Here is a 55,676-nt window from a genome sequence, read left to right on the forward strand (position 1 = left end):
TCGTTGCACGCGGCCAAGGGCCTGGAGTGGGACGCGGTGTTCCTGGTCGGGCTGACCGACGGGATGATGCCGATCACCCACGCCAAGACGCCCGAGCAGGTCGAGGAGGAGCGGCGGCTGCTGTATGTGGGGGTCACGCGGGCGCGGCTGCGGCTCACGCTGTCCTGGGCGGTGGCGCGCTCGCCCGGAGGGCGGGCGACGCGGCGGCCCACGCGTTTCCTCGACGGGCTGCGGCCCGGTTCCGGCGCGGCGGGCGCGCGCGGGGGCCAGGGCGGCGCGGGGGGCGTGGAGCGGGGCTCCGGGTCGCGCGGGCGCAAGCCACGCGGGCCGGTCAAGTGCCGGGTGTGCGACAAGACGTTGACGGAGGCGACCGAGGTCAAGTTGCGGCGCTGCGAGGACTGCCCCTCGTCGATGGACGAGGAGCTGTACGAGCGGCTGCGCGAGTGGCGGCTCGACCGCGCGCGGGAGTTGGGCAGGCCGGCGTACGCCGTCTTCACCGATGTCACGCTCATGGCGATCGCCGAGACCGTGCCTGGTAGCGAGGGTGAGCTGTCCCGGATCTCGGGCGTCGGGGCCCACAAGCTGCGACAGTTCGGGCCCGATGTGCTGGCGCTGTGCGCCGGTGAGCCCCTGCCGCAGGCCCCCGAGGAAACTTCTGAGGAATCCGCCGAAAAATAGTTTGCGCGCGCCGGAGACATCCGCATAGCGTGCTCTGCATGACGTCGGGGGAGGGTTCCCCTTCCCCCGGAGCCATGCTGTACTGAGTTCATCTGGGCAGTTGAGTTCATCGGGCATCCACGCCCGGCCCACCGAGACGCCGCGAAGGAGGCGAGTCCCATGGCCAATCCGACCATCAAAACACTGGTGGGCCAGGACTCTGTCCGCCTGTGCGTGCCCGGTGGTTCTCGCCTGTCCGGCACCGGTGTGTCCGGTGCCGCGGTCGCGCGCGCGGCAGCAGCCGGCTCGCGCGCCGCGCTGAGCGAGCGACCGATTCCGGCGCCCGCGGCAGCGGTAGTCGCGGCAGAGGCACGTGTCGGTGCCTATGCGACGACCGCCGATGTCTCCGGCGCCCGGCACCAGATCTTCGGACAGCAGAAGACCCAGCTTCACACGATGTGGGCCCTCCGCGGGCTCGATCCCTGGAGTGATCCAGCCTGATCGGCGAGATCAGGTCGGCACCTTCCAGGGCCGCGGAACCCACACCGGGATCCGCGGCCCTTCTGTTTTCCCCCTCCCGGCCACCAGCCGGGCAGACCGACAACTCAACGACACGAGGACCAGACCATGCCACTCGCGCCGTACGCCCGACCCGACCTGAACTCACCCCCCGATCCGGAGACTTCTGTGACCCCGCTGTACACCCTCAACGAGCTGGACGAGGCCATCGAGAGGCTCGACGACGGCGTGCCCTGCCGCTCGTACGACCCCGAGGTGTTCTTCGCCGAGACCCCCGAGGACGTCGAGTACGCCAAGTCGCTGTGCGGCACCTGCCCGCTGCGCGCCGCCTGCCTGGCCGGTGCCAAGGACCGTCGTGAGCCCTGGGGCGTGTGGGGTGGCGAGCTGTTCGTCCAGGGCGTGGTGGTCCCGCGGAAGAGGCCGCGTGGCCGTCCCCGCAAGAACCCGGTCACGGCATGAGCACGACCGGCACCATCGGCCGCCCCGCGCCCCATGGGCCGGTGCGCGATCTCGACACGACACCGACGATGAACGAACCGACGACGGCCGGGCGGCCGCGTCAGAAGCTGAACAGGACCAGGAAGTTGCAACTCATCCCAGAAGCCTTGGCGCGCTCCCATATGGCGGAGCGCGTCAGGGAAGCCGAATCCCAACGCGTGGCCGGGCACGTCGCCCGGGCCGCACGGCTCCAGCGCAGGTCCCGTCGGCTCCAGGAGCGGGCGGAGCGCGCCTCGCGGCGCGCCCGTCGCGCCCTGGCGCAGGCGGTCATCCGCTGAGTCCCGCCGGGCGGGCCCGATCGCCGAGAACCCTCGGCCCTCAGGCCCGCCCGGCCTCGTTCTCCAATGGCTCGTCGCCGAACCCCTCATCGTCGAACGGCTCGTCGTCGAACGGCTCGTCGTCGAACGGCTCGTCCGGCGGCTCGTCGTCGGCGAAGCCGGGGAGCCCCGCCGCCAACTCGTCCCGCATCCGCACCGTCGCCCCGAGCTGGCACAGCACCCCGATGGTGCTCAGCGTGACGCGGTGGATCAGCAGATAGGACGGCGGAAGGTTCAGCTGGCGCCCCAACTGGTGGGCCGCCGACCGGGGATCGGCGATCCGGCCCGCCTGCTCCCGCAGCCACTCCCTGCTGAAGGCGAACTCCTCCACGGCCGCCGGCTCGATGATCGGCCGCAGATAGTCCATGACGGCCACCGGGTCGAGAGCGATGTCGGGCCGTACGAAGCCCTCGGCGCACAGGTGCGCGTACACCTCGTCGGCGCGCCCGTCGAGCGTCATCCGCAGCGCCCTGCCGATGACCGGCGGCAGGCCCTCGGGCAGGCGGCTCACCGCGCCGAAGTCCATGACGCCGAGGCGCCACTCGACCACGGGCCGACCCTCGACGGGCACCAACCTGAAGTTCCCCGGGTGGGCGTCGGCGTGCAGCAGCCCGGTGCGCGCCGTGCCGGAGAAGAGGAACCTGGCCAGCAGCTGGCCCGCCCGGTCCCGCTCCTCCCGGGTGCCGTCGCCGATGACCCGGGACAGCGGCACCCCCTCGAGCCACTCGGTGATCAGCACCTGGTCGCTCTGGCGCACGACGTCGGGCACCACCACGTCGGGGTCCCCGGCGAAGGCCGCCGCGTACGTCCGCTGGGCCTCCGCCTCAAGGGCGTAGTCCAGCTCCTCGGAGACCCGCTCCCGCAGCTCCTCGATCAGCGGCTTGATGTCCATCCCGGGTATCAACGGGCCGAGCAGCCGCGCGAACCGGCCCAGCTGGGTCAGGTCGGAGAGCAGCGCCTCGCCCGCGCCCGGGTACTGGATCTTGACGGCGACCTCGCGCCCGTCGTGCCACACCGCCCGGTGCACCTGCCCGATCGAGGCAGCCGCCGCGGGCTTCTCGTCGAACTCGGTGAAGAGGTCGCGCCAGTCGTCCCCGAGCCGCTCGGCCAGCGCGGCCCGCACCGACGCGGTGGGCAGCGGGGGTGCCGCGTCCTGGAGCTTGGTCAGCGCCGCACGGTAGGGCCCGGCCAGGGCCTCGGGCAGCGCCGACTCGAACACCGAGAGCGCCTGCCCCACCTTCATCGCGCCGCCCTTGAGCTCCCCGAGCACCGAGAAGAGCTGCTCGGCGGTGCGCTGCTGCAACTCGCTGCCCACCAGCTCGGCGGAGCGTCCACCGATGCGCTTGCCCAGGCCCCAGGTGGCCCGGCCCGCGAAGCTCAGCGGCAACGTCGCCAGCTTGGCCGTCCTGGTCACCGCCTTGCGGGGTAGATCAGACATGGCGTCCCCTCCAACTCCCCTACAGCGCGTCCCTACCCGTTCATTGTGGACCCCGGGGCCCGCTACGGAGGCCGGGTGGACCTGGCCGCTCCACAGGAACACTCCTGGTGGGGCTCGATCGTCTCCGTGGTGGCCGAGAGACGGGGCAGCGCCAGCTCGGTGCGGGTGCTCGCGGACGGCGGGACCGAGCCGTCGAGGAAGCCGAGCGCGGCGCAGGCGGCGAGACCGGCCACTGCGGTGGCGAGCGGCCCGTCGCACGCGGGGACGCCGGGCCATCGGGCGTTCCGCCACTGGGCCACGAGCAGCGGCCAGCACGGCTCGCGCGCGGCCCGCCGCCGCAGCAGGCAGCCCGCGCACGCGCTCGCCCCCGGCAGCACGAGCGGCCCGACGAAGCCCGTCGCCTCCACCACCCCCGTGTACAGATGGGGCACCCCCGCCGTGATCAACTCCTCGGCCGCCGCCGGGTCGGGGGCATAGGCGGCCAGGCCGTCCCTGGGCGCCAGGATCACCAGCCGGGTGCCGCCGCCCTTCGCCGCCCCGCCCGCCCCGCCCGCGCCCCCGCGCCGCCAGGGCACCACGGCCCTGACCAGGCTCCTCGCGGCGGCGGCCCGCCGTCGGCCGACGTGCTCGGCGCGCAGCCCGCCGGGCGCGGTGTCCTCCGGCTCGACCCGGCCGCCGTCCACGACCTCCACCGTCCCGACGCCCGCCTGGGACAGCGCCGTCGCGACCGCGGTGCCGACCCGGCCCGCGCCGCGCACCTGCACCCGCATCCCGCGGCGGCCGACCAGCGCGGCGAGCCCCGCGCCGGGCCGGGGATGGAGCAGGGAGAGCGAGGCCAGATCGGGCCTGAGCCCGTCGGTGACCTGGGCCGCGGCCTCCCGGTCGGCCGTGGCGTCGTCGAGCACCCCGGCCGCGGCGAGCCGCTCGGCCAGCCGGTCCGCCGCGCCCCGCCCCAGGCCGAGCGTCGTGGCGGCGTCCCGCAGCGCGGGCAGCGCGCGGGTCCCGTCGAGCAGGGCGAGAAAGCTCTGGGTGGCGCTGTCCACCGGGCCGAGCAGCACGGAGTGCGCGGGCGTCACGCCGTACCGCACGGTCTGCCGGTCGCGCCAACCGCGCCGCAACGAAGGCTTGATCATCGGATGCATGGAGTCATCATGAGGCCGGACAGAGGCGACGCGTGTGATGTTTTCCACAGGAAGCCGAGATAATCCTACAAATAGGGCGTTGTGCACGGATGTTGTGCGCCCGTACCTCGCTCCGTGCCGCCCGCTCCCGCCCTCCGGCGCAGGACGGGCGGGACATATCAGGCTCACAGCGGGTAACGTCGAGGTGTGCCCGCCGATCCGCTGAACAGCGCCGGCCCGCCGCAGCGCATTCACCCGGCGGGCCGACCGGTGCTGGACGGGGAGCGGGAGGAGCGCGTCGAGGTGCGTCGAAGCGCCCGCCGCAGGCGCACCGTTTCCGCCTATCGCGAGGGCGATCGCACCATCGTGCTGATCCCGGCCCGCATGACGGCGGACGAGGAGCGGCGCTGGGTCTCCGTGATGCTGGACAAGCTCGCCGCCCAAGAGGACCGGCGGATCATCGGGGACGACGCCCTGGCCCACCGGGCCGCCGAGCTCTCGGAGCGTTATCTCCAGGGGCGCGCGCGACCGGACAGCGTGCGCTGGGTCACGAACCAGAACGCCCGCTGGGGCTCCTGCACGCCCGCCCTCGGCAGCATCCGCCTCTCCCACCGCCTCCAGGGCATGCCCGAGTACGTCATCGACTACGTGCTGCTCCACGAGCTGGCCCACCTGCTGGTTCCCGGGCACGGCCCGGGCTTCTGGGAGCTGCTCGAGCGCTATCCGCGCACCGAGCGGGCCCGGGGCTTCCTCGAGGGCGTGGTGGCCGCCGAGCGCCTGCCCTACGTCCCCTGGCTCCGCGCGGAATGACCGCGGGCCGAGCCCGCGCCCCCCACCGCCACCGTCACCCTCCGCGCTGTCCGCGGGAGCGGCTAGTCTGGCCACCGCCGAATGAATGTCTTATCGGATGGGGGACGGACGTTACGTATGGTGACGCACTTCCAGCGGGGCCGGAAGGCCCGCCTCAGCGACCTGACGCTCGGTACCGATCTGTACGTGGGGGTGCAGATAGCGGGTCCCGGACTGGTCTTCGACATCAGCTGCTTCGGGCTCGACCAGGCCGAACAGCTGTCGGACGACCGGTACTTCATCTTCTACAACCAGCCCAAGTCGCCCGAGGAGTCCCTTCAGCTGCTCGGCGCCCAGGCCGGTGACACCGAGTCGTTCCGCGTGACCCTCGACTCCGTGCCCGCGAGCATCGACCGGCTGGCGTTCACCGCGAGCATCGACGGCGACGGCACGATGGCCCAGGTCGGCCCCGGCTATCTGCGGATCGTCGCGGGCGGCGACGAGGTGGCCCGTTACGCCTTCGACGGCTCGGAGTTCACCACCGAGCGGGCCGTGATGCTCGGCGACTTCTACCGCAAGGACGGCTGGCGCTTCGCCGCCGTCGGCCAGGGCTTCGACGGCGGACTCGCCGCGCTGCTGCGGCACTTCGGCGGCGAGGTCGCCGAGGAGGAGCCGCCGGCCCCCGCGGCCGCTCCTGGATTCGCGCCGCCCGGCGGCGGCCCGCCCGCGGCCCCGGGCTTCGCCCCGCCGCCCGGCGCGGCGGCGCCGCCCCAGGCCGCGCCCGCCCCGGCGCCCATCCCTCAGCCCGCGCCCCCACCCGCACCGACGCCCCAGCCCGCGCCCTCGTTCACGCCGCCCCCGGCTGCCCCCGCGCCCCCCGCGCCCGGCGGCGGATACGCGCCCCCGCCGGGCGCCCCCGTCCCGCCGGGCGGCGGCGGTGGCTTCCCCGTCCAGCCGGGCCAGGGCTTCGGCGCCCCGCCCATGGCCCCGGCCCCTGGGCCGCCGCAGCCGGGCGCGTTCCCACCGCCAGGGCAGGGCGGCTACCCCCCGCCGGGACAGCCAGGATTCCCCCCGGGCCAGGGCGGGTTCCCGCCCCCCGGGCAGGGCGGCGGCTACGGCGCGGGCCCGACCGCGCCCATGCCCGCCATGGGCGCCCCGGCGGGCGCGGGCGCCGCGGGCGGCGTCATGGGCGCGCTCGACAAGTACCGGGGCAGCGACGAACGGCGCCGCTGGGCCCTCCAGAACCCCCAGCTGGTCCGCGCCGACCTGGGCATCGACGGCCAGCCGGTGATGGCCAGGCAGGGCAGCATGGTGCTGTACCAGGGCGACATCGACTTCGGCTTCAAGGGCGGCGGCCTCATGCGCCGCGCCACCACATGGGCCACGGGTGAGGGCCTTCCCTCGATGATGCGCTGCACCGGCGACGGGCAGGTGTATCTCGCCGAGGAGGCAAGCCGCCTGCACCCCGTCGAGTTGCAGGGCGACGCGATCTGCGTGGCCTCGCAGCACGTGCTCGCGTTCGACGAGTCCCTCGAGTACGAGGTGCGCCGCATCGACGGGCACGGGCTGCCGGGCGGCTCGCTGTTCGCCCTCCAGTTCTCCGGGCACGGCACGCTGGTGGTCACGACGCAGGGCGAGCCGCTGGTCCTGCCCGTCACCCCGATGACGTTCGCCGACGCCAACGCCGTGATCGCCTGGTCCGCCGCCGCGCAGGTCCTGGTGGCCAATCAGGTGCGGGTGCGCCGCCAGGCGTTCCCCGGGCACAGCGGGGAGGCCACACAGCTCCAGTTCCGCGGGGCACCGGGGAGCTTCGCCATCGTCCAGCCCTACGAGATCTGACGGGAGCCCGTGATGGATCAGCGGATGACCGCGGGCTTCGCGCCCACCGCCGCCCCGACCGCCCGCATGGAGAACCATGGCTCCACCATGGCCAGGGTCGCCATGCAGTCCGGGAACGACCTGTTCGCCAGGTCAGGCTCGATGGTGGCGTACGAGGGGTACATCCAGTACGAGTCGAACCCCACGGCCCTGCGCCAGGCGTTCGCCGGGCGGCTCACGGGCGAGAGCGTGCCCCTGATGAAGTGCACGGGCGACGGGCTGCTCTATCTCGCGGACTACGGCGCCGAGGTCGTGTGCGTCCCCCTCCAGAACGAGAGCCTGTCGGTCAACGCCACCAACGTCCTCGCGTTCGACGCCCATCTGGAGTGGGGCGTGCAGCGGGTGAAGGGCATCGCCAAGTTCGCGGGGCAGGGCCTGTTCAACCTGGGCATCTCAGGCACCGGTTGGGTCGCCATCACCAGCCGTGGCATCCCCGTGGTGGTGGACTGCGGCAGGTCGGGCGAGGTCTGTGTGGACCCCGACGCGCTCGTCGCCTGGTCAAGTGGCCTGGAGATGAAGGGGAAGCGCAGCTTCAAGGCGTCCTCGCTCATCGGCAGGGGCAGCGGCGAGGCGTTCCAGCTGGCCTTCTCGGGACAGGGCTTCGTCGTCGTCCAGCCCAGCGAGGACAGCACCGACCGGCTCAACGCACAGCAGCAGAACTGACGGGGGAGTCTCACGATGCAGAGCCCGATCTTCAACCACACCGTGACCCCGTCCCAGGAGCGTTTCGCCCTCCAGGGCTCCCAGATGCTCAAGGTCAGCCTGGGTCACGGCGACGACGTGGTGGCCCGCGCGGGCAGCATGGTCGCGTTCGAGGGCATGGTCGAGTTCGACGGGGAGTACCAGTCGCCGGGGCAGCAGCACATGCAGCAGTTCGCCGGTGAGGTGCTGCCCCTCATGCGCTGCTCGGGCCAGGGCCAGGTGTACTTCGCGAACCTGGCGCAGCACGTCCACGTCCTCGACGTCGACCACGAGGGCCTCACCGTCGACAGCTCGTACGTCCTGGCCATGGACGCCCATCTGCACTGGGACGTCGTCTCGGTGGAGAGCCAGTACGGCATCCCTGGCGTCGGCGCGTACAACCTCGTGATCTCGGGCCAGGGCAAGGTCGCCATCACCACCTCGGGCCAGCCCCTGGCCATGCGCGTCACCCCCGACCGCTATTGCAGCGCCGACGCGGACGCCGTGGTGGCGTGGTCGTCGTCGCTGCGGGTGCAGATGCAGGCCCAGACCAGCAGCAGGCCGATCTGGCGCCGCCGGGGGAACACGGGGGAGGGCTGGGAGCTGAGCTTCATGGGCGAAGGACATGTGGTCGTGCAGCCGAGCGAGCTGCTGCCGCCGCAGCACACGTCGCACGGCGAGCAGCTTCCGCTCCGCCAGGGCCAGGGCCCCGGCCTCAACCAGGGAGGCGCCTGGGGCCCTCGCTGAAACGCCGCGCCGACGCCGCGCCTCGTCCGAGGAGGCGCACCACCGACGCGTCGGCGACTCCGGCGACCTCGTCGTAGGCGAACCAGCGCAGGTCGAGCGACTCCTCGCTCCGCCGCTCCGTCGCCCCGGGCGGGGCGACGGCCACATACTGCACATCCATGTGCACCGCGCACGGCGTGCGGTGGCGGTCGAGCGTCACGGGCCCGGGCAGCAGCCGCAGCCCCTCGATGCCCGACTCCTCGGTCGCCTCGCGCAGCGCGGCGCCCGCCAGCGTGGCATCGCCGGGCTCGCAGTGCCCGCCGGTCTGGAGCCACATGCCCAGCTTCCGGTGCAGCGTGAGCAACGCCCGCCCGCCCACGGGGTCCACGACCAGCGCGCTCGCCGTCAGGTGCCCGGCGGCGCACGCCTTCCACATGCCGTCGGCGTGCGCCGCCAGGTGGGCGGCGTACTCCTTCCGCAGGGCTTCCTGCGCCTCGTCGGGCGGCGACCAGGCGTCGAGCACCCGGGCCGCGTCCGCGTGCAGGCTCACGCCCGGCCTTCGCCCTTGCCGTTGCCGCCCTTGCCGTCGTTGCCGTCCTCGCCGCCGCTCTTGCCGTCGCCGGGCTTGTCGAGCCGCGGCCCCGACGCGCCGCCGTCCTCGCCGCCGGGGGCGCCCCCGGCCGCGTCGCCGAGCATCGCGTCGAGCTCGGAGAAGTCCAGCTGCTCGCGGTGCACGAAGCCGTCAGGGTCGTCCAGATCCTCCGCGGTCGGCAGCATGTCCGGGTGCGACCACAGCGCGTCGCGCGCCTGCCCGCCCTTGGCGTGCGTCAGCGACGCCCACAGGCGCGCCGCGTCCCGCAGCCGCCTCGGCCGCAGCTCCAGGCCGATCAGCGTCGCGAACGTCTGCTCCGCCGGACCGCCCGACGCCCGGCGCCGCCGCAGCGTCTCGCGCAGCGCGCCCGCCGACGGCAGGTGCGGCGCCGCCGCCGCGTGCACCACCGCGTCCACCCAGCCCTCGACCAGCGCGAGCGCCGTCTCGAGCCGGGCGAGCGCCGCCTTCTGCTGCGGCGTGTCCTCCGGCTGGAACAGCCCCTGCTGAAGCTTCTCCTGAAGCTCCTCGGGCCGCGTCGGGTCGAGCTGCCCGACCAGGTCCTCCAGCTTGGCCGTGTCCACCTGGATGCCCCTGGCGTACCCGTCGACCGCGCCGAACAGGTGCGAGCGCAGCCACGGCACGTGGCTGAACAGCCGCTGGTGCGCCGCCTCGCGCAGCGCCAGGTAGAGGCGCACCTCGTCCGCGGGGACGCCGAGGCCCTCGCCGAACGCCAGGACGTTCTGCGGGAGGAGCGCGGCCTTGCCCGCGGGGCCGAGCGGCAGCCCGATGTCCGTCGAGCCCACCACCTCGCCGGCCAGCACGCCCACGGCCTGCCCGATCTGCGTGCCGAACATGGCCCCGCCCATCGAGCGCATCATCCCGAGCAGCGGGCCCGCCATGGCCTGCATCTCCTCGGGCAGGACATTCCCCATGGCCGCGCCGACCCGCTCCGCCACGGGGTCGACCAGCTCGCGCCACACCGGCAGCGTCGCCTCGACCCACTCCGCCCTGCTCCACGCCGCCGTCGTGGCCGCGCCTGACGGCAGGGTCGTCACGTCGTCGAGCCACAGGTCCGCCAGGCGCAGGGACTCCTCGACCTGGCCCCTGTCGTGCGCGCCGACGCTCCGGTCCTTCGACTCGTCGGGGCCGCCCCGGGCCACGGTCTGCCGGGCGACGCTCTTGGCCAGGTCCCAGTTCACCGGGCCGCCCTCGTACGACAGCATCTGCCCGAGCTGCTGGAACGCCGCCCCCAGGTCCTGGGGGTTCATCCCGCCGCCGGGCCCGCCGCCCGGGCCGAAGCCGAACATGGCGGCCAGCGGATTGTCGGCCGGTCCCTGCCCGCCTTCGCCCCTCTTCTTCTTGCCGGATTCGCCGTCGTCCGGCTCCTCCGGGAGGCCGAATCCGAATGGAATGTCACTCACGGGAATCCTCGGGTCTGTGTCGTCGGACGGAACCAACGTGCCTGTGATTCGCTGGTCTGTGCCTCCAGCCTAGACACCACTCAGGCAGGATGGGCGTGCGCACGTCGTACCGAAACAACCGCTGGAGAGGTCCTGTGAGTTCCCCGGAGCCAGCCGTTCGCGCAGCGCGAAACGGCCCTGCCACCCCGCTGACCGTCGCGGTCACCGGCGCGGCGACAGGGGTCGGCGCACTGCTCACCGAGCGGCTGCTTGCCGCCGACGACGTCAAGCGGGTGCTCGCACTCGACGAGCGCGTCGGCGACGCCAAGGGCGCCGAGTGGCACACGCTCGACATCCGCGACCCCGCCATCGCCGACCTGCTGCGCACGTCGGGCGCCTCACGCGATGCCTCGGCCCACGCCGAGCGCGACCGCGACCACGAGGGCCCCGTCGACGTCGTCGTCCACCTCGCCCTCGACCTCGACCTGGAGGCCGACCCCGCCGCCCGCACGGCGTTCAACGTCAGGGGCGCGCAGACCGTGCTGACCGCCGCCGCGGCCGCCGGCGTGCGCCGGGTCGTGCTCTGCACGTCCGCGATGGTCTACGGCGCCCTGCCCGACAACGACGTCCCCCTCGCCGAGGACGCCGAGCTGCGCGCCACCGCCGACGCCACATGCGTGGGCGACCTGCTGGAGATCGAACGGCTCGCGCAGCGCGCCCCGCGCGCCCACCCGGGGCTCAACGTCACCGTGCTGCGCCCCGCCATCCTCGTCGGCGGCACGGACACCGCCCTCACGCGCTACTTCGAGTCGCCCCGGCTGCTCGTGGTCGCGGGTTCCAGGCCGCGCTGGCAGTTCTGCCACGTCGAGGACCTGGTCAGCGCCCTGGAGTTCGCCGCCCGCGAACGCGTCGAGGGCGAGCTCGCGGTCGGCTGCGACGGCTGGCTCGAACAGGAGGAGGTCGAGGAGCTCACCGGCGTCCGCCGCATGGAGCTGCCGCCCTCGGTCGCCCTCGGCGCCGCCGCCCGCCTGCACCGCCTCGGCCTGACCCCGTCTCCCGCGGGGGACCTCGCGTACACGATGCACCCCTGGGTCGTCAGCGGAAGCAAGCTCTACGAGGCGGGCTGGCGGCCTTCCTGGAGCAACGAGGAGGTGCTGGCCGAGCTGCTGACCGAGGTGGCGGGGCGGCACACGGTCGCCGGGCGCAGGCTCGGCCGCAAGGACGCGGCGACCACGCTGGGGGCGGCGGGCGCCACGGTCGCGCTGGTCGGCACCGCCGCACTGGTACGCCGGGCGCGCAGGGCCAGACGCCGGTGACGGAGGATGGGGCCCATGAACGAACGTGACCCCATCCGGCTCATCGCCATCAGGGAGACGCCGCTCTCCGTCGACGAGGTCATCGCCGCGGTCGGAGACGACGCGGCGGGTGGCACCGCGCTGTTCGCCGGGACCGTCCGCGACCACGACGGGCACGTCGAAGGGGCGGCCGTCACCTCACTGGCGTACTCCGCCCATCCCACCGCCGAGGCCCAGCTGCGCCGCGTCGCCGAGCGGGTCGCCGCCGACTTCCCCGTCCACGCGCTGGCCGCGGTGCACCGCGTCGGCGACCTCGCCATCGGCGACCTGGCCGTGGTGGTCGCGGTCGCGTGCGCCCACCGCGGCGAGGCGTTCGCCGCGTCCCGCCGCCTGATCGACGACCTGAAGCACGAGGTCCCCATCTGGAAACACCAGACCTTCACGGACGGCACCAACGAGTGGGTGGGAGCGGGCACTTAGCCCAGCCACCCCCGGTGGGGGTCCCCCCGGACGAAGTCCGGCCGGGTTGCGTAACCCGTTTCCAGGTCAGAGCGTTGGTGTTACGTCGCCGAGGTGGGAGGTAGGTCATGGCGGTTCTCGTATGGCTGCTGATCCCCGTCGCCGGGGCAGTGGTGGCCGGGCTGTGGAGCACATGGGCCACGCGGCGTCGCAGTGGGGCGGGCGGGGTCAAGGACGCGGCGGGGGTGCGGGGGTACGAGGCGTTCAGGGCCGCGATGGAGCGGGCCCCGGCCGACGGCTGACAGTCCCGTCACGTACTGTCAAGACATGCCACGCCGCACCGCGACGCTGCTGACGTCGACCCTGCTCCTCATAGGCCTGCTCTGCGCCGCCGTGCTGGTCAGGGTGCCCTACGCGGAGATGTCGCCCGGCCCCACGGTGAACACCCTGGGCGAGCACGACGGCGAGCCCGTGCTGAACATCAGTGGCGAGGAGACGTTCGAGTCGTCGGGCCACCTGAACATGACGACGGTCCGCGTCACCGGGGTCAACTACCGGATGAACCTCCTGGAGGCGGTCAGCGGCTGGCTCTCCGACGACAGCGCCGTGGTGCCGTACGAGTCGATCTACCCCGAGGACCTGTCCGCGGACCAGGTCCAGGAGCAGAACGCCGAGGAGTTCACCGCCTCCCAGGAGAGCGCCAAGGTCGCGGCCCTCGAGGAGCTGGGCTACGACGTGGGCTCCCAGACGATCGTGGCCGCGGTCGCCGAGGACAGCCCGGCCGAGGGGGAGCTGCACGCGGGGGACGCCATCGTGGCGGTGGACGGCGAGGAGATCGGCGAGCCGGGCGAGGTGGCCGACCTGGTCACCGGGCGGGAGGCGGGCGATGACGTGGTCTTCACCGTGGTGCCCGCCGAGCAGGCGCAGGCCGCCATCGAGGCGGGGGACGAGCTGCCCGCCGAGACCGAGGAGGTCACGGTGTCCACCGTGGCCGCGCCCGACGACCAGCGGGCCATCGTCGGGATCACGGCGGGCGTCAGCCACAGCTTCCCGTTCGAGATAGAGATCGAGCTGGCCGATGTCGGCGGGCCGAGCGCGGGGCTGATGTTCGCGCTCGGCCTCATCGACCGGCTCACCGAGGACGACCTGACCGGTGGGGCGTTCGTCGCGGGCACCGGCACGATCGACACCGAGGGGACCGTCGGCCCGATCGGCGGCGTCTCGCAGAAGACCATCGCGGCGCGGGACGCGGGCGCGGAGTTCTTCCTGACCCCCGAGGAGAACTGCTCGGTGGCCGCCGATGACGTGCCCGGCGGGCTCACCCTGGTCAGGGTCGGCACGCTCGACGACGCCCTCGACGCGCTGGCCGACATCAGGGCGGGGGACACCGACGACCTCCCCGCCTGCGAGGCCCCGTGAGGGGCGCCGCGGGCGGGGTCGGGCACGCCCCTGGCGTCACTCCGTGAACGTGGCCGCCAGCGCCTCGGCGAGCCCGGGCACCAGGTCGGGACCGGTCAGCACCTCCGTCTCCGCGTCCTTCTCGCGCAGCCTGATCGCCGACTCGCGGGTCCCGTCCCGCAGCACCGCCACCGTCATCCGCACCTCCTGGCGCTCGGGGTGCTCGGCCACCCAGCGCGTCAGCTCGGCGCCGGGCAGGCCGTCGGGCACCGTGTCCTCCGCCGATGGCGGCAGCATCAGGCGTTCGATCGTGAGGGCGCAGCCCGCGACCGCCTCGGGCCAGGCGATCGTCGCCAGGAACTCGTCGAGGGGCTGCCCCGCGGGCAGTTCGTCCTGTTCCACCGGGGTCAGCCCGCTGCCCGCGCCGATGTCGAGCCGGTCGGCGAGCTCCGGCTCCTCGGCGCGCAGCCGCTCGGTGTCGACCAGCGCGAACAGCTGGGCGGGCCGGTCCCAGCCGAGCCCCGCCACATAGGCGTCGATCTCCAGGACGGCCGTGGTGAGAGGCGTCACAGAGGGGCGGGAGGAAGGGGGGCCGGGGGGCGGAGTGTTGTCCATGGGCCTATCGTGCCGTCTTCCACCCCGGAAACGGGAACCGAGTAAAGCTTGAGTAAGTTAGTCGAGTGGGCGTCTTTCATGGACGGCCTGGCTCCGAACCCTGCGAATCGTCGAGGTGCGCGCGTTGGCTTTCCAAATGCCGGACCGGGGCTCGCGTGGCCCCAACGGTCCGAACGGGCCCAGGGGCCCCCGAGGTCCGGGCGGACCGCGCTTCAGCGTCGGCCGCCCGTCGAGGGGGGCCAAGACGCTGCTGATCACGGCGGCCATTCTGGCGGGACTTGGCATCCTTTTCGCCATGTTCGCCGGGTTTTGGACGGATTGGCTCTGGTACAGCTCGGTCGACTACACGAGCGTGTACCGGACCCAGTTGCTGACCCGGGTCACCATGTTCGCCGTCTTCGGCCTGGTGATGGCGTTGGCCGTCGGGTTCAACGTGTGGCTCGCGCACCGCCTGCGCCCGCCGTTGAGCGCGATGTCGATGGAGCAGCAGAACCTCGATCGTTACCGGATGTCGATCGCCCCCTACAAGCGGTGGGTGCTGCTCGGCGTCGCCGTGGTGATCGGCCTGATCGCGGGTGGTTCGGCCTCGGGCCAGTGGCGCACCTGGCTCCAGTGGGTCAACGGCACGTCGTTCGGCGAGACGGATCCGCAGTTCGGCATGGACGTGGGGTTCTACGCGTTCGACTACCCGTTCTACCGCTTCCTGCTGGGCTTCGGCTTCGCCGTCGTGGTGCTCTCGACGCTGGCTGCCGCGCTGACGCACTACCTCTACGGCGGCGTCAGGCTGACCACCCCGGGCAGCCGCATCACCCCGGCCGCGACCGGCCACCTGTCCGTGCTGCTCGGCCTCTTCGTCGCGCTCAAGGCCGTGGCGTACTGGCTGGACCGCTACGGACTCGCGCTCAAGAGCGGCGACTTCAGGAACGCCGACGGCTGGACGGGCCTCCGCTACGTGGACGCCAACGCGTACCTCCCGGCCAAGACGATCCTGACGATCATCGCCGTGATCTGCGCCCTGCTGTTCTTCGCGACGCTGTGGCGGCGCGGCTGGCAGCTGCCGGTGATCGGCCTCGGCCTGATGGTGCTCTCGGCCGTGCTGATCGGCGGCGTCTACCCCGCGCTGGTCCAGCAGTTCCAGGTGCGGCCGAACGAGCAGGCCAAGGAGGCCGAGTACATCCAGCGGCACATGGAGTCCACGAAGGACGCCTATGCCATCGCGGATGCGGAGATCGAGGACTATTCGGGCACAAGTGAGGCAGAGCCCGAGACCTTGCGGACCGCCGTGGGCGACACCGCGTCGATCCGGCTGCTCGACCCGAGCGTGGTCTCCCCGGCGTTCCAGCAGATCCAGCAGGTCCGCGGGTACTACCAGTTCCCCGCGACGCTCGACGTGGACCGCTACCCCACGGAGAACGGCGACCAGGACACGGTCATCGGCCTCCGCGAGATGAACGTCAACGAGATCCCCGAGCGGAACTGGATCAACGAGCACTTCAGGTACACGCACGGCTTCGGCATCGTCGCGGCCAGCGGCACCGGCGTCACCGACGACGGCGAGCCCGCGTTCACCGAGGAGAACCTCCCGCCCGAGGGCGAGCTGCCCGACTACGAGCCGCGCATCTACTTCGGCGAGTACACCACGCAGTACTCGATCGTCGGCGGCCCCCAGCAGGAGATCGACTACGCGGGCGAGGACGGCGAGGTCGAGTACAGCTACACGGGCGACGCGGGCGTCGAGCTCGACAACTGGTTCAAGCGCGCCGCCTACGCCCTGACCATGGGCGAGCCGCAGATCCTGTACTCCGGCGCGATCGACGGGAACTCCCAGATCCTGTACAACCGCACGCCGAAGGAGCGCGTCGAGGCCGTCGCCCCGTGGCTGACGATCGACGGCGACCCGTATCCGGCGGTGGTGGACGGCAGGGTCCAGTGGATCGTGGACGCGTACACGACGAGCAGCGGCTATCCGTACTCGGCGCGCACCACGCTGGGTGATGTGACCGAGACGTCCCTCACGGAGAACCAGGGCGAGGTCATCGCGCAGGAGAACCGGGTCAACTACATCCGGAACTCCGTGAAGGCGACCGTCGACGCGTACAGCGGCGAGGTCGATCTGTACGAGTGGGACGAGAACGACCCGGTGCTCGAGACGTGGCGCAAGGCGTTCCCCGGCGTCGTCTCCGACCGGGACGAGATCAGCGAAGAGCTGATGGACCACCTCAGGTACCCGCAGGACCTGTTCAAGGTCCAGCGCGACCTGCTCCAGCGCTACCACGTGCAGAACGCCGGGCAGTTCTACTCGGGTTCGGAGCGCTGGGAGGTGCCGGACGACCCGACGCACGAGAACGAGGTCGTCCCGCCGTACTACCTCAGCATGAGGATGCCCGGCCAGGACGAGCAGGTCTTCTCGCTGACGACGACGTTCACGCCGTTGAACAGGGATACGCTCGCCGCCTACATGGCGGTCGAGGCGGACGCCAGGAGCGAGGACTACGGCACGATGAGAATCCTCACGCTGCCGTCCACGACCACGGTGTGGGGCCCACAACAGGTGCAGAGCCGGTTCAACTCCGATCCGGACATCGCCGAGCGGATCAACCTCCTGAGACGCGGCGACTCCGAGGTGGAGTACGGCAACCTCCTGACCGTGCCCCTCGAGGGCGGCCTGCTCTACGTCGAGCCGGTGTACGTCCGCGGCGCCGGACAGAACTACCCACTGTTGCAGCGGGTGTTGGTGGCGTACGGCGAGGAGATCGTCTTCGAGGAGTCGCTCGACAGAGCCCTGGACGTCGTCTTCGGGGTGACCGAGGAGGGCGAGGATCCGGGCGAGGAGGCGCCACCGCCGCCCGACACCGGCGAGGAGCCGCCGGCGGACGGCGAGGAGGCGACCGCCGAGGAGGCCGTCCAGGACGCGCAGGAGGCCTGGGAGGCCGGGCAGGACGCGCTGGCCGAGGGCGACTGGACCGCCTACGGCGAGGCGCAGGCCCGTCTCGAGGAGGCGCTCGACCGGCTGGCCGAGCTGGAGGAAGGCCGTAACGAGCAGGAGGAGACGCCGCCCGACCAGGGCCAGGAGGATCCGGGCGCGTAGCGCGTAGCGCGCGCCACCGGCGCCGCCAGGACGAGGGGCCCGCGAGTCGAGAGCGATCGACCCGCGGGCCCCTCGTCGCCTTTGGCGCACGGGAGTTGGCCAGGTCACGGTCTCGTAAACATCGATCGCCGCCCGCTCACCCTGGGCAGTTGTTCGGCGGCCGCGGGCGCGCCTCGCTGACCTGCTGAGACGTGGGCGGCGTCATACTGCGTGTCGGATCCTGGAAAGTCCCTCCGCCACAACGTGTTTGGGTGTATCCATATCGGGAAGTCGACAAACCGCTGAAGTGACTTCACTGGCTGCGGTATACCAGGTGTACGCAGGTTTCAGGTGGTGCGACTATGGACCTTATGGGGGACAAAGCGAGGTTCGAGACGAGCCGCGCGGCCGCTGAGGAGGGCGCGCGGCTGCTGCGCGCCGGTGACCTGCACCGGGCGGAGGCGCCGCTGCGGGCGGCCGCCGCCGAGGGTGAGAGGTCCGCGGCGAACAATCTGGGGGTCCTGCTGCACCAGTCGGGCCGGGGCGCCGAGGCCGCCGAGTGGTGGCGGATCGCGGCCGTCGCCGGCTCCGCGCCCGCGGCGCACGCCCTGGGCCGTTCCCGCCGTGAGCGCGGGGACGAGGCCGGGGCGGAGTACTGGTTGCGCCAGGCGGCCGAGTCGGGCCACGCCTCGGGCGCCTACGCCCTGGCCGACCTGCTCGACCACCGGGGCGCGCCGGGCGCGGACGAGTGGTTCCGCACGGCGGCCGAGCGCGGCCACCGCGAGGCGGCGTACCGGTACGCGTGCCTGGCGGCGGCCGAGGGCGACGACGCGGCCGAGCCGTGGTTCCGGCAGGCCGCGGCGCGCGGGCACCGGCGCGCCGCGCTGCGCCTCGGCGCGCTGCTCGAGCGGCGCGGCGAGGTGCGGGACGCGGGCCGCTGGTACCTGGAGGCGGCGGAGGGGGGCGAGCCGCGCGCGGCGAGCGCGTTGGGCTTCCTGCTGCGCGACGCGGGCGACGGGGTCGCGGCCGAGCGCTGGTGGCGGCGCGCCGCGAGGGACGGCGACGGGCCCGCGGCGAACGCCTTGGGCGCCCTGCACGCCGAGCGCGGCGAGCGGCAGGAGGCGCAGCGCTGGTACCGCGCGGCGCTCGACGCCGGGGACATCAACGGCGCGTTCAACCTCGCGCTGCTGTGCACGGGCCAGGGCCGCACGGCCGAGGCCGAGCAGTGGTACCGCCGCGCGGCCTACGCCGGTCACCGCGACGCGGCGAACGCGCTGGCGGTGCTGCTGTTGCAGCGCGGCGACGCGGACGGCGCCGAGCCGTGGTTCTCGAAGGCGGCCGAGTCGGGCAGCGTGGACGCGGCGTTCAACCTCGGCATCCTGCACGCGAGCCGCGGCGAGACGGCCCAGGCCCGGCGGTGGTACGAGCAGGCCGCGGCCGCGGGGCACGCGGAGGCGGCGCTCCAGATCGCCGTGGAGCTGCTGCGCTCGGGGGACGAGGGCCGCGCCGAGGGGCAGCTGCGGCAGGCCGCCGACGGCGGCAGCGTCGAGGGCGCCTTCCGGCTCGCGGTGCTGGTCGAGCGGCGCGGCGAGGCGGCGGAGGCCGAGGAGTGGTTCACGCGGGCGGCCGAGCACGGGCACCTGCGGGCGCAGGTCCGCCTGGGCACGCGGGCGGCGGGGCGCGGCGACGTGGTCGAGGCGGCGCACTGGTACCGCACGGCGGCCGAGGCGGGCAGCAGGAACGGCGCGTTCAACCTCGGGCTGTTGCTGGCCCGCGAGGGCAGCGAGCCCGAGGCGGCCCTGTGGTGGACGCGCGCGGCCGAGGCGGGCCACGGCAGGGCGGCGCTGCGGCTCGCGCTGCTCGCGTCCCGCCGGGGCGACCTGGCGGGCGGCGGCACGTGGTGCACGCGGGCGATGGAGCTTGGTCCTCCGGAGGTCACGGCGCGGGCGGCCCGCCTGCGCGACGCGCTGCGCCAGGAGCTGACGGCCTGAGGGACGCTCCCGCTGTGGGACACCAGCCCCCGACGGGCCGCGCCCCCGAGCGGCAGTCCGCCTCCCGGCGGGGGATGCACGCGTGCGCTGCGCCTCCGGCGGGGGAACGGGTCCCGGGGGTACGCGCATTGGCGGTGCCCCGCCGCGCGCCTCCGGCGCGCGTGCCTGCCTCCGGCCGGTGTGCGCCTCCGGCGCGGGGTCTGCCTCAGCGTGGGGTCGCGCCTTCGGCGGGGAACGTGCCCCGGGGGTACGCGCCCTGGCGGTGCCCGCTGTGTGCTTCGGCGTGTTGCCTCTCGGCGGAGCGATGCACTGTTGCGGGCTACGCCTCCGGCGTGGGGTGTGCCTGTGGCAAGGACCGCCGCCCGGGAGTGATTGCCCGCGCCCCGTGGTCGCGCCCTGCCTGCGGTGCTCGCCGTTGGCGGGGGGTGTGTCCGTGGCGGAGGACCGCCGCCCCCGGGCGTGGTTGCCCGTCCCTGGGAGGGTGTCCCGCCTCAGTGCGTGGGTTCTTCTGCGCGGGGCGCGCCCATGGCGGAGGGGCCCGGCCCTCCGGGGTCCGCTTCCCGGGGGGCGTGCCTGCGGCGGAGGGGGCCCTGCAAGACATCGGGCTCGCCGCCGCGCGGTGGCGCCCCTTGGGGGGAGTCCGGGTTCTGCGTGCGGTGCGGTTCGGCGGCGTTGTGGTGGGGGGCGTTTTGCCGCGTCCTGCCATGGTTCCGCGCTCCGGCGCGGCCCCGCCGCGCAATGGTGCCCTTGGGCGGGAGCCCGGGTTCGGTGTGCCGTTGCCCGGTGTTGCGGCGTTGTCTCGCCGTGCGGCGGCGCGCCCTTTGGCGGGAGCCGGACTCTGGGTGTGGTGCGGCTCAGCGGCGTTCCGCGTTCCGCCATGGGCCGGTGGCCCGGCGCTGCCTCGCCGCGGAGCGGTGCCCTTGGGCGGGAGCCGGGTTCGGTGTGCCGTTGCCCGGTGTTGCGGCGTTGTCTCGCCGTGCGGCGGCGCGCCCTTTGGCGGGAGCCGGACTCTGGGTGTGGTGCGGCTCAGCGGCGTTCCGCGTTCCGCCATGGGCCGGTGCTCCGGCGCTGCCTCGCCGCGCAGCGGCGCCCCTCGGCGGGAGCCGTGTCCTGGTGTGCCGCACCACACGGGAACCGGTTCCGGTGTGCCGTCGCCCGGTGCCCCCGCGCTGCCTCGCCGCGCAGCGGCGCCCCTCGGCGGGAGCCGTGTGCCGTGGCGCGCCATGACAACCCACCGGTAGCGGAACGGGTCAGGCACAGCGCCTAGCGTTCCGCCGCGGCCAGTGCCGCCAGTGCCTGGCGGTGGAGCAGGGCCGCCGTTGTCGCGCGGTCGGGGAGGGCGCTCGGGCGGGAGAGGTGGGGGGTCGAGTTCAGCAGGCCGAACACCGCGTGCACCGCCGCCCTCGCCTGGTCCTCGGGGAGCCGGGGATGCGTCTCGCGCACCACCTCGACCCACAGCTCCACATACTGCCGCTGCAACTGCCGCACCCGCTTCCTGTCCGCCTCTGGCAGCCGGTCGAGCTCCCTGTCGTGCAGCGTGATCAGCGCCCGGTCGTCGAGCGCGAAGTCGATGTGCCCGGAGATCAGCGACTCCAGCGCCTCCGACGGCGCGCGCCCCGCCGCCCGCGCCTCCTCCACGCGCCGACGCCCCCCGTCCCGCAGCCTGCTGCTGATCCCCACGAGCAGCTCCGTCAGCATCGCGTCCTTGCCCGCGAAGTGCCGGTACAGCGCGGGCCCGCTGATGCCCACCGCGGCGCCTATCTCGTCGACGCCCACCCCGTGGAAGCCGCGCTCGGCGAAGAGCCGCGACGCTTCGCGCAGGATCTGCTCGCGGCGGGTGCGGGGCGTGGCATGCGTGGTCATGAGAACCCATTGTAGACACGGCGGTTAGCGAGCGTTAACCTGCCCTCATGGGCCACGCACCGACGCTGACCAGCACCGCCGATCCGGCCTCCGACGCGTTCAGGGCGAACGAGGCGGCGCACCGCGAGTTGGCCGCCGAGCTGCGCGAGCGGCTGGCCGCCGCCCGCGTCGGCGGCGGCGAGCGCGCCCGCGCGCGGCACACCGCGCGCGGCAAGCTGCTGCCGCGCGACCGCGTGGACACCCTGCTCGACCCCGGCTCGCCCTTCCTCGAGCTCGCGCCCCTGGCCGCCGAGGGCCTGTACGGCGGGGACGCCCCGGCGGCGGGCGTGATCGCCGGGATCGGCCGGGTCAGCGGCCGGGAGGCCGTCATCGTGGCGAACGACGCGACGGTCAAGGGCGGCACGTACTACCCCATGACCGTCAAGAAGCACCTGCGCGCCCAGGAAGTCGCCCTGGAGAACCGCCTGCCGTGCCTCTACCTGGTGGACTCGGGGGGCGCGTTCCTGCCCATGCAGGACGAGGTCTTCCCCGACCGCGACCACTTCGGCCGGATCTTCTACAACCAGGCCAGGCTCTCGGCCGCCCGCATCCCCCAGATCGCCGCCGTCCTCGGCTCGTGCACGGCGGGTGGCGCGTATGTCCCCGCCATGAGCGACGAGGCGGTCATCGTGCGCGGCCAGGGCACGATCTTCCTGGGCGGGCCCCCGCTGGTGAAGGCCGCGACGGGCGAGGTCGTGACCGCCGAGGAGCTGGGCGGCGGCGAGGTGCACGCGCGGGTCTCCGGGGTCACCGACCACCTCGCCGAGGACGACGCGCACGCGCTGCGCATCGTGCGTTCCATCGTGGCGACCCTGCCCGAGCGCGGCCCGCTGCCCTGGTCGGTCGAGGCGCCCGAGGAGCCCGCCGTCGACCCGGGCGGGCTCTACGGCGTGGTGCCGGTGGACTCGCGGACGGCGTACGACGTGCGCGAGGTGATCGCGCGGGTGGTGGACGGGTCGCGGTTCCAGGAGTTCAAGGCGGAGTTCGGGGCGACCCTGGTCACCGGCTTCGCGCGGATCCACGGCCACCCGGTGGGCGTCGTCGCCAACAACGGCATCCTGTTCTCCGAGTCCGCCCAGAAGGGCGCCCACTTCGTCGAGCTGTGCGACCAGCGCGGCATCCCGCTGCTCTTCCTCCAGAACGTCTCGGGGTTCATGGTGGGCCGCGACTACGAGGCGGGCGGCATCGCCAAGCACGGCGCCAAGATGGTGACGGCCGTGGCCTGCGCCCGCGTCCCCAAGCTGACCGTGGTCATCGGCGGCTCGTACGGCGCGGGGAACTACTCGATGTGCGGCCGGGCGTACTCGCCGCGCTTCCTGTGGATGTGGCCCAACGCCAAGATCTCCGTGATGGGCGGCGAGCAGGCCGCGGCCGTGCTGGCCACGGTGAAGCGCGACCAGCTGGCCGCCGCGGGCGAGGAGTGGGGCGCGGCGGACGAGGAGGCGTTCAGGGCGCCGATCCGCGCGCGGTACGAGGCGCAGGGCAGCGCGTACTACGCGACCGCGCGGCTGTGGGACGACGGCGTGATCGACCCGCTCCAGACGCGCATGGTCCTGGGCCTCGCGCTCACCGCGTGCGCCAACGCGCCGCTGCCCGACACCGCCTATGGCGTCTTCCGGATGTGAGGGGGGCTCGATGTTCGACACCGTACTCGTCGCCAACCGGGGCGAGATCGCGGTCCGCGTGATCCGCACCCTGCGCCGCCTCGGCCTGCGCTCCGTCGCCGTCTACAGCGACGCGGACGCGAGGGCGCGCCATGTGGCCGAGGCCGACGCGGCGGTCCGCCTCGGCCCCGCCCAGGCCGCGCTGAGCTATCTCTCGGCCGAGCGGTTGCTCGACGCCGCCGCGCGCGCCGGCGCGGGCGCCGTGCATCCCGGCTATGGGTTCCTCGCGGAGAACGCCGGGTTCGCGCGCGCGGTCGCGGGCGCGGGCCTGACGTTCATCGGGCCGCCCGCCGACGCCATCGAGGCCATGGGCGACAAGATCCGCGCCAAGGAGACGGTCGCCGCCGCGGGCGTTCCCGTGGTGCCGGGGGCGCACGCCGACGGCGACGGCGAGCTGGCCGAGGCCGCCCGCGTGCTGGGACTCCCGGTGCTGCTCAAGCCCTCGGCGGGCGGCGGCGGCAAGGGCATGCGCCTGGTGCGCGACGCCGACCTGCTCGCCGACGAGATCGAGGCGGCGCGGCGGGGGGCGCTCGCGGCGTTCGGCGATGGCACGCTGCTGGCCGAGCGCTGGGTCGAACGCCCCCGGCACATCGAGATCCAGATCCTCGCCGACGGCCATGGCACCGTGCTCCACCTCGGCGAGCGCGAGTGCTCGCTCCAGCGCCGCCACCAGAAGATCGTCGAGGAGGCGCCGAGCCCGTTCCTCGACGACGCCACGCGCGCCGTGATGGGCGAGGCCGCGGTGCGCGCGGCCCGCGCGTGCGGGTATGTGGGCGCGGGGACGGTCGAGTTCATCGTGCCGGGCGACGACTCGGCCACGCACTACTTCATGGAGATGAACACCCGCCTCCAGGTCGAGCACCCCGTCACCGAGCTGGTCACCGGGCTCGACCTGGTGGAGTGGCAGGTGCGGGTGGCGCGCGGCGAGCGGCTGCCGTTCGGGCAGGACGCCGTCGCGACGGTGGGGCACGCCGTCGAGGCCCGGGTGTGCGCCGAGACGGCCAGGCCGACCGCCGAAGGATCGGGCGTCGACTTCCTGCCGTCGGCGGGCACGGTGCTGCTGCTCGCCGAGCCGGAGGGCGATGGCGTGCGCACCGACTCGGGTCTCGCCGAGGGCACCGAGGTCTCGCCCGACTACGACCCCCTGCTGGCCAAGGTCGTCGCCCACGGCCCCGACCGCGCCACCGCGCTGCTGCGCCTGCGCGCCGCGCTGGCCCGCACGACCGTGCTCGGCGTCGACACCAACACCGGCTTCCTGCGCCGCCTGCTGGCCCATCCCGCCGTGGTCTCGGGGGAGTTGGACACGGGTCTCGTGGACGGCGCCGCGTCAGGGCTGCTGCCCGCGGGCGTGCCGGAGGAGGTGTACGCCGCGGTCGCGTTGGCGCGCCAGGCGGCGTTCGCCCCGGCGCCCGCGCCGGGGGAGTGGACCGATCCGTTCTCGGTCCCGTCCGGGTGGCGCCTGGGCGGCGAGCCCGCCTGGACCATCCACCGCCTCCGCGTCCCCGGGCACGACCCCGTGACCGTCAGGGTGCGCCCTGGGGAGGCGCGGGTGGGCGATGAGGGCGCGCCGGTGCCCGCGCGGCTGCTCGACGGGCCGGGGGGCGGCGCGTTGCGCGTCGAGTACGCCGGGACCGCGCACGGCTTCGCGCACGCGCCCCACCCCCGCGCCCCCGGCGCCCACTGGCTGGGCCGCGACGGCGACGCGTGGCACGTCCAGGCGTACGACCCGGTCGCCGCCGCGGGCGGCGCCGCGGCGCCGGGCGCCGACACGCTCAGCGCGCCCATGCCGGGCACCGTGACCGTCGTCAAGGCCGCGGCCGGGGAGGCCGTCACGGCGGGCCAGAGCCTGCTCGTGGTGGAGGCGATGAAGATGGAGCACGTCATCGCGGCCCCGCACGACGGCACCGTCACCGAGCTCGGCGTCTCCGTCGGCGCCACCGTCGCGATGGACCAGGTCCTCGCCGTGGTCACCCCGGCCACCGTCGCCACCACCCCCGTCGCCGAACCCCCCGCCCCCGCCCCGCAGGAGCCGTCATGAGCCCCACGCCAGAGCCGGGGCTGCCCGCCCGCGTCCGCGTCCACGAGGTCGGCCCACGCGACGGCCTCCAGAACGAGAAGGCGCTCCTCCCGTTCGACGTGAAGGCCGAGTTCATCCACCGCCTCGCCGCCGCCGGGCTCACCACGATCGAGGCCACGAGCTTCGTCCACCCGAAGTGGGTCCCCCAACTCGCCGACGCCGAGCGGCTGTTCCCGCTGCTGCGCGACCTCGACGGCGTCCGGCTCCCGGTCCTGGTGCCCAACGAGCGCGGCCTCGACCGGGCGTTGGCCCTCGGCGCCCGCGAGGTCGCCGTGTTCGCCAGCGTCACCGAGTCGTTCGCCCGCGCGAACCTCAACCGCACGGTCGACGAGTCACTCGCCATGTTCACGCCGGTGATCGCCCGCGCGCTCGACGCCGAGGTGCCCGTGCGCGGCTATCTGTCGATGTGCTTCGGCGACCCCTGGGAGGGCGAGGTGCCCGTCGACCGCGTGGTGCGCGTGGCCCGCCGCCTGATCGACCTCGGCTGCGCCGAGCTGTCCCTCGGCGACACGATCGGCGTCGCCACCCCGGGGCAGGTCACCGCCCTGCTCACCGCGCTCAACGGCGCGGGCATCCCCACCGAGCGGCTCGCCGTCCACTTCCACGACACCTACGGCCAGGCGTTGGCCAACACCCTGACCGCGCTCCGCCACGGCGTCACCACCGTCGACGCCAGCGCGGGCGGCCTGGGCGGCTGCCCGTTCGCGAAGAGCGCCACCGGGAACCTCGCCACCGAGGACCTGCTCTGGATGCTCGAAGGCCTCGGCATCGAGACCGGCGTCGACCTCGACCGGCTCACCGGGACCAGCCTGTGGCTCGCCGCGCACCTCGGCAGGCCGAGCCCCTCCCGCACCGTCTCCGCCCTTTCACCGAAGGAGTCCTGACGATGCCCCTCGACCACCGCCTCACCCCCGAGCACGAGGAGCTGCGCCGCACCGTCGAGGCGTTCGCCCACGACGTGGTGGCGCCCAAGATCGGCGCGTTCTACGAACGCCACGAGTTCCCCTACGAGATCGTCCGCGAGATGGGCCGCATGGGCCTGTTCGGGCTGCCGTTCCCCGAGGAGTACGGCGGCATGGGCGGCGACTACCTCGCGCTGTGCCTGGCCCTCGAGGAGCTGGCGCGCGTCGACTCGTCCGTGGCGATCACGCTCGAGGCGGGCGTCTCGCTCGGCGCGATGCCGATCCACCGCTTCGGCACCGAGGAGCAGAAGCGCCACTGGCTGCCCCGGCTCTGCTCGGGCGAGATCCTGGGCGCGTTCGGCCTCACCGAGCCCGGCTGCGGCTCGGACGCGGGCGGCACCCGCACCACGGCCGTGCGGGACGGCGACAGCTGGGTCATCAACGGCACCAAGAGCTTCATCACCAACTCAGGCACCGACATCACCGGGCTCATCACCGTCACGGCGGTCACCGGGCGCAAGGACGACGGCTCGCCGCGGATCTCCACGATCATCGTGCCCGCCCGCACCCCTGGCCTCACCGTGGCCCCGCCCTACTCCAAGGTCGGCTGGAACGCCTCCGACACGCGCGAGCTGTCGTTCGCCGACGTCCGCGTCCCCGCCGCGAACCTCCTGGGCGACGAGGGCCGCGGCTACGCCCAGTTCCTGCGCGTCCTCGACGAGGGCCGCGTCGCCATCTCCGCGCTTGCCACGGGCCTGGCGCAGGGCTGCGTCGACGAGTCGGTGGCCTACGCGCGCACGCGCGAGGCGTTCGGCCGCCCGATCGGCGCCAACCAGGCGATCCAGTTCAAGCTCGCCGACATGGAGGCCCGCGCCCACACCGCGCGCGTCGCGTGGCGCGACGCGGCGTCCAGGCTCCAGGCGGGCGAGCCGTTCAAGAAGGCCGCGTCGATCGCCAAGCTGCACGCGTCCGACGTGGCGGTGACCAACGCCCGCGAGGCCACCCAGATCCATGGCGGCTACGGCTTCATGAACGAGTTCCCCGTGGCCCGCATGTGGCGCGACGCCAAGATCCTGGAGATCGGCGAGGGCACGAGCGAGGTGCAACGGATGCTGATCGCCCGCGAGTTGGGCGTGGGGTAACGGCACCCGCGCCCGGTGTCCCCTCGCCCGCCGGGTGCCAAGGCGCCATGATTCGACACACCCGCTGCCCGATATCGGGCAGGATTGTTGCGAAAGTCGGCGGCGCTCCGCAGTATCGGAGGGTGCTCGAACGCCGTACGCCCCATGACGATCTCGTGGACCACCTGGTGCGCAGCACGCCTCTCGCGCGAGGTGAGGCGGCCCGGGTGATTATGGACGTGCTGGCATATTTCGACGAGACCGCCGAGGAGTTCGTCCGCAGGCGCCACCGGGAGCTGCGCTCCCAGGGGCTGACCAACGCGGCGATCTTCCAGCGGATCGCGGACGAGCTGCCGCATCGCGCGGTGGCACCGCCCGAGCTGTCCCTGCGGCAGCTGCGGCGGATCGTCTACGGCTGATGCGGCCGACCCGGCAAGTGTGAGACCAGCAGGAGGAACGTCTATGTGTGGAATCGTCGGATATATCGGCAAACGGGATGTGGCACCCCTCCTGCTCGAGGGCCTCCAGCGACTCGAGTACCGAGGCTACGACTCCGCGGGCATCGCCATCCACAGCAGCGGCAAGGGCGGCGGGCTCAAGACGGTGAAGAACGCCGGGCGGGTCCGCGACCTCGAGGGCAAGGTGCCCGCCCGCTTCGCCGGGACCGGCGGCATCGCCCACACCCGCTGGGCCACGCATGGCGCGCCCAACGACACCAACGCGCACCCCCATCTGGACGCGCTCGGCCGCGTCGCCGTCGTGCACAACGGCATCATCGACAACTCCGCCGACCTCCGCGCCAAGCTCGCCGCCGACGGCGTCGAGCTGGCCTCGGACACCGACACCGAGGTGCTGGCCCACCTGATCGCGCGCGCCCAGCCCGAGACGCTGGAGGAGAAGGTCCGCGAGGCCCTGCGGTACATCGAGGGCACCTATGGGATCGCCGTCCTGCACGCGGACTTCCCCGACCGCATCGTCGTCGCCCGCAACGGCTCGCCCGTGGTGCTCGGGATCGGCGAGAAGGAGATGTTCGTCGCCTCCGACGTGGCCGCGCTCATCAGCCACACGCGCCAGGTGATCACCCTGGACGACGGCGAGATGGCCACCATCAAGGCCGACGACTACCGCACGTACACCACCGACGGCAGCCGCACCGCGGCCTCCCCCACCACCGTGGACTGGGAGGCCGAGAGCTACGACATGGGCGGCCACGACACATACATGCACAAGGAGATCGCCGAGCAGCCCGACGCGGTGGACCGGGTGCTGCGCGGCCGGATCGACGACCGTTTCGCCACCGTCCGCCTCGGCGGACTCAACCTGGACGCCAGGGCCGCGCGCGGCGTGCGCCGGGTCAAGATCCTCGGCTGCGGCTCGGCGTACCACGCGGGCCTGATCGGCGCCCAGCTGATCGAGGAGCTGGCGCGCATCCCGGCGGACGCGGAGCCGGCGAGCGAGTTCCGCTACCGCAACGCCGTGGTGGACCCCGACACGCTCTACATCGCCACGAGCCAGTCCGGCGAGACCTACGACACCCTGGCCGCCGTGCAGGAGCTCAAGCGCAAGGGCGCCATGGTCCTCGGCGTCGTCAACGTCGTCGGCTCGGCCATCGCGCGCGAGACCGACGGCGGGATCTATGTGCACGCGGGGCCCGAGGTGTGCGTCGTGTCCACCAAGTGCTTCACCAACACCGCGGTGGCGTTCGCGCTGCTCGCGCTGCACCTCGGCCGCATCAGGGACCTCTCGGTGGCGGACGGCAGGCGGATCATCGAGGGGCTGCGCAAGCTGCCCGAGCAGATCGGCGAGATCCTGCGCGACGAGGACCGGATCGCCAAGGTGGCCGAGGCGTTCGCGGAGGCCAAGAGCCTGATGTTCGTGGGCAGGGTGCGCGGCTTCCCCGTGGCCAGGGAGGCGTCGCTCAAGCTCAAGGAGGTCTCCTACATCCACGCCGAGGCGTACCCGGCCTCCGAGCTGAAGCACGGCCCGCTCGCGCTCATCGAGCCCGCGGTGCCGACGGTCGCGATCGTCCCTACGGACGAGCTGCTCGACAAGAACCGGGCCACGCTCGAGGAGATCAAGGCCCGCAGTGGCCGGATCCTGGCGGTGGCGCACGAGGAGCAGCCCAAGGCGGACGACACGATCGTGGTCCCGCGCAACGAGCCCGAGCTCGACCCCGTCCTCATGGGGATCCCGCTCCAGCTGCTGGCCTACCACACGGCGCTGGCGCTCGGCCGGGACATCGACAAGCCGCGGAACCTCGCGAAGTCCGTCACGGTCGAGTAGCCACGGCCGAGTGGCCACGGTGGCGTAGGAGCGCGGGGAGGCGCACGGCGACCCCCGGGAGGTGCGTGCCACCAAACGCACGCCCGGGGGCCGCCATATGCGCCGGCGTCGCCCATTACGCCGGCGGGAGAAGCCGCCGTCGGGTCCGTCACCTCCCGACGAACGACCCTGGCCTGTGTCGATGTCCCCTTTATGCCCATCACAAACGCACAATCCACCCTTCCCCGCCGACGAATTTGGTGAATGCTCGGTGAGGAACGCGAGGTCGGGCCCAAGGGGCCGCCTCAGGGGATGACGACGACGGGGCGCTGTGCGCGGCGGGCCAGGCGGCCCGAGACGGAGCCGAAGACGCGGCCGAGCAGGCCATGGGTCGTGCCGACGACGATGGCGTCCGCCTCGTACTCCCGGCCGACCTCCTCCAGCTCGTGGCAGATGTCGCCGCCGCGCTCGAGCAGCACCCAGGGGACGTCGGTGAGATGCTCGGCACAGGCCAGCTCGAGGCCGAGCACCTCGGTGCGGTGGTCGGGGATGTCGACCAGCGCGGGCGGCTCGCAGCCGGCCCAGACGGTGGTCGGCAGGCGGTTGGCCACATGGACGATGATCAGTCCCGAGCCGGAGCGGCGGGCCATGCCCACGGCATACGCCAGGGCACGCTCGCTCGACGTGGAGCCGTCGAAGCCGACCACCACTCCGTGCTGGAAGGCCGGATCACGCGACGCGCGTGCGTCATCCGCCGGGTCGGGCGTGGACGAGGGATCGGCGACGCGCCGGCGATCCGCTGGTTCGGGGAGCTCGTATCCAGCCATCGGTGCCTCAGCGGTGGGTCAGTGAGGAAACCTCGTGAGTGTGTCGAAGATGGGGGTGGTGCGTGGAGAAGCGGGGGAGGTTTCTCGCGCTTCTCCTGACTCCACCTCCAGGGTACGGCGTCAAGGGCCTGGTTCCCAGAGACCGTGTGTACAACCCCTGAAACCATCCGCTGGCGCCGTGGCCGTGCAGCATGCCCTACCCAGAACGGGCAGCGCAATGCTTTCGGACACATTGCGACACGGGTGCTGGCGTTGAGTGACCGCGCGCCGGGGCGCCGTCCGTTCCTTTCTTGGCGCCGCCCGCCGTGGCCGACGAGCAGCGGGTGATCGCTGTCCGTGCGCGGCGGATCACCACACGCGGAAGGCCGCGCGCCGGGGGCGTGCGCCCCCGGCTCGGGGTCACGGCCATGACGACGGCTCTTATTTTCGGCCAACTTCACCTCAGCAGAACCGCGTTGCTCACGCGTCTCGCCAACACCTCCTGTATACCGGGAAGATGAGCCACGGCTCCCCTTCGGGGGCGCGGCGGGCGAGTGGTGGGGCGAGGCGTACTTCCCCCAACTGCTCCTACGTGTAACGCTTCCTGATCGACTGCTTCACGCCACGTTGTCATGTCGATATAGCGCCGGGTGAGGAACTGGTCTCGTCCACCTCACCCGACGCAGTAGATTCGATCTTGGCAATCACGTCGGGGGACAGTGCAGGACCGAGAGGATGCGACGACCGAGGGAACTGAGGAGCATGAGCCAGGACCCAACGCACGGCCCCGAGCCCGCCGTCAAGCTGGCTGCCCGACGCCGCCGCGAAGTCGTCGCGGTGCTGCTGTTCAGCGGCAGTCCGATGTTCGAGAGCTCCATCCCGCTGTCCGTCTTCGGCGTTGACCGCCAGGACGCCGGGGTGCCGCGTTACCGACTGCTCGCCTGCGCGGGGGAGGAGGGGCCGCTGCGCACCACCGGCGGCCTCGAGCTGCGCGCGCCCTACGGCCTCGGCGCCGTGGCGCGCGCCGGGACCGTGATCGTGCCCGCCTGGCGGTCGATCACCGGGCCACCGCCCGCCGCCGCGCTGGCCGCGCTGCGGCGCGCGCACAGCGAGGGCGCCAGGATCGTCGGCCTGTGCACCGGGGCGTTCGCCCTGGGGGCCGCCGGGCTGCTCGACGGGCGGCCCGCCACGACGCACTGGATGTACGCGCCGACGCTCGCCAAGCGATATCCCTCGGTCCATGTGGACCCCAGGGAGCTGTTCGTCGACGACGGCGACATCCTGACCTCGGCGGGCACCGCGGCCGGGATCGACCTGTGCCTGCACATCGTCCGCCAGGACCACGGCCCCGAGGCGGCCGCGGCGCTGGCCCGCCGCCTGGTGCTGCCCCCGCGCAGGGGGAACGGCGCCGACGCCGCGCAGCACCGGCACCTCGACCGGTCTTTACCCGAGGACATCGGGGCCGACCCGCTCGCCGAGGTGGTGGCCTGGGCGCTCGAGCACCTGCACGAGCAGTTCGACGTGGAGACCCTCGCGGCCCGCGCCTACATGAGCAGGCGGACGTTCGACCGCCGCTTCAGGGCGCTCACGGGCAGCGCTCCCCTCCAGTGGCTCATCACCCAGCGCGTCCTCCAGGCGCAGCGGCTGCTCGAGGTCTCGGACTACTCGGTGGACGAGGTGGCGGGGCGCTGCGGCTTCCGCTCGCCCGTGGCGCTGCGTGGTCACTTCAGGCGGCAGTTGGGCGCCTCGCCCGCCGCCTACCGGGCCGCGTACCGGGCCAGGCAGCAGGACGCTCCCGACCGGGGGAAGCCGGTGGGGGACGGCTTCACGCCGCGCCTTCCCGGCCAGCGGGGCCGCCCTCCGCAGTGAGCGACGGCGCGGGCGGGGCAGTCGCGCTGAGCGACGTAAGGTTGTTCGCATGAACGATCGCATGGTGTGGATCGACTGCGAGATGACCGGTCTCTCGCTGGCCGACGACGCGCTCATCGAGGTGGCCGCGCTGGTGACCGACTCCGAGCTGAACGTCCTCGGGGAGGGGGTGGACATCGTGATCCGCCCCCCCGACGCGGCGCTCAGGTCGATGCCGGAGGTGGTGCGGACCATGCACACCGCCTCCGGTCTCCTGGACGAGCTGGCCGGGGGCACCACGCTGGCCGAGGCCGAGCGGCTGGTCCTCGACCACGTCAGGGAGCACGCGCCCGAGGCGGGCAAGACCCCGCTCTGCGGGAACTCGATCGGCACCGACCGCGGCTTTCTCGCCCGGGACATGCCCACCCTGGAGTCGCACCTCCACTACCGCGTGATCGACGTCTCCTCGCTCAAGGAGCTGGTGCGCCGCTGGTACCCCAGGGTGTACTTCAACAGCCCGCAGAAGAGCGGGAATCACCGCGCGCTCGCCGACATCAGGGAGTCCATCGCCGAGCTGCGCTACTACCGCGAGGCGATCTTCGTGCCGCTGCCGGGGCCCGACTCGGACGCCGCCAAGCGCATCGCCGCCCAGCACGTCCTGGGCTGAGGTCGCGCCGACGAAAACCCTGGCGCGGCGGGCTCCTGGGACCCTGTACACTCTTACTCGGCCGGTACGACCGGCCCATGGTGGGCGTAGCTCAGCTGGTAGAGCACCTGGTTGTGGTCCAGGTGGCCGCGGGTTCAAGTCCCGTCGCTCACCCCAATCGATCGAGGCCCGGCCCGCGGACGCGTGGTCGGGCCTTCGTTGCCGTTCCTGTGCTCCGTGGCCCGTTCCCGGCGGCCCGTTCCCGCGCCCCGCGGCGGTCAGTTGCCGGTCATCGGGGGCGGCTGCCAGGGGTTCGGGGGCGGGGCCGGGGGGTCGGAGTACCCCGCCACAGGGACGAGCGGCGGGTCGCGCGGCGGCCGGTGGGGCGTTGCGTCGGACGCGGCGTCGAGCGCGATCAGGGCCACGACGGCCGCCAGCACCAGGAGCAGCTCGGCCACACCGTTTCCCAGCCTTCCCAGCCTTCCAGGTCGGCTTCCCGGTCGACCGACGGGCCGCCGCGTGGCGTCCTTCGGGCCGTGCTCCGTTCCCTTGTCCTCGTGCCGTGGGGGGGACCATACTCGTGGCAGATCCGGCATACCCGAAGCCTTCCCTCGGACGAGGGCTCGTAGCGGGCTCGTCCCCGAGCGGCATCGCGCGCGTTCAGAACATGAAGCGCCTCGTCCCCCGCGCGCCCCTCGACCCCCGTGCGGCGCGCGGCGGGTGGCTCAGCAGCCGTCGTTGTGCCACTCGCCGTTCTCGCGGATCCAGGGCTCGCCCTCGACGGCGAGCGCGGGGATGTCGGCGACGCCGTACGAGACGGTCGCGGTGTGTCCCGTGATGACCGGCCTGATGTCGCGGGCGGTGAGCCCCGCGCCGTGCTCGTCGACGGCCCCCCGCAACTCCACGGTGAACGCGTGGAGATCGAGGAAGTCCCGGCAGCGCTGGCTCAGCAGGCCCGCGGCGTCGTCGGGGGCGGGGACGAAGGACGCCAGGACATAGGCGGCCACGGCCTCCTCGAGCGCGGCGCGCTGCACGGGGTCCACCGTCGGGGTCGAGCCGGTGCCGCCGCTCGAAGTGCCCCCGCCCGAGGTGCCGTTGAAGTCGTCGTCGTAGTCGTCATCGTCGTAGTCGTCGTCCGAGTGGCCGCCGGAGCCGCCGTCGCGGCCCGACCTGCGGCCGTTGCCGTCGCCGCACGCGGCCGCGGTGACGGTGAGGAACGTGGCCGCGAGGAGCGCGGCCAGGGCGCGGTTGAGGCGGGTGCGTGATCCCGAGGACGGTGCCATGGACGCAGCGTGCCACGGCGCCGGGACGCGGGTCAGCGCTCTGCGACCCGCTGTGGCGGTCCCGTGACAGCGGCGCGACCGACCGCGCACACGGGCGGTCAACGTCCCGCGCGCGGCGGCCCGTTGCCCGTTTCCCGCCGTTGGCGCCCGGGGTGCGCGGGCGTGCGGGGGAGGGGCGCGCGCTCCCGGTGGGGCGGGAGTTCGCGTCCCGCGCTTACCCCGGGGGCACGGAACGTGGCACGCTGGTGACGGTAGATGACGGTCATGACCTCTCGACTCCCGGGAAGGGGTACCGGTATGGCATCTCCACTCTCCGCGGACCGGCTGCTGCGCGCGCTCAAGGCCGAGGGCGTGCGCGTGGTCGAGCACCGGTCCTGGCGCACGCACAACCGGAACCACGCCGGATCCTGGGGCCCCGTGCACGGGGTGATGATCCATCACACCGTCACGCGGGGCACCGACTCCTCCGTCGAGCTGTGCTACAACGGGCACTCGTCGCTGCCCGGGCCGCTGTGCCACGGCGTGATCGCCAAGGACGGCACGGTGTACATGGTGGGCCACGGCCGGGCGAACCACGCGGGGGCGGGCGACGGCGACGTCCTGGCCGCGGTGATCGCCGAGCGCGCGCTCCCCCCGGACAACGAGACGGACACCGACGGGAATCGCCACTTCTACGGCTTCGAGTGCATCAACATGGGGGACAACAAGGACCCTTGGCCCCCTGAGCAGGTGAGCGCGATCGTGCGCGCCTCGGCGGCCATCTGCCGCGCGCACGGCTGGGGCAAGGAGGGCACGACCTCCGTGATCGGCCACCTGGAGTGGCAGCCGGGCAAGATCGACCCGCGCGGGCCCGGCGTTTCGATGAGTGACGTGCGACGGCGCGTGGCCGAGCGGCTGCGGCACCCGGCCGACTGGGACCCCGAGGAGGACGACATGCCCCTGAGTGACGAGGACATCCGGAAGGTGGCCGTGGCGGCGGCGCGCCAGGTCGCGCTCTACAAGGACGAGCGGCTCGACCGCCGCGACGCCCGGCAGATGTGGGACGACGCGGCAAGCCCGCACACGACGTGGCAGTTCAGGCCCGAGGGCGCCGAGCGCGACGCGTGGGGGTATCTCAGCCGCACCCACGCCGAGGTGGTCGCCCTGCGGGCCGCGGTGGCGGAGCTGGCGAGTGCGGTCGCCGCGGGGAGCGACTCGGTGGACGCGGACGACCTCGTCGCGCGCATCGAACGCGCGATCGCGAGCGCCAGCGGCGGGGATTGAGCGCCCCGGCGGCGCCGCCCAGCCCCGCCGCGCGCCCTCGCGCCCCCTGCGTCATCCCCGCGCCCCCGTCAGCGGCGCGTGCGCGGCGTCCGCTGGCGCGGGAGCGCGTGGCGGGGCGGGTGGATGAGTGTGATCTGCCGCACGATCTGGTGGAACGCCACGAGCGCCGACACCGGCGGCAGGCCCGCGACCGCGACGCCCGTCGCGGACTTGGGCGCCTCCCCCACGCAAAGACCGACGGCCAGGCCGCAGAACATCACGACCACGACCCACGAGTGCAGGGCCTGCCGCTGGTGCAGGGCCGCGCGCAGGATCGACAGGGACGCCACGAGCCAGGGGCCGTAGATCAGCAGCGGCCACCAGGGGATGAGGTCGTCGGGCACGCCGGAGGAGGCCGCCTCGCGCAGCGGCTCGTACGAGACCAGGCCGCCGAGCACGCTGAGCATCGCGACCAGGGCCGCGGCGGCCCCCGCGATCAGCAGGCTCGCGCAGCGCAGCCACAGCGAGGGCCCCGAGCCGCCGGGCCAGCGCATCCGGCGCCGCTCCCTGCGGTGCCGCCGACCTGGGTGGTCGTTCAGCCGCGGGATCCTGGCCGTGTCGTCGATCACCAGCTCCGGCGGGATGAACAACGGCGTGCCCGCCGTCGGGTCGTAGAGCATCTGCTCGTTGAGAGACGTCACGACTCCGCCAACGAGGGGCGACTGAGCGGGATGTGCGGCATTTGAGTGAATGGGTGTCGCACGGGTGGCGACCGGCACGGCACCTTGACAAAGCGTTTCTTCACACCGTCCCGTCGCCGGGGGCGGGACTCGTAGGATCGGGCGGACCATGGATATCGCTGACTTCGAGGAGCTGTGGGACCGGGTGACCGGCACCCAGCCCGATCCAGAGCTGTGGCTCATAGTGGCCGCGGCCGTCGTCGCCCTGGCGGCGGTCGCGCCGTACGGGGTGTGGCGCCTGGCGCGGAACACCATCACGATCGCCCACGAGGGCGGCCACGGCCTGATGGCGCTGCTGACAGGCCGCAGCCTCGAGGGCATACGCCTGCACTCCGACACCTCGGGCCTGACCGTCTCGCGCGGCAAGCCGACGGGCCTCGGCATGGTCCTGACCGCCGCCGCGGGCTACACCGCGCCCTCCCTGCTCGGCCTCGGCGGCGCCGCCCTGCTGGCCGACGGGCGCATCACGGCCCTGCTGTGGGGCGCCACCGCGCTGCTGCTCGCCCTCCTGGTGATGGTGCGCAACGCCTACGGGATGCTCACCGTCGTCCTCACCTGCGCGGTGTTCCTGCTGGTCTCGTGGCTGACCGAGCCCGAGGTGCAGGCGGCGTTCGCGTATCTGGTCGTGTGGTTCCTGGTGCTCGGCGGCGTCAGGCCGGTCTTCGAGCTCCAGGCCAAGCGGCGCGGGGGCGCGGCCCGCGACTCGGACGCCGACCAGCTGGCCCGGCTCACGGGCCTTCCCGCGTGGATGTGGCTCTTCTTCTTCCACGCCGTCACGCTCACCTCCCTCTTCGCCGCCGGCACCCTGCTGCTCGGCCTGTGAGTGCGGGCCCGTGGCCATGACGCGGCACTAGAGTGAGAACATGACCGACCACAGCGAGAGTCTCTGGCCCGCGCCGTACGCCTCGGGCGCGGTGGACGCCATGGTCACGGTGCCCGGTTCGAAGTCGGTCACCAACCGAGCGCTCATCCTGGCCGCCCTCGCCGCGGACCCCGGCTGGCTGCGCCGCCCCCTCCGCTCGCGCGACACCCTGCTGATGGCCGACGCGCTGCGGTCGCTCGGCATCGGGATCGAGGAGACCGTCTCGTCGAGTTCCGCGGTCTCGGGGACGCCGCAGGGGCGGGGCGAGTCCTGGCGCGTGATCCCCGGGATGCCGCAGGCCCCCACGAGCGTGGACGTCGGGAACGCGGGGACGGTGATGCGTTTCCTGCCGCCGCTCGCCGCGCTCGCCGAGGGTCCGGTCCGCTTCGACGGCGACCCGCGGGCCCGCGAGCGGCCGTTGGACGGGCTGATCGGCGCGCTGCGCACGCTGGGCGCCAGGATCGAGGACGAGGGGCGCGGCGCCCTGCCGATCACCGTGCGCGGCGTCGGCTCGCTCGACGGCGGCCAAGTCGAGGTGGACGCCTCGACGTCGTCGCAGTTCATCAGCGCGCTGCTGCTGTCCGCGCCCCGGTTCAACCAGGGCGTCGAGGTCCGGCACGTGGGGCGTCGGCTGCCGTCCATGCCGCACATCAGGATGACCGTGGACATGCTGCGCAAGGCGGGCGCGCAGGTGGACTCCCCCGACTCGGGCGGCGAGCCCCATGTGTGGCGGGTCACATCGGGCGCGCTCCTCGGCCGCGACGTGGTGGTCGAGCCCGACCTGTCGAACGCGCAGCCGTTCCTGGCCGCCGCGCTGGTCACGGGCGGCACGGTCACCATCCCCGACTGGCCCGCGCACACGACGCAGCCGGGCGACGCGTTGCGCCGCATCTTCACGGACATGGGCGGCACGTGTGTGCTCGACGACCGCGGCCTGACGCTCACCGGCGGCGGTCGGGTGCGCGGGATCGACGTGGACCTGGGCGAGGTGGGCGAGCTGACGCCCGGCATCGCGGCGGTCGCGGCGCTGGCCGACTCGGAGTCGGTGCTGCGCGGCGTCGCGCACCTGCGGCTGCACGAGACGGACCGGCTCGCCGCGCTCGCCAAGGAGATCAACGCCCTGGGCGGCGACGTCACCGAGACCGAGGACGGGCTGCGGATCAGGCCGAGGCCGCTGCGCGGCGGGGTGTTCCACACGTACGAGGACCACAGGCTGGCCACCGCGGGCGCGCTGCTCGGCCTCGTGGTCAAGGACGTCGAGATCGAGAACATCGCGACGACCGGCAAGACCATGCCCGACTTCCCCGACCTGTGGCACCGGATGCTCGCCGGGGAGAGAGAGTAGGGCGCGGGCCGCGATGCGCCGGTACGGCAAGAACCCCGACGAGGACGACATCCGCACCAGGGCCCGTGGGCGCAGCAGGCCCCGCACCCACCGGCGTCCGGCACACGAGGACGCCGAGGAGGGCTTTGTCGTCACGGTGGACCGCGGGCGGGTGACGTGCCTGGTGGGGGAGCGGGTGGTCACCGCGATGAAGGCGCGGGAGCTCGGCCGCAAGAGCGTGGTGGTCGGCGACCGGGTCGCGGTGGTCGGGGACCTGTCGGGGAAGAAGGACACGCTCGCGCGGATCGTCAGGGTCGAGGAGCGGTCGTCGGCGCTGCGGCGCACGGCCGATGACGACGACCCGTTCGAGCGGGTGGTGGTGGCCAACGCCGACCAGCTGGCCATCGTCACGGCGCTCGCCGACCCCGAGCCGAGGCCCCGGCTGATCGACCGCTGCCTGGTGGCGGCGTACGACGCGGGGCTCGACCCGCTGCTGATCCTCACCAAGTCCGATCTCGCACCGGCGGGTCCGCTGCTCGAGACCTATCTGCCGCTGGGGATCCGCCATGTGGTCACCACGCGCGAGCAGTTCGACGAGGACACCGTGGCCGGGGTGCGGGAGCTGCTGTCGGAGCGGGTCACCGCGTTCGTCGGGCACAGCGGCGTCGGCAAGACGACCCTGGTCAACGCCCTGGTGCCGGACAGGCAGCGCGCCACGGGCGAGGTCAACGCCGTGACGGGGCGCGGGCGGCACACCACGGTCTCCGCCCTCGCGCTGCCGCTGCCGGGGACGCGGGGGTGGGTGATCGACACCCCGGGCGTCAGGTCGTTCGGGCTGCACCACATCGATCCCTCGCGCGTCATCCACGCCTTCCCCGACCTGGAGCCCGGCACCGAGGGGTGCCCGCGGGCGTGCGGGCACGACGAGCCGGACTGCGCGCTCGACGACTGGGTGGCCGAGGGCCACGCGGACCCGGCGCGCCTGTACTCGCTGCGCCGCCTGCTGGCCACGCGGGAGCGGCACGAGGGCGACTGAGCCGCGCCTGCCGGTGGCGGGGCGTTCCGTTCAGTCGGGCGGGGCCACCAGGTGGGAGATCGCCACGCGGATCGCCGTCTCGCAGCACGCGGGCCCGGCCGAGGGGAGGGCGTGCCTGGCGCGTTCGGTCAGCCTGGCCACCAGGTCGCCCGGGCCGATGACCGCGGCGGGCGGGCCGCCGCAGCGGCAGCCGGTCAGCGAGGCGCGCACCACCCGGTCGCCCCCGGCCGCGCGCACGATCCACTCCCCGGCCGCGGCGAGCGCCTCGTCGGGCGGGCGTTCGCGCCGCTCGGCGCAGAACGCCGCGAAGCCGTCGAGGAACGCGGTGGTCCGCCGCTCGGCGAGCGCCGCGCCGAGCCCGGCCTTGTCGCCGAACTCGTTGTAGAGGGTCTGCCGCGACACCCCCGCAGCGGCGGCGACCTCGACCATTCTGACGAGCTGCCAGGAGCGCCGTTCCACGGCCTCGCTCGCGGCTCGCAGCAGGGAATCTCGCGCGGTGGGCATCGTCGCCTCCTCGCCTCCAGGCACAGAATTGACGCGCTCCGCGGGGGTGTCAAGATGTGGGCATGCCGGATTACCACGATGATCTCCGCCTCGCGCACGTGCTCGCCGACGCCGCGGACGCCGCGACCATGGAGCGTTTCAAGGCGCTCGACCTCAAGGTCGAGACCAAGCCGGACATGACGCCGGTGACCGAGGCGGATCGCGCGGCCGAGGAGGTGATCAGGTCCGTGCTGCAACGGGCCAGGCCGCGCGACGCCGTGCTGGGCGAGGAGTTCGGCAACGCGGGCCAGGGGCCTCGGCGTTGGGTGATCGACCCGATCGACGGCACCAAGAACTATGTGCGCGGCGTGCCGGTGTGGGCCACCCTGATCGCGCTCGTCGAACGCGGCGCGGGCGGCGACAGGCCCGTCGTGGGCGTGGTCTCCGCGCCCGCGCTCAGCCGCCGTTGGTGGGCGGCGCTCGGCGGGGGCGCGTACACCGGGCGCAGCCTCACCTCGGCGACCCGGCTGCGGGTCTCGGGCGTGGAGCGGCTCGCGGACGCGTCGTTCTCCTACTCGTCGCTGACCGGCTGGGAGGAACGCGACCGGCTCGACGGCCTGTTGAGGCTCTCGCGCGACTGCTGGCGGACGCGGGCCTACGGGGACTTCTGGTCGTACATGATGGTCGCCGAGGGGTCGGTCGACCTGTGCGCCGAGCCCGAGTTGTCGCTGTGGGACATGGCGGCCCCCGCGATCGTCGTGCAGGAGGCGGGCGGCCGTTTCACCGGGCTCGACGGCCGCGACGGGCCGCACGGGGTGGACGCGGCGGCGTCCAACGGGCTGCTGCACGACGAGCTGCTCGGCTATCTCGGCGGCTGAGGCGGGGCGTTGATCGATGGACGCGCGCTGATCGATGGACGCGCGCTGATCGTGGAAGGCGCGTTGATCGATCGCATCCGGGCGAAAATGTCCCGGCGCGGACCCTTGATGGTCACCCAGCACCATGTGAACATGAGAATCCCAGCGCTTGTGACTTTGTGAAAAGTCTCTCGAGCTCCCTCTGAGTCCCCGCGGAAGGTGGCTGATTCCTCATGTTGGTACGCGATGCGATGAGCTCCGTCGTCCTCACCATCGGCCCCGATCACACGCTCAGGCAGGCCGCCAGGCTGATGTCCTCCCGGCGGGTGGGCGCGGCCGTCGTGCTCGACCCCGACACCGCGGGGGTGGGCATCCTCACCGAGCGGGACGTGCTGGCCTCGGTCGGCCGGGGCCAGGACCCCGACCGCGAGCGGGCCGGGGCGCACACCACCACCGACGTGGTCTACGCGGACCCCCGGTGGACCCTGGCCGACGCCGCGACGGCGATGGCACAGGGCGGCTTCCGGCACCTGGTGGTGCTCGACGAGCACGAGGCGGGCCCGGTCGGGATCGTCTCGGTGCGCGACATCATCAACTGCTGGACGCCGGTTGTCGGCACGGCGTCCGTGTAGTCCGGAGCGGCCGGAGGCCCGAGGGCCCCGGCCGCTCCGGGGTGTACGGCAAGCGGCCTTTGCGGGATCAGCCGCGGAGGGCCTGGACCGCGGCCTGGAGCCGCTTGCCGTAGTCCTCGTCCGCCTTGCGGAAGTTCTCGATCGCCCGCTCGGCGATGTCGTCGCGGGAGACCTGGGCGATGAAGCCCGCGAGGTTCTCGATGAGGCGGTCCTTCTCGTCGTCGGACATCAGCCGGTAGAGGTTCCCGGCCTGCACGAAGTCGTTGTCCTCGGCGTGCGAGGGGGCCACGTGGTCGCCGGTGTACCCGGTGACGGCGACGGGCTCCCACAGCGGCCTGTCGGTCTGGACGGGCCCGCCGAAGCTGTTCGGCTCGTAGTTCTTCGTGCCGCCGTGCCGACCGTCGTACGCGGCGCCGTCACGGCCGTGGGTGCGCGCCTCGGTGGCGTGCGGCCGGTTCACCGGGAGGTGGTCGGCGTTGATCCCGACGCGGTACCTGTGGGCGTCGCCATAGGCGAACAGGCGGCCCTGGAGCATCTTGTCGGGCGAGGGACCGATGCCGGGCACGAAGTGGTGCGGCGAGAAGATGGACTGCTCGACCTCCGCGAAGATGTTCTCGGGGTTGCGGTTGAGCTCGAGCTTGCCGATCTCGATCGGGGGGTAGTCCGCGTGCGGCCAGACCTTGGTCAGGTCGAACGGGTTGAAGCGGTACGTGGCCGCTTCGGCGACGGGCATGATCTGGACCTGAACGGTCCAGCTCGGGAAGTCGCCGTTCTCGATCGAGGTGCGCAGGTCGCGCTGGTGGCTGTCCGGGTCGTCGCCCGCGAGCTTCGCTGCCTCGGCGGCGGTGAGGTTCTTGATGCCCTGGTCGGTCTTGAAGTGGTACTTGACCCAGAACGCCTCGCCCGCCTCGTTGGTCCACTGGAACGTGTGCGAGCCGTATCCGTTCAGGTGGCGGTAGGAGGCGGGGATGCCGCGGTCGCCGAACAGCCAGGTCACCTGGTGCGTGGACTCGGGCGAAAGGCCCCAGAAGTCCCAGACGTTGTCCGCCTCCTGCGAGCCCGTGTAGGGGTCCCGCTTCTGGGTGTGGATGAAGTCGGGGAACTTGATCGCGTCCTTGATGAAGAAGACCGGGGTGTTATTGCCGACCAGGTCGTAATTGCCCTCTTCGGTATAGAACTTGAGCGCGAAGCCACGCGGGTCGCGCACGGCGTCGGCCGAGCCGAGGTTCCCGGCGACCGTCGAGAAGCGGAGGAAGACCTCGGTCTCCTTGCCGATCTCGGACAGGAACTTCGCCCGGGTGTACGGGGTCACGTCCGCGGTGACGGTGAACGTGCCGTACGCGCCGGCGCCCCTGGCGTGCACGATGCGCTCCGGGATGCGCTCCCGGTTGAAGTGGGCCAGCTTCTCGATGAGGTGCTGGTCCTGGATCAGTCCGGGCCCGCCGACACCGGCGGACTGGCTGTTCTGATTGTCCGCGACCGGCGCGCCCGCCTCGGTGGTGAGTGGTCCCGCAGCGATCTGATCGGTCATTTACCTGTCACGCCCTTCAGCTGTCCAGCTCCTTGGTGCCGCCCCGGCCCTTGGCCAGCGCTCAACCAGATCCTATATTGGACTTTGTCCAAGTCAAGACGAGCGATGAATCTGTACACCGTCGGCCCAAGCGAGGCCGCCACGCTAGGGTGGATGCCATGAGTGACCTGCTTCAGCGACTCCGCGCCCGCGGCTGGCGGCTCACCGCCCAGCGGCGGGTGATCGCCGAGGTGCTGGACGGGGAGCATGTCCACTTCACGGCCGACGAGGTCCATGCCAGGGCCGTCGAGCGGCTTCCCGAGATCTCCCGCGCCTCTGTTTACAACACGCTGGGTGAGCTTGTCGCGCTGGGCGAGGTCCTCGAGGTGACGACGGACGGGCGTGCGAAGCGTTACGACCCGAACGCCCATCATCCGCACCAGCACCTGGTCTGCTCGGGCTGCGGGACCATGCGTGACGTGCGGCTGACGGACGATCCGCTGGCCGCGCTGCCCGAGGAGGAACGCTTCGGCTTCGCGGTCTCGCAGGTCAACGTCACGTACTACGGCCGCTGTCCCGACTGCGTCGCCGCCTCCTGATTTGCACCCGCCGTACGCACGGGGTTAAGGTAAAGACACACACCGCGGGGTGGAGCAGCTCGGTAGCTCGCTGGGCTCATAACCCAGAGGTCGCAGGTTCAAATCCTGTCCCCGCTACTGTAGGCGAAGGCCCGGATCCCCCAGGATCCGGGCCTTCGCGCTGAACGCCCGTGCGGGCCATGGAGAATCGCCCCATGGACCCTACTCTCCAGTATCTGTTGCGGCTGCTCGACCTCGAGCCCGTCGAGCGGGACATCTTCCGCGGTGACAGCCACGCCTCCGTCGTCCCCCGCGTGTTCGGCGGGCAGGTGGCGGCGCAGGCGTTGGTCGCGGCCTGCCGCACGGTCGACGACGAGCGGCTGCCGCACTCGTTGCACTCCTACTTCCTGCGCCCCGGCGACCCCGGCGCGCGCATCGTCTACACGGTCGACCGGATCCGCGACGGGCGGTCGTTCACCACGCGGCGGGTGGTGGCGGTGCAGCACGGGCAGCCGATCTTCACGCTGTCGGCGTCGTTCGCGCGGGCCGAGGAGGGGCTCGAGCACCAGGAGCCGATGCCCGCGGCGCCCGACCCCGAGAGCCTGCCGCCCGCCGAGGAGCTGCTGCCGCGCTACGCCGACCTCTTCAGGGACCGCGGCGTGCTCGAGCTGCTGCTCCAGGCGCGGCAGGCGATCGATCTGCGCTATGTCAACGAGCCGCCGTTCGCCACCGCGGGCAAGGTGCGCGAGGCGCGCTCGCAGGTGTGGTTCCGCGTCAACGGGAAGCTGGCGGGGGAGCAGGACACGCCCGTGTCGCACCTGTGCCTCGGCACCTATGTCTCGGACATGACGCTGCTCGACTCGGTGCTGCTCGCGCACGGGCGCGGCGGCTGGATGACCGGGGACACGGTGGGGGCGAGCCTGGACCACGCGATGTGGTTCCACCGCCCGTTCCGCGCGGACGAGTGGCTGCTGTACGACACGGACTCGCCGACGTCGCAGTCGGGGCGGGGGCTGGCGCACGGACGGATGTTCACGAGGGACGGGCGGCTGGCGGTGTCGGTGATCCAGGAGGGCCTGATGCGGGTGCCGCGCTGAGGGTCCGCCTTCGGCGGGGTGGGGGAGCGAGGCTGGCGGGCGCCTGACCCGTACCGGTCGGCGGTCGCCGGGTGGCGTCGCATGCGCGTGCCCCGGGCCGGGGCGGCGGTACCGGAGAGCCTCGGCGCCCGACGTGTCGGAGCCGGATGTCGGCGGGCGGGCGGGCGTGCGGCGTGGCGGGGTGCGCGGGGCGGGTCCGCGCCGCCCCGCGGGGCCGCGGCGGGGGCTCAGGCCGGGGTCAGGCCGGGGTCAGGCCCGCCGCGTCGAGGAGGTAGGCGGTCATGGGCTCGTAGTAGCGGGGGTTGACGACGTTGTCGTCGAGTGGCACGCACACCGCGAGGGTGCCCTCGGCCTCGCCGAGGAAGAGCGCCGGGTCGTTGCAGTCGGCGTAGCCGATGGTGTCGATGCCCGCCTGTGCCGCGTATCCGGCCCAGCCGTGGTCGGCGACCACCAGGTCGGGCAGGTCCTCGCCCTCCTGCGGCAGGGCGTCCAGGATCTCCGCCATCGGCAGCGGCGAGTGCGTGTGCCACAGCGTCGCGCCCCGCTCGTACATCGCCACCCCGGCGAGCTGCGCCACCACGCCCTCGTCGGCGCTCAGGCCGATCGGCACCCTGACCAGCTCGCAGCCCGCCGCCTTCAGGGCGGCGGCCGTCTGGGCGTGCACGTCGAGCAGGCCGCCCGGGTGGCCCGTCGCGACGAGCACGCGCTGGCGGCCGAGGGCGGCCTTGCGCAGCAGCGTCGCCGCGCGGTCGAGCCCGTCGAGGGTCAGCTCGGGGTCGATCGTGTCCTGGCCCTGCCGGTGCTCGGGGTCGGCGTCCACGCCGCAGCGCTCGGCCATCTCGGAGAGGACGTCCTGCTCGTCCGTCCAGCGGTCGCCGAACTCGAGGCCGAGCCAGAAGTACCGATTGCCGTTGGCCAGCTCCCGGTAGTGGGAGAGGTTGTTCTCCCGAGGGGTCGCGACGTCGCCCGCGATGCGGGTGTGGAGGAGATGGGCGATCAGATCCGATCGGGAGGGGACGGCGGTGGTCGGCATACGGCAAGTATCGCCCGGATGGTGGGATTGCGGCGGGGGCGTCGCCGACCTGTGATCTCCGGGAGGCGCGGCGATGGGGCGGCGGTGGCGCGGGAGCGGCGCGTTCAGGCCGCGCGGCGGGCGGCGGCGAAGCCCGCGATCACCAGCGCGATCATCACCGCGCCGGTGAGCGCCACGGGCGCGCCGGTGAACGTGCCGGCCAGGATCGCCAGGGCGGCGGCCGGGAAGGAGGCCGTCGACCAGTGGCCGACGTGGTGGGGGCGCAGGTGCAGCAGCCACAGGGTCAGCAGGTAGAGGGCCACCGGCAGGGTGAACGACGCGGCCGCGACCGTTTCGGACAGCTCGGAGTGGTGGGTGACCAGGTCCACGTTGACCGCGATGCCCGCGCCGACGGCCGCTGCGGAGCCGAACACCAGGTAGTGGCCGTAGCCCCACACGAAGCCCGCGCGGGTGGAGGCGAGGAAGCGCGCGGCGGGCTTGGCGAAGTAGAGCCACCACATCGCGAACACGGTCACCAGGCCGCCGGCGGCGACCGCGTAGAGCGGGGCGTCGCCCAGGTCCTCGTCCACGGCGGTGCGCACGGCGGTCGTGGCGGCCAGCACGGACTCGCCCAGCACGATCATGGTGAACAGGCCGTACCGCTCGGCGATGTGGTGCGCGTGCCACGGCGTGGGGTGGGCGCGTTCGGCCAGGACCGGCACGGCCAGGTCGAGCGCGGCGATCACCGGGAAGAGCGGCAGGCGCCAGTCGTGCGGCACGGCGAGCCACAGGAGCCACAGCGTCTGGACGCAGGCGAGGCCGAGCGCGAAGCGGTGCGCGGCGGGGCGGCCATCGGGGTGGGAGTGGCCCGCGCGCAGCCACTGGCTGATCTGCGCCAGCCGCATGATGGTGTAGCCCGCGGTGACCAGGGCGTAGTCGCGTTCCTCGAACGCCCGCCGCACCCCGGCGGCGAGCACCAGGGCGCCGGTGATGGTGACCAGGACGGCCAGCCGGTAGGGCACGTCGTCGGTGTCGTACGCCGAGGCGAACCACGTGAAGCCCATCCACGCCCACCAGATCGCGAAGAACGCGGCGACATAGCTGGGGATGGCGGTGGAGACGTGGTCGCCGGAGAGCGCGTGGTGCAGCTCGGCGGAGACTGAGGCGACGGAGACGACGAAGCAGAGGTCGAAGAACAGCTCGAGCGGGGTGGCGGAGCGGTTCTCCTCGGTGGTGTCGCGGGGGGTCATGGTGCGGTGCCACGGCTGGTGCACGGCCATCGATACGTCTCGCCCGCCCGTCGGTCATGGGATGAAACGTGGCAATTGTGCCGTATGGGGTCATCGGTGGACCGAGGCGACGTGCGCCTCGCGCGCCCGCGTGGCGGCCCACCGGGGGCGCCTGCGGGAGGTTGCGGGTGGCCCGTAGCTGCCGGTGAATGGGAGCAGGAGCCGAGCGAAGGCGGCGAACGCGATGGTTGAGTTCCTGGCGGCGGAGCCGGACATCCTGCGCGCCGTCTTCGTCAATCTCAACGCCGGGATGATCCTCACCGACCGTGACGCCCGCATCAACGCCGTCAACCCGCACGCCGAGGAGCTGCTCGCGCTCGCCGCCCGCGACATGCTCGGCAAGGACTTCCACGACCTGCTGCACCGCCGCGGCGACGGCACGCTCGAGGCGCGCGATGAGTGTCCGTTGCTCGGCGTCTTCGACGACACCCGCATGGCCCGCGTGGACACCGACAGCTTCCTGCGCGGCGACGGCGAGCTGCTGCCGGTCTCCTGGTCGGCGGCGCCCGTCACCGTCGACGGCGACACGATCGGCGTGGTCACGCTGTTCGAGGACGCCACCGAGCACCGCGCGGCGCAGGACCACCAGGCCGCCCACCTGGCCGCGGTGGAGGACCTGGCGCAGCGGCTCACGCTGGTCGGGGAGATCACCGAGGTGCTGACCCAGACCCTGGAGGCCGAGGAGGCGCTCAACCGGCTGGGGCGCCTGCTCGTCCCCCGGCTGGCCGACTGGGCCGCCGTCGACCTGCGCGTCGCCGACGGCGAGGTGCGCCGCGTCGCCGTCGTGGGCCCCCAGGGGCGCGACGTGGGGCGCGAGGGCGGGCAGGGCGCGCTCTCCGCGATCCCCGAGACGTCGCGTTCGGTGCTGGTGCGGGTGCTGCGCGGCAGCGAGGCCGTGCTGCTGGGACCCGACGAGATCGCGGCGCCGCCCGACAGCCCCCTCGCGGTGGTGCACACGACGTTCCTGCACGCCCTGGGCGCCACGTCAGCGGTCGTCGTCCCGCTGAGCACGCCACGCCAGGTGATGGGCGCGCTCACGGTGGCGCGCACGGACGAGGAACGCCCGCTGTCCGCCGAGGACCTGCCGCTGATCCGGGACATCGGGCGCCGGGCGGGCCTGGCCATCGACAACGCCAGGCTGTTCGAGCGGCAGCGGGACATCGCGGCCACGATGCAGCGCAACCTGCTGCCCAAGCTGCCCGACATCGCCCCGCTCGAGCTGGCCGCCCGCTACCAGCCGGCGCCGCGCGGCTCCCAGGTCGGCGGCGACTGGTACGACGCGCTGATCCTGCCGGACGGCGCGATCGGCCTGGCGATCGGCGACGTCGTGGGGCACGACCTGTCGGCCGCGGCGGGGATGGCCGAGCTGCGGAACATGCTGCGGGCCCTCGCGTGGGATCGCGCCGAGCCGCCGAGCGCGATCGTCAGCCGCCTCGACGAGTCGATGCAGGCGATCACGGATGTGCAGATGGCGACCCTGATCCTGGCCAGGATCGAACGCGTCGGCTCCGGGGCGACCCACGAGGCCGCCGCGCCCGAGGGCTGGCAGGTGCGGTGGACCAGCGCGGGCCACCCGCCGCCGCTGCTGGTCACGGGCGAGGGCAGGGCGCAGTATCTGGAGGAGGGGCAGGAGCTGCTGCTCGGCGCCAGGCTCGGCAAGCCGCCGCTGCGCCCCGACGGCCTCGAGCCCCTGCCGCCGGGGGCCACCGTGCTGCTGTACACCGACGGTCTTGTCGAGATGGCGACCAGCGACCTGGACACCGGGCTCAACCGCCTGCGCCGCCACGCGATGGCGCTGGCGTCCCGGCCGCTCGACGAGCTGTGCGACGGCATCCTGGAGCGGATGCCGCCGGGCGGCGCCGACGACATCGCGCTGCTCGCGCTGCGCGTCCCCGGGTGAACGCGCGGGGGCCCTTCGCATGTCCCCGCGGCGTCGAACCGCCTCAGCCGTGCAGGGCCACGCGGAGCGCGTCGATCGCGAGGTGGCGGGCGACGCGGGTCGCGCTGTGGTCGCGCAGACTGTCGAGCATCAGGAAGTCGTGCACCGTGCCGAGCACCCGCACCGCCGTGACGTCGACCTCGGCGGCGCGCAGCTTGGCCGCGTACCCCTCGCCCTCGTCGCGTACCACGTCCGCCTCTGCCGTGATCACCAGCGTGGGCGGCAGGTCGCCCAGGCGTTCGACGGGCGCGCGCAGGGGGCACGCGTGGATCTCCGAGCGCTGCTCGCGCTCCGGCGCGTACTGGTCCCAGTACCACATCATCGCGTCCCTCGTGAGGTAGTAGCCGTCGGCGAACTCCAGGTAGGACGCCGTCTCGAACGTCGCGTCGAGGACCGGGTAGAGCAGCACCTGGCCGCGCAGGCGCACGTCGCGGCGCTCGGCGGCGAGCAGGGTCACGCCCGCGGCGAGCGTGCCGCCCTCCGAGTCGCCGCACACCGCGATCCGCGAGCCGTCGACGCCGTGCCGCCCGCCCTCTTCGGCGAGCCAGTGGGCCACGGCGTAGCACTGTTCGAGCGCGGTGGGGTAACGCGCCTCGGGGGCGCGGTCGTAGAGCGGGAACGCGGCCGCCACCCCGGCGCCCGCGGCCAGCTCACGCACCAGCCGGTCATGGGTCAGCTCGTCGCCGAACACCCAGCCCCCGCCGTGCAGATAGAGCACCACGGGCAGGGCGCCGTTCAGCCCCTCGGGGCGCAGGATCCGCACCCGCACCGAGCCGGTGGGCCCGCCGTCGACCGTGACCCACTCCTCGTCGGCGCCGGGCCGCTCCACCCCGTCGCCGCCCTGGAGCCCCGCCAGGATGTCGCGGCCCTGGACCGGCGGCACCTCGTAGATCCTCGGGTGCGGCGCCGTCGCGTCGGCCAGCGCGGTGGCGGCGGACTCCAGGACGGGGTGGGGGAGGTGGGCGGAGTCGGTCATCGGGCGCTCCTGTCCGGCGGGTTCGCGTCGTGCGGTCGCGTCCTTTGTCATCGTGACCACCGCGCGCCCCGGCGCAAGCCGGGGCGCACCGAACGGCCGAGCGCCCCCCAACGCATCCGATCGCCCTTTCCGGCCCGCGTGCGGGGAATCAGCGGTGTTCGCGCAGCCGGGCGAAGATCACCAGCCACTGGGGCGGGGTGACCAGGCCCACGGGGGTGTCGTCCGGGACCCCGGCCGCGCGCAGGGCGTCGCGCGCCCTGGAGCGCCCGCGGGTCCTGGACAGGGTGGCGCGCAGCGAGCCGCCGACGCCGGTGAAGCCCTCGGTGACCAGCGCGCGCCACGCGGCCAGGTCGCCCTGGGGCAGCAGGGGCGCCGGGCGGCGCACGATGCGCAGCACCGCGGAGTCGGTGCGCGGCACCGGCGTGAACTGCCGCCGCCCGATCCGCATCCCGAGGCGCCAGTCGTGCGACGGCCAGCTCCGCACCGTCAGCAGCGGCCAGGTGCCGAAGTCGCCGGTGCGCCTGCGGGCGAACTCCAGCTGGGTGACCAGGGTCGCCGCGGTCATGGCGCGGGCGTCGAGGCACCAGCGCACGATGTCGGTCGTGCGCGAGTAGGGGACGTTGCCGACCACGGCGAACGGCGTTCGGGGGGGATGGGCGGTCAGGAAGTCGCCGCGCACCACGCGGACGTTGCGCTCGGCGCGCAGCCGTCCCGGCAGGCGCGCGGCCAGCTCGGGGTCGAGCTCGTAGGCCACGACCTCGCGGACCGTGCGGGCCAGGACCCTGGTGAGCGTGCCCTCGCCGGGGCCCGGCTCGAACACCAGGTCACCGGGGCCGAGGCGCGCCGCGTCCACGATGCGGCGGAGCACGGCGGTGTTGTGGAGGAAGTTCTGGGAAAGGGACTTGCGGCGGGAGGCCACGGGCGTCGTCCTCGGGCTCGAGGACAGGCCGGTGCGGCGGAGGGGATCCGTGGGGATCAGGGAGACGCGATGCCGTCGGCCTGTCCGGGTCGTGTGTAGGACACGGACGGGCCCTGGCCGGGACGCGGAAGGGCGGGGGAGCGGCTGCTCAGGTGCCGGGCGAGTCCATCGGGACCAGGGCCGGGCGCCGAGCACGCGGGCGACGGGACTGGAGCTCGGGGCTCCACGCGGCGGCCGGCGTGACGACGCACAGACCGCCCTCGATCAACGTTCCCATGCGGCGAGCGTACGCGGGCGCGCGGCGGCCGGACAAATCATTAAGCGGTTGTTGCGGTGGGATGAAATGACCGACGCTCGATGTTGGCACTGCGGCGCCGCTGAACTGCGGCGACGGTGGCGGAGCCGACGGCGACACTCGCGGCAACATTCCGCGGCACAGGAGGAGACGGCGTGACGGCACGGAACGGTGGATGGATACGGCGGCTGACGGCCTACTGCTGGCGCTACCGCCGCAATCTGCTCCTCTCCGTCGGCTCCTCGCTCGTCGGCATGGGCGTCATGGCCCTGATGCCGCTGATCGTCAAGGTCGTCATCGACGACGTGGTGATCGGCGAGGAGGGCGGCCTGGCCCTGTGGATCGGGCTGCTGATCGCCGCGGCCGTCGTCGTCTACGCCCTGACGTTCATCCGCCGCTACTACGGCGGCCGCCTCGGCATCGACGTGCAGCACGACCTGCGCACGGACATGTTCGCGACGATCACCCGGCTCGACGGGCGCCGTCAGGACCAGCTCAGCACCGGCCAGGTCGTCGGCCGCGCCACGAGCGACCTCCAGCTGATCCAGGGCCTGCTCTTCATGATGCCGATGACCATCGGCAACCTCATGCTGTTCGCCGTCTCGCTGGTCGTCATGCTCACGCTGTCCCCGCCGCTGACCCTGGTGGCGCTCGCCGTGGCGCCCGCGCTGTGGTTCGTCGCCCGGCACAGCCGCACCCGGCTCTTCCCGGCCACATGGGTCGCGCAGAACGAGGCGGGCGCCGTCGCGGGCGTCGTCGACGGCGCCGTCACGGGCGTGCGCGTGGTCAAGGGCTTCGGGCAGGAGGCACAGGAGACCGGCAAGCTGCGGGCGGCGGGGCGGCGGCTGTTCGCCGCGAGGATGCGGACGGTGCGGCTCTCCGCGCGCTACACCCCCGTGCTCCAGGCCGTGCCGTCGCTCGGCCAGGTCGGGATGCTCGCGCTCGGCGGCTGGATGGCCACCCGCGGACAGATCACCCTGGGCACCTTTGTGGCGTTCTCCACCTATCTGGCCCAGCTGGTCGGCCCGGTCAGGATGCTGACCGTCATCCTCACCGTGGGCCAGCAGGCCAGGGCGGGCGTCGAGCGCGTCATGGAGCTGATCGACACCGAGCCCGAGATACGCGAGGCACCCGACGCCCACGACCTGCCCGCCGACGCCCCCGCCACCGTCGAGTTCGACCGCGTCAGCTTCGGCTACGGCCAGGGCGCCCCGGTCCTCGACGAGCTGAGCCTGCGGATCGAGCCGGGCGAGACCCTGGCCGTCGTCGGCCCGTCGGGCAGCGGCAAGTCCACCGTCTCCCTGCTGCTGCCCCGCTTCTACGACCCGGACGGCGGCGCGGTGCGCGTCGGGGGCCAGGACGTGCGGCGGCTCACCTACGCGTCCCTGCGCGCCGCGATCGGCCTGGTGCCCGAGGACAGCTTCCTGTTCTCTGACACGATCCGCGCCAACCTCGCCTACGGCCACCCCGAGGCCACCGACGAGCAGATCATCGCCGCCGCGCGCGCCGCCCAGGCCGACGGCTTCATCCGCGCCCTGCCCGACGGCTACGACACCCGCGTGGGCGAGCAGGGCCTCACGCTCTCCGGCGGCCAGCGCCAGCGCGTCGCCCTGGCCCGCGCGATCCTCACCGACCCCAGGCTGCTGATCCTGGACGACGCGACCTCCGCTGTGGACGCCCGCGTCGAGCACGAGATCCATGGCGCGCTGCGCTCGGTCATGGCGGGGCGGACCACGCTGCTGATCGCCCACCGCAGGTCCACGCTCCAACTCGCCGACCGCGTCGCCGTCCTTGACGGCGGCCGCCTGGTCGACACCGGCACCCACGAGGAGCTGGTCGCCCGCTGCGAGCTCTACCGGCGGCTGCTCGCCGACCCCGGCGAGCTCGGCGGCGTCGAACGCGACCCCGCGGGCCTCGCCGACGCCGACGCGCGCCCCGCCGCGGGGGGCGTCGACCCGGCCGCCTGGCCCGCACGCCCGGCCGACGACCGGCGCGGGCCCGAGGGCGCGACGCCCGAGCTGCTCGCCCAGGTCGCCGCCCTGCCCCCGGCCACCGACGAGCCCGCCGTCGACGAGGAGCGCGCCTCGCGCCCCGAGGAGAGCTACGGCCTGCGGCGGCTGCTCGGCGGCCTCGGCGGGCCCCTCGCGCTCGCCCTCGCGCTCGTCGTCGCCGACGCCCTCGCGTCCCTGCTGCTGCCCGTGCTGATCAGGCACGGCATCGACGAGGGCGTGCAACGCGCCGCGCTCGGCGCCGTCTGGACCGCGTCCGCGCTGGCCCTGGCCGTCGTACTCGCCCAGTGGGCCGCCCAGTTCGCGGCGCTGCGCGCGGTGGGCCGCACGGGCGAACGCGCCCTGTACGGGCTGCGCGTCAAGATCTTCGCCCATCTCCAGCGCCTCGGCCTCGCCTACTACGAGCGCGAGCTCACCGGGCGCGTGATGACCCGGATGACCACCGACGTCGACGCGCTGACGACGTTCCTCCAGACCGGGCTCACCCAGGCGCTGGTCGCGCTCATGACGTTCTTCGGGATCATGGGCGTCCTGCTCGTCATCGACCTCCAGCTCGCGCTGGTCGTCCTGGCCACCCTGGTGCCGCTCGCCATCGGCACCGTGTACTTCCGCCGCCACTCCACGCGCGCCTACGAGCTGGCGCGCGAGCGGGTCAGCGGCGTCAACGCCGACCTCCAGGAGTCCGTCGCGGGGCTGCGGATGGTGCAGGCGTTCCGCCGCGAGCGGGACGGGCACGAGCGCTTCACCGCCAGGTCCGACGGCTACCGGCAGGCGCGCGTGCAGGGACAGTGGCTCATCTCGGTCTACTTCCCGTTCGTGCAGCTGCTCGCCACCCTGGCGACCGCGGGCGTGCTGGTGGTGGGCGCGGGGCGCGTGGGCGAGGGAACGCTCACCGCGGGCGCGCTGGTGGCGTATCTGCTGTACATCGAGCTGTTCTTCGCGCCGGTGCAGCAGCTGTCGCAGGTCTTCGACGGCTACCAGCAGGCCGTGGTGTCGCTGCGCCGCATCCAGGAGCTGCTGCGCGAGCCCACCACGACGCCCGAGGCCGCCGACCCGCTGCCGGTCGAACGCCTCGCCGGGGCCGTCGAGTTCGACGACGTGCGCTTCTCGTACGGGGGCGGCGACGGCCACGGGGGCGGCGACGAGGCGCTCGCCGGGATCTCGCTCACGATCCCCGCGGGGCAGACGGTGGCGTTCGTCGGCGAGACGGGCGCGGGCAAGTCCACGCTGGTCAAGCTGGTCGCGCGGTTCTACGACCCCACCGCGGGCGCCGTCCGCGTCGACGGGCGCGACCTGCGCGACCTCGACCTCGCGGGCTACCGCCACCGCCTCGGCGTGGTGCCGCAGGAGCCCTACCTGTTTGAGGGAACGGTCCGCGACGCCATCGCCTACGGCCGCCCCGGCGCGACCGACGCCGAGGTGGAGGAGGCGGCGCGCGCCGTGGGGGCGCACGCGATGATCGCCGCGCTCTCCGGCGGCTACCACCACGAGGTCGGCGAGCGCGGCCGGAACCTGTCGGCGGGGCAGCGACAGCTGATCGCGCTGGCCAGGGCCGAGCTGGTCAAGCCCGACATCCTGCTGCTCGACGAGGCGACGGCCGCCCTCGACCTGGCCACCGAGGCCCTGGTCAACCAGGCCACCGACCGCCTCGCGGGGGACCGCACCACCCTCGTCGTCGCCCACCGCCTCACCACGGCGGCCCGCGCGGACCGGGTGATCGTGCTGGACCGAGGGCGCGTCGTCGAGGACGGCCCGCACGCGGGGCTGCTCGCCGCGGAAGGGCGTTACGCCGAGCTGTGGCGCACCTACGCGGGCGAGCCGAGCGGTATCGGGGGCTGAGCGGGCGTCAGAGCGGCGCGTTCGTTGCCCTGCGGGGTCGCGGCGCGGCGCCCCTGGTGCGTGATCAGCACGGTGCCGTCCCGCTGCCTGACGTGCGCGAAGCCCTGTGGCGTCCCCGTGCGGGGACCGTAGCGCTCACCCCCGGGCGAGCGCCGCCAGATAAGCGTCCACCGTCTGCACCCGGCCACCGGCGAGCGGGTCCTCCAGGTTCCACCAGTGGATCGCGGCGATCTCATCGGTCGGCGCGAACGCCACGGGCTCGGCCGCCTCCGCCTGGTACAGCGCCCCGCGCAGCACCCTGCGGTCGGGCAGCGACGTCCTGGCGAAGCCGACGAAGCGCAGCGCCTCGGGCGCGGCCGACTGGCCCGACTCCTCCCACAGCTCCCGCACGGCCGCCTCCCGCGCGCTCTCCCCCGGGTCGATCCCGCCGCCCGGCAGCTCCCAGCAGCCGCGGTCGCGGACGTTCACCATCAGCAGGCGCCCGGCGTTCCACAGCGCGACCAGGGCGTACGCCACCGGCGCCTCGTCGAACACGCTGTCCTCCGGCAGCCGCTCGAACGCCAGCAGCCGCATCCCCAAGGGCCCGATGGCCAGGGGCGTTTCCTCGTCCGACCCATCCGTCATAGGGCCAGGCTAAGACGTGGGGGCGGCGCGGTCAGAGGCTGGCCAGCTCCGTGCCCTGCTGCTGCGCCGGGGACAGCTCGGCCCAGATCGTCTTGCCGTACCTGCCGTGCCGCGTCCCCCAGCGCTCCGTCAGGTTGGCCACGATGAACAGGCCGCGCCCGCTCTCGTCCAGGATCCGCGCCCTGCGCAGGTGCGGCGACGTGCTGCTGCTGTCCGAGACCTCGCAGATCAACGCCGAGGGCTCCCGGATCAGCCGCAGCTGCAACGGCCCGTCCGCGTGCCTGATGGCGTTGGTCACCAGCTCGCTCACCACGAGCTCGGTGGCGAACGCCGCGTCCCTCAGGTCCCACGCCGTCAGCTGCCGGTCGGCCAGCTCGCGCGCCCTGCCCACCGCCGTCGGCTCGTCGGCGATGTCCCACGTCGCCACGTGCGACGCGTCGAGCGCCCGCGTGCGCGCGAGC

51 protein-coding genes and 2 tRNA genes (2 of these 53 cut by a window edge) are annotated in these 55,676 nt (G+C 73.3%); 34 read left to right on the plus strand and 19 right to left on the minus strand.

The features are described 5' to 3' along the window. The 4 genes from D7318_RS14750 to D7318_RS14765 form a co-directional block, all read left to right on the plus strand. A protein-coding gene (locus D7318_RS14750) for an ATP-dependent DNA helicase UvrD2 (protein WP_329604578.1) crosses the window boundary here: on the plus strand, positions 1–678 show its 3' end. The gene continues 1,557 nt to the left of window position 1, outside the view; the window shows 678 of its 2,235 coding nt (coding positions 1,558–2,235); its start codon lies off the left edge, out of view; it ends in the stop codon at positions 676–678. Positions 679–837: 159 nt separating this feature from the next. Continuing rightward, a complete protein-coding gene (locus D7318_RS14755) occupies positions 838–1,158 on the plus strand; it encodes a hypothetical protein (protein ID WP_120697527.1) in 321 nt (106 codons plus the stop codon). Between the two features lie 126 nt (positions 1,159–1,284). After that, on the plus strand, positions 1,285–1,635 hold the full coding sequence (locus D7318_RS14760; RefSeq protein WP_113688648.1) for a WhiB family transcriptional regulator: 351 nt from the start codon (positions 1,285–1,287) through the stop codon (positions 1,633–1,635). Beyond that, positions 1,632–1,952, plus strand: a complete 321-nt coding sequence (locus tag D7318_RS14765) for a hypothetical protein (protein WP_120697529.1) — start codon at positions 1,632–1,634, stop codon at positions 1,950–1,952. Before D7318_RS14760 ends, D7318_RS14765 begins: the two co-directional genes overlap by 4 nt. Before the next feature lie 40 nt (positions 1,953–1,992). On the opposite strand, the gene D7318_RS14770 is transcribed toward D7318_RS14765, so the two are convergent. Both D7318_RS14770 and D7318_RS14775 read right to left on the minus strand, forming a co-directional pair. Continuing rightward, positions 1,993–3,429, minus strand: coding sequence for an ABC1 kinase family protein (locus D7318_RS14770; RefSeq protein WP_120697531.1), 1,437 nt, complete (start codon positions 3,427–3,429; stop codon positions 1,993–1,995). Between the two features lie 62 nt (positions 3,430–3,491). Further along, the gene (locus tag D7318_RS14775; RefSeq protein ID WP_120697533.1) at positions 3,492–4,571 is read right to left on the minus strand and encodes a ThiF family adenylyltransferase; all 1,080 of its coding nucleotides are present in this window, start codon (positions 4,569–4,571) and stop codon (positions 3,492–3,494) included. A 186-nt stretch (positions 4,572–4,757) separates the two neighbouring features. Here D7318_RS14775 and D7318_RS14780 point away from each other — a divergent pair, with 186 nt between their 5' ends. From D7318_RS14780 to D7318_RS14795, 4 genes are all read left to right on the plus strand, one after another. Beyond that, on the plus strand, positions 4,758–5,360 hold the full coding sequence (locus D7318_RS14780) for a M48 metallopeptidase family protein (RefSeq protein WP_120697535.1): 603 nt from the start codon (positions 4,758–4,760) through the stop codon (positions 5,358–5,360). Positions 5,361–5,477: 117 nt separating this feature from the next. Beyond that, positions 5,478–7,178 carry a TerD family protein gene (locus D7318_RS14785; protein ID WP_120697536.1) on the plus strand — a complete coding sequence of 567 codons (1,701 nt, stop codon included), beginning with the start codon at positions 5,478–5,480 and terminating at the stop codon, positions 7,176–7,178. Between the two features lie 12 nt (positions 7,179–7,190). Further along, a complete protein-coding gene (locus tag D7318_RS14790) occupies positions 7,191–7,880 on the plus strand; it encodes an AIM24 family protein (protein ID WP_120697538.1) in 690 nt (229 codons plus the stop codon). Between the two features lie 15 nt (positions 7,881–7,895). Next, the gene (locus tag D7318_RS14795; RefSeq protein WP_120697540.1) at positions 7,896–8,645 is read left to right on the plus strand and encodes an AIM24 family protein; all 750 of its coding nucleotides are present in this window, start codon (positions 7,896–7,898) and stop codon (positions 8,643–8,645) included. On the opposite strand, the gene D7318_RS14800 is transcribed toward D7318_RS14795, so the two are convergent. Next, positions 8,614–9,174, minus strand: a complete 561-nt coding sequence (locus tag D7318_RS14800; protein ID WP_120697542.1) for an NUDIX hydrolase — start codon at positions 9,172–9,174, stop codon at positions 8,614–8,616. The two genes, D7318_RS14795 and D7318_RS14800, sit on opposite strands and share 32 nt — an antisense overlap. Then, the gene (locus tag D7318_RS14805) at positions 9,171–10,637 is read right to left on the minus strand and encodes a zinc-dependent metalloprotease (RefSeq protein WP_120697544.1); all 1,467 of its coding nucleotides are present in this window, start codon (positions 10,635–10,637) and stop codon (positions 9,171–9,173) included. Before D7318_RS14805 ends, D7318_RS14800 begins: the two co-directional genes overlap by 4 nt. A gap of 134 nt (positions 10,638–10,771) precedes the next feature. Between D7318_RS14805 and D7318_RS14810 the strand changes: the two genes are divergently transcribed. The 4 genes from D7318_RS14810 to D7318_RS14820 all read left to right on the plus strand — a co-directional run bounded on the left by D7318_RS14810 (position 10,772) and on the right by D7318_RS14820 (position 13,789). Next, positions 10,772–11,932, plus strand: coding sequence for an SDR family oxidoreductase (locus D7318_RS14810; protein WP_120697546.1), 1,161 nt, complete (start codon positions 10,772–10,774; stop codon positions 11,930–11,932). Positions 11,933–11,947: 15 nt separating this feature from the next. After that, positions 11,948–12,391, plus strand: a complete 444-nt coding sequence (locus tag D7318_RS14815; protein ID WP_120697548.1) for a molybdenum cofactor biosynthesis protein MoaE — start codon at positions 11,948–11,950, stop codon at positions 12,389–12,391. A 107-nt stretch (positions 12,392–12,498) separates the two neighbouring features. Then, complete coding sequence (locus D7318_RS32850; protein WP_183091422.1) at positions 12,499–12,672, plus strand: hypothetical protein; 174 nt, start codon at positions 12,499–12,501, stop codon at positions 12,670–12,672. A 25-nt stretch (positions 12,673–12,697) separates the two neighbouring features. Then, complete coding sequence (locus D7318_RS14820; protein ID WP_120697550.1) at positions 12,698–13,789, plus strand: YlbL family protein; 1,092 nt, start codon at positions 12,698–12,700, stop codon at positions 13,787–13,789. Between the two features lie 36 nt (positions 13,790–13,825). Here the strand turns inward: D7318_RS14820 and D7318_RS14825 are convergent, their stop codons facing one another. After that, positions 13,826–14,383 carry a PPA1309 family protein gene (locus D7318_RS14825; protein WP_120697552.1) on the minus strand — a complete coding sequence of 186 codons (558 nt, stop codon included), beginning with the start codon at positions 14,381–14,383 and terminating at the stop codon, positions 13,826–13,828. Between the two features lie 136 nt (positions 14,384–14,519). Here D7318_RS14825 and D7318_RS14830 point away from each other — a divergent pair, with 136 nt between their 5' ends. Next, positions 14,520–17,471, plus strand: coding sequence for a UPF0182 family membrane protein (locus D7318_RS14830; protein WP_120697554.1), 2,952 nt, complete (start codon positions 14,520–14,522; stop codon positions 17,469–17,471). Positions 17,472–17,821: 350 nt separating this feature from the next. Beyond that, positions 17,822–19,441 carry a tetratricopeptide repeat protein gene (locus D7318_RS14835; RefSeq protein WP_120697556.1) on the plus strand — a complete coding sequence of 540 codons (1,620 nt, stop codon included), beginning with the start codon at positions 17,822–17,824 and terminating at the stop codon, positions 19,439–19,441. A gap of 1,263 nt (positions 19,442–20,704) precedes the next feature. On the opposite strand, the gene D7318_RS14840 is transcribed toward D7318_RS14835, so the two are convergent. Further along, on the minus strand, positions 20,705–21,304 hold the full coding sequence (locus D7318_RS14840; protein WP_120697557.1) for an SACE_7040 family transcriptional regulator: 600 nt from the start codon (positions 21,302–21,304) through the stop codon (positions 20,705–20,707). 47 nt (positions 21,305–21,351) lie between these two features. Here D7318_RS14840 and D7318_RS14845 point away from each other — a divergent pair, with 47 nt between their 5' ends. The 6 genes from D7318_RS14845 (at position 21,352) to glmS (ending at position 29,390) form a co-directional block, all read left to right on the plus strand. Then, complete coding sequence (locus D7318_RS14845) at positions 21,352–22,968, plus strand: carboxyl transferase domain-containing protein (protein WP_120697558.1); 1,617 nt, start codon at positions 21,352–21,354, stop codon at positions 22,966–22,968. A gap of 10 nt (positions 22,969–22,978) precedes the next feature. After that, positions 22,979–25,045 (plus strand): ATP-binding protein, encoded by a 2,067-nt coding sequence (locus D7318_RS14850; protein WP_120697559.1) that lies wholly within the window; start codon positions 22,979–22,981, stop codon positions 25,043–25,045. Then, complete coding sequence (locus D7318_RS14855; RefSeq protein ID WP_120697560.1) at positions 25,042–25,968, plus strand: hydroxymethylglutaryl-CoA lyase; 927 nt, start codon at positions 25,042–25,044, stop codon at positions 25,966–25,968. The genes D7318_RS14850 and D7318_RS14855 overlap by 4 nt, the downstream gene beginning before the upstream one ends. A 2-nt stretch (positions 25,969–25,970) precedes the next feature. Then, positions 25,971–27,128, plus strand: a complete 1,158-nt coding sequence (locus D7318_RS14860; RefSeq protein WP_120697561.1) for an acyl-CoA dehydrogenase family protein — start codon at positions 25,971–25,973, stop codon at positions 27,126–27,128. Between the two features lie 122 nt (positions 27,129–27,250). Then, a complete protein-coding gene (locus D7318_RS14865; protein ID WP_120697562.1) occupies positions 27,251–27,526 on the plus strand; it encodes a hypothetical protein in 276 nt (91 codons plus the stop codon). A 43-nt stretch (positions 27,527–27,569) separates the two neighbouring features. Further along, positions 27,570–29,390 (plus strand): glutamine--fructose-6-phosphate transaminase (isomerizing), encoded by a 1,821-nt coding sequence (gene glmS, locus D7318_RS14870; RefSeq protein WP_120697563.1) that lies wholly within the window; start codon positions 27,570–27,572, stop codon positions 29,388–29,390. Positions 29,391–29,674: 284 nt separating this feature from the next. Here the strand turns inward: glmS and D7318_RS14875 are convergent, their stop codons facing one another. After that, entirely contained in the window at positions 29,675–30,196 is a 522-nt protein-coding gene (locus tag D7318_RS14875; RefSeq protein WP_113688671.1) for a universal stress protein, read from the minus strand. Positions 30,197–30,937: 741 nt separating this feature from the next. Between D7318_RS14875 and D7318_RS14880 the strand changes: the two genes are divergently transcribed. The 3 genes from D7318_RS14880 to D7318_RS14890 all read left to right on the plus strand — a co-directional run bounded on the left by D7318_RS14880 (position 30,938) and on the right by D7318_RS14890 (position 32,846). Beyond that, positions 30,938–32,044: a GlxA family transcriptional regulator gene (locus D7318_RS14880; RefSeq protein ID WP_120697564.1), complete on the plus strand. Its 1,107-nt coding sequence runs from the start codon at positions 30,938–30,940 to the stop codon at positions 32,042–32,044. A 49-nt stretch (positions 32,045–32,093) separates the two neighbouring features. Then, positions 32,094–32,690, plus strand: coding sequence for an oligoribonuclease (gene orn, locus D7318_RS14885; protein WP_120697565.1), 597 nt, complete (start codon positions 32,094–32,096; stop codon positions 32,688–32,690). An 80-nt stretch (positions 32,691–32,770) separates the two neighbouring features. Then, positions 32,771–32,846: transfer RNA gene (locus tag D7318_RS14890), tRNA-His, on the plus strand. A 101-nt stretch (positions 32,847–32,947) separates the two neighbouring features. On the opposite strand, the gene D7318_RS14895 is transcribed toward D7318_RS14890, so the two are convergent. Together D7318_RS14895 and D7318_RS14900 are read right to left on the minus strand one after the other, a co-directional pair. Continuing rightward, a complete protein-coding gene (locus D7318_RS14895) occupies positions 32,948–33,127 on the minus strand; it encodes a hypothetical protein (RefSeq protein ID WP_120697566.1) in 180 nt (59 codons plus the stop codon). 267 nt (positions 33,128–33,394) lie between these two features. Further along, complete coding sequence (locus D7318_RS14900) at positions 33,395–33,952, minus strand: hypothetical protein (protein ID WP_120697567.1); 558 nt, start codon at positions 33,950–33,952, stop codon at positions 33,395–33,397. 297 nt (positions 33,953–34,249) lie between these two features. Between D7318_RS14900 and D7318_RS14905 the strand changes: the two genes are divergently transcribed. Then, entirely contained in the window at positions 34,250–35,215 is a 966-nt protein-coding gene (locus D7318_RS14905) for a peptidoglycan recognition protein family protein (RefSeq protein WP_120697568.1), read from the plus strand. Positions 35,216–35,283: 68 nt separating this feature from the next. On the opposite strand, the gene D7318_RS14910 is transcribed toward D7318_RS14905, so the two are convergent. Continuing rightward, on the minus strand, positions 35,284–35,895 hold the full coding sequence (locus tag D7318_RS14910) for a DUF2637 domain-containing protein (protein ID WP_230423751.1): 612 nt from the start codon (positions 35,893–35,895) through the stop codon (positions 35,284–35,286). A gap of 148 nt (positions 35,896–36,043) precedes the next feature. Here D7318_RS14910 and D7318_RS14915 point away from each other — a divergent pair, with 148 nt between their 5' ends. The 3 genes from D7318_RS14915 to rsgA are packed head-to-tail and all read left to right on the plus strand — an operon-like array spanning position 36,044 to position 39,156. Continuing rightward, on the plus strand, positions 36,044–36,757 hold the full coding sequence (locus D7318_RS14915) for a M50 family metallopeptidase (RefSeq protein WP_120697569.1): 714 nt from the start codon (positions 36,044–36,046) through the stop codon (positions 36,755–36,757). A gap of 40 nt (positions 36,758–36,797) precedes the next feature. After that, entirely contained in the window at positions 36,798–38,141 is a 1,344-nt protein-coding gene (gene aroA / locus D7318_RS14920; protein ID WP_120697570.1) for a 3-phosphoshikimate 1-carboxyvinyltransferase, read from the plus strand. A gap of 13 nt (positions 38,142–38,154) precedes the next feature. Then, the gene (gene rsgA / locus D7318_RS14925; RefSeq protein ID WP_120697571.1) at positions 38,155–39,156 is read left to right on the plus strand and encodes a ribosome small subunit-dependent GTPase A; all 1,002 of its coding nucleotides are present in this window, start codon (positions 38,155–38,157) and stop codon (positions 39,154–39,156) included. Between the two features lie 30 nt (positions 39,157–39,186). Here the strand turns inward: rsgA and D7318_RS14930 are convergent, their stop codons facing one another. Then, positions 39,187–39,660: a TetR/AcrR family transcriptional regulator gene (locus tag D7318_RS14930; protein WP_120697572.1), complete on the minus strand. Its 474-nt coding sequence runs from the start codon at positions 39,658–39,660 to the stop codon at positions 39,187–39,189. 62 nt (positions 39,661–39,722) lie between these two features. Between D7318_RS14930 and hisN the strand changes: the two genes are divergently transcribed. After that, the gene (gene hisN / locus D7318_RS14935) at positions 39,723–40,517 is read left to right on the plus strand and encodes a histidinol-phosphatase (RefSeq protein WP_120697573.1); all 795 of its coding nucleotides are present in this window, start codon (positions 39,723–39,725) and stop codon (positions 40,515–40,517) included. 212 nt (positions 40,518–40,729) lie between these two features. Then, on the plus strand, positions 40,730–41,128 hold the full coding sequence (locus D7318_RS14940) for a CBS domain-containing protein (protein WP_120697574.1): 399 nt from the start codon (positions 40,730–40,732) through the stop codon (positions 41,126–41,128). Between the two features lie 67 nt (positions 41,129–41,195). On the opposite strand, the gene D7318_RS14945 is transcribed toward D7318_RS14940, so the two are convergent. Next, positions 41,196–42,659 (minus strand): catalase, encoded by a 1,464-nt coding sequence (locus tag D7318_RS14945; RefSeq protein WP_120697575.1) that lies wholly within the window; start codon positions 42,657–42,659, stop codon positions 41,196–41,198. Between the two features lie 158 nt (positions 42,660–42,817). Between D7318_RS14945 and D7318_RS14950 the strand changes: the two genes are divergently transcribed. The 3 genes from D7318_RS14950 to D7318_RS14960 all read left to right on the plus strand — a co-directional run bounded on the left by D7318_RS14950 (position 42,818) and on the right by D7318_RS14960 (position 44,313). Beyond that, on the plus strand, positions 42,818–43,237 hold the full coding sequence (locus D7318_RS14950) for a Fur family transcriptional regulator (RefSeq protein ID WP_120697576.1): 420 nt from the start codon (positions 42,818–42,820) through the stop codon (positions 43,235–43,237). A gap of 43 nt (positions 43,238–43,280) precedes the next feature. Next, a tRNA-Met gene (locus tag D7318_RS14955) sits at positions 43,281–43,354 on the plus strand. 77 nt (positions 43,355–43,431) lie between these two features. After that, on the plus strand, positions 43,432–44,313 hold the full coding sequence (locus tag D7318_RS14960) for an acyl-CoA thioesterase (RefSeq protein WP_120697577.1): 882 nt from the start codon (positions 43,432–43,434) through the stop codon (positions 44,311–44,313). A gap of 238 nt (positions 44,314–44,551) precedes the next feature. Here D7318_RS14960 and D7318_RS14965 read toward each other — a convergent pair whose 3' ends face one another. Both D7318_RS14965 and D7318_RS14970 read right to left on the minus strand, forming a co-directional pair. After that, positions 44,552–45,346 (minus strand): phosphatase, encoded by a 795-nt coding sequence (locus tag D7318_RS14965; RefSeq protein WP_120697578.1) that lies wholly within the window; start codon positions 45,344–45,346, stop codon positions 44,552–44,554. A 104-nt stretch (positions 45,347–45,450) separates the two neighbouring features. Next, entirely contained in the window at positions 45,451–46,605 is a 1,155-nt protein-coding gene (locus tag D7318_RS14970) for a low temperature requirement protein A (protein ID WP_230423752.1), read from the minus strand. Positions 46,606–46,798: 193 nt separating this feature from the next. On the opposite strand from D7318_RS14970, the gene D7318_RS14975 reads away from it, so the two are divergent. Beyond that, the gene (locus D7318_RS14975) at positions 46,799–48,514 is read left to right on the plus strand and encodes a SpoIIE family protein phosphatase (RefSeq protein WP_120697579.1); all 1,716 of its coding nucleotides are present in this window, start codon (positions 46,799–46,801) and stop codon (positions 48,512–48,514) included. Positions 48,515–48,557: 43 nt separating this feature from the next. Here D7318_RS14975 and D7318_RS14980 read toward each other — a convergent pair whose 3' ends face one another. The 3 genes from D7318_RS14980 to D7318_RS34575 form a co-directional block, all read right to left on the minus strand. Further along, positions 48,558–49,529: an alpha/beta hydrolase gene (locus D7318_RS14980; protein WP_120697580.1), complete on the minus strand. Its 972-nt coding sequence runs from the start codon at positions 49,527–49,529 to the stop codon at positions 48,558–48,560. Positions 49,530–49,677: 148 nt separating this feature from the next. Further along, the gene (gene erm / locus D7318_RS14985) at positions 49,678–50,448 is read right to left on the minus strand and encodes an ErmE/ErmH/ErmO/ErmR family 23S rRNA (adenine(2058)-N(6))-methyltransferase (protein WP_120697581.1); all 771 of its coding nucleotides are present in this window, start codon (positions 50,446–50,448) and stop codon (positions 49,678–49,680) included. A gap of 148 nt (positions 50,449–50,596) precedes the next feature. After that, on the minus strand, positions 50,597–50,725 hold the full coding sequence (locus D7318_RS34575) for a hypothetical protein (protein WP_268987342.1): 129 nt from the start codon (positions 50,723–50,725) through the stop codon (positions 50,597–50,599). A gap of 173 nt (positions 50,726–50,898) precedes the next feature. Here D7318_RS34575 and D7318_RS14990 point away from each other — a divergent pair, with 173 nt between their 5' ends. Further along, a complete protein-coding gene (locus tag D7318_RS14990) occupies positions 50,899–54,591 on the plus strand; it encodes an ABC transporter ATP-binding protein (protein ID WP_120697582.1) in 3,693 nt (1,230 codons plus the stop codon). 135 nt (positions 54,592–54,726) lie between these two features. Here D7318_RS14990 and D7318_RS14995 read toward each other — a convergent pair whose 3' ends face one another. After that, a complete protein-coding gene (locus D7318_RS14995) occupies positions 54,727–55,215 on the minus strand; it encodes an NUDIX hydrolase (RefSeq protein ID WP_120697583.1) in 489 nt (162 codons plus the stop codon). 31 nt (positions 55,216–55,246) lie between these two features. Next, positions 55,247–55,676 carry the 3' end of an ATP-binding SpoIIE family protein phosphatase gene (locus tag D7318_RS15000; RefSeq protein ID WP_230423754.1) on the minus strand. It continues 1,709 nt past the right edge of the window, so the window shows 430 of its 2,139 coding nt (coding positions 1,710–2,139); the start codon falls outside the window, past its right edge — the gene reads right to left on this strand; the stop codon is at positions 55,247–55,249.

Origin of the sequence: Streptomyces radicis (assembly GCF_003626575.1) — a bacterium.
GTDB classification, from domain to species: domain Bacteria; phylum Actinomycetota; class Actinomycetes; order Streptomycetales; family Streptomycetaceae; genus Streptomyces; species Streptomyces radicis.

What these genes read in the sequence shown, in the direction of transcription:
- D7318_RS14755 (WP_120697527.1), top strand. Translation starts at nt 838, where the DNA reads ATGGCCAATCCGACCATCAAAACACTGGTGGGCCAGGACTCTGTCCGC.
- D7318_RS14760 (WP_113688648.1), top strand. Translation starts at nt 1,285, where the DNA reads ATGCCACTCGCGCCGTACGCCCGACCCGACCTGAACTCACCCCCCGAT.
- D7318_RS14765 (WP_120697529.1), top strand. Translation starts at nt 1,632, where the DNA reads ATGAGCACGACCGGCACCATCGGCCGCCCCGCGCCCCATGGGCCGGTG.
- D7318_RS14770 (WP_120697531.1), bottom strand. Translation starts at nt 3,429, where the DNA reads ATGTCTGATCTACCCCGCAAGGCGGTGACCAGGACGGCCAAGCTGGCG.
- D7318_RS14775 (WP_120697533.1), bottom strand. Translation starts at nt 4,571, where the DNA reads ATGCATCCGATGATCAAGCCTTCGTTGCGGCGCGGTTGGCGCGACCGG.
- D7318_RS14785 (WP_120697536.1), top strand. Translation starts at nt 5,478, where the DNA reads ATGGTGACGCACTTCCAGCGGGGCCGGAAGGCCCGCCTCAGCGACCTG.
- D7318_RS14790 (WP_120697538.1), top strand. Translation starts at nt 7,191, where the DNA reads ATGGATCAGCGGATGACCGCGGGCTTCGCGCCCACCGCCGCCCCGACC.
- D7318_RS14795 (WP_120697540.1), top strand. Translation starts at nt 7,896, where the DNA reads ATGCAGAGCCCGATCTTCAACCACACCGTGACCCCGTCCCAGGAGCGT.
- D7318_RS14815 (WP_120697548.1), top strand. Translation starts at nt 11,948, where the DNA reads ATGAACGAACGTGACCCCATCCGGCTCATCGCCATCAGGGAGACGCCG.
- D7318_RS32850 (WP_183091422.1), top strand. Translation starts at nt 12,499, where the DNA reads ATGGCGGTTCTCGTATGGCTGCTGATCCCCGTCGCCGGGGCAGTGGTG.
- D7318_RS14820 (WP_120697550.1), top strand. Translation starts at nt 12,698, where the DNA reads ATGCCACGCCGCACCGCGACGCTGCTGACGTCGACCCTGCTCCTCATA.
- D7318_RS14825 (WP_120697552.1), bottom strand. Translation starts at nt 14,383, where the DNA reads ATGGACAACACTCCGCCCCCCGGCCCCCCTTCCTCCCGCCCCTCTGTG.
- D7318_RS14830 (WP_120697554.1), top strand. Translation starts at nt 14,520, where the DNA reads ATGCCGGACCGGGGCTCGCGTGGCCCCAACGGTCCGAACGGGCCCAGG.
- D7318_RS14835 (WP_120697556.1), top strand. Translation starts at nt 17,822, where the DNA reads ATGGGGGACAAAGCGAGGTTCGAGACGAGCCGCGCGGCCGCTGAGGAG.
- D7318_RS14840 (WP_120697557.1), bottom strand. Translation starts at nt 21,304, where the DNA reads ATGACCACGCATGCCACGCCCCGCACCCGCCGCGAGCAGATCCTGCGC.
- D7318_RS14845 (WP_120697558.1), top strand. Translation starts at nt 21,352, where the DNA reads ATGGGCCACGCACCGACGCTGACCAGCACCGCCGATCCGGCCTCCGAC.
- D7318_RS14850 (WP_120697559.1), top strand. Translation starts at nt 22,979, where the DNA reads ATGTTCGACACCGTACTCGTCGCCAACCGGGGCGAGATCGCGGTCCGC.
- D7318_RS14855 (WP_120697560.1), top strand. Translation starts at nt 25,042, where the DNA reads ATGAGCCCCACGCCAGAGCCGGGGCTGCCCGCCCGCGTCCGCGTCCAC.
- D7318_RS14860 (WP_120697561.1), top strand. Translation starts at nt 25,971, where the DNA reads ATGCCCCTCGACCACCGCCTCACCCCCGAGCACGAGGAGCTGCGCCGC.
- glmS (WP_120697563.1), top strand. Translation starts at nt 27,570, where the DNA reads ATGTGTGGAATCGTCGGATATATCGGCAAACGGGATGTGGCACCCCTC.
- D7318_RS14875 (WP_113688671.1), bottom strand. Translation starts at nt 30,196, where the DNA reads ATGGCTGGATACGAGCTCCCCGAACCAGCGGATCGCCGGCGCGTCGCC.
- D7318_RS14880 (WP_120697564.1), top strand. Translation starts at nt 30,938, where the DNA reads ATGAGCCAGGACCCAACGCACGGCCCCGAGCCCGCCGTCAAGCTGGCT.
- orn (WP_120697565.1), top strand. Translation starts at nt 32,094, where the DNA reads ATGAACGATCGCATGGTGTGGATCGACTGCGAGATGACCGGTCTCTCG.
- D7318_RS14900 (WP_120697567.1), bottom strand. Translation starts at nt 33,952, where the DNA reads ATGGCACCGTCCTCGGGATCACGCACCCGCCTCAACCGCGCCCTGGCC.
- D7318_RS14905 (WP_120697568.1), top strand. Translation starts at nt 34,250, where the DNA reads ATGGCATCTCCACTCTCCGCGGACCGGCTGCTGCGCGCGCTCAAGGCC.
- D7318_RS14915 (WP_120697569.1), top strand. Translation starts at nt 36,044, where the DNA reads ATGGATATCGCTGACTTCGAGGAGCTGTGGGACCGGGTGACCGGCACC.
- aroA (WP_120697570.1), top strand. Translation starts at nt 36,798, where the DNA reads ATGACCGACCACAGCGAGAGTCTCTGGCCCGCGCCGTACGCCTCGGGC.
- rsgA (WP_120697571.1), top strand. Translation starts at nt 38,155, where the DNA reads ATGCGCCGGTACGGCAAGAACCCCGACGAGGACGACATCCGCACCAGG.
- D7318_RS14930 (WP_120697572.1), bottom strand. Translation starts at nt 39,660, where the DNA reads ATGCCCACCGCGCGAGATTCCCTGCTGCGAGCCGCGAGCGAGGCCGTG.
- hisN (WP_120697573.1), top strand. Translation starts at nt 39,723, where the DNA reads ATGCCGGATTACCACGATGATCTCCGCCTCGCGCACGTGCTCGCCGAC.
- D7318_RS14940 (WP_120697574.1), top strand. Translation starts at nt 40,730, where the DNA reads ATGTTGGTACGCGATGCGATGAGCTCCGTCGTCCTCACCATCGGCCCC.
- D7318_RS14945 (WP_120697575.1), bottom strand. Translation starts at nt 42,659, where the DNA reads ATGACCGATCAGATCGCTGCGGGACCACTCACCACCGAGGCGGGCGCG.
- D7318_RS14950 (WP_120697576.1), top strand. Translation starts at nt 42,818, where the DNA reads ATGAGTGACCTGCTTCAGCGACTCCGCGCCCGCGGCTGGCGGCTCACC.
- D7318_RS14960 (WP_120697577.1), top strand. Translation starts at nt 43,432, where the DNA reads ATGGACCCTACTCTCCAGTATCTGTTGCGGCTGCTCGACCTCGAGCCC.
- D7318_RS14965 (WP_120697578.1), bottom strand. Translation starts at nt 45,346, where the DNA reads ATGCCGACCACCGCCGTCCCCTCCCGATCGGATCTGATCGCCCATCTC.
- D7318_RS14970 (WP_230423752.1), bottom strand. Translation starts at nt 46,605, where the DNA reads ATGGCCGTGCACCAGCCGTGGCACCGCACCATGACCCCCCGCGACACC.
- D7318_RS14975 (WP_120697579.1), top strand. Translation starts at nt 46,799, where the DNA reads ATGGTTGAGTTCCTGGCGGCGGAGCCGGACATCCTGCGCGCCGTCTTC.
- D7318_RS14980 (WP_120697580.1), bottom strand. Translation starts at nt 49,529, where the DNA reads ATGACCGACTCCGCCCACCTCCCCCACCCCGTCCTGGAGTCCGCCGCC.
- D7318_RS34575 (WP_268987342.1), bottom strand. Translation starts at nt 50,725, where the DNA reads ATGGGAACGTTGATCGAGGGCGGTCTGTGCGTCGTCACGCCGGCCGCC.
- D7318_RS14995 (WP_120697583.1), bottom strand. Translation starts at nt 55,215, where the DNA reads ATGACGGATGGGTCGGACGAGGAAACGCCCCTGGCCATCGGGCCCTTG.